Source organism: Streptomyces purpurascens (assembly GCF_045040895.1).
GTDB classification, from domain to species: domain Bacteria; phylum Actinomycetota; class Actinomycetes; order Streptomycetales; family Streptomycetaceae; genus Streptomyces; species Streptomyces purpurascens.
Map to the genome: position 1 here is coordinate 1648578 of NZ_CP108341.1, position 56548 is coordinate 1705125.

The window sequence follows — 56548 nt, forward strand, 5'->3', positions numbered from 1 at the left end:
CCGTCCATCGCCGGAGAGGGTCACTCCTCGGTTAGCAGGAGCCTCTGTGCACCGGGCGGGGCAGCAGAGGCGGAGGCGCATCCGTTCACGCCTCCGCCAACAGATTAATCAAGACACGGCCCGGTGCGGCAGTGGCGGCCGCCCTGTGGATTCCCCGAGTCAGCTCTGATGCCGCTCGTCCGCCACGGAACGGGCCTCGGCGAGCGCCCGCAGGGACCGGGCGTCGGCGATGGCCCGCTGCCTGGCAATACCCGGCTGAATACCGAGGACAGGCAGGCTGGTGCCGTCGCTGAGGTTGAGGAACACCCAGGGATCGCCGGGTCGGAGGGTCACCTGAAGGATCTCCGCCCACTCCAGCCGGCGCTTGTTCGTGAGGTTCACCACGGTGACGCCGGACTCGTCGGCGACGACCTTGGGCCGGGCCAGCAGGAGCAGCACCGCGTCCAGCAGAAGCGCCGTGAGGACGAAGCTGAGGCGCTCGGCCGGGCTGAGCTGCTTCAGCAGCATCGCGACGGCCGTGATGACGACCAGGATCGCGACGGCGGCGGTGAGCAGCACCGCTCGGGTGCTGCCCGGCCGGAAAGTGACGGGCAGGGTGGGCAGATCGGACATCGGTGGACGCCCCTCAGAGACGGCAGGCGTGGATGGCCGTGGTCAGGATGGCCCGGGCGCCGATGTCGTAGAGGTCGTCCATGATCCGCTGCGCCTCCTTGGCCGGGACCATCGCCCGGACGGCGACCCAGCCCTCGTTGTGCAGCGGGGAGACGGTCGGCGACTCCAGACCGGGGGTGAGGGCGACGGCCTTCTCCAGCTGCTCCACGCGGCAGTCGTAGTCCATCATCACGTACGTCCGGGCGACCAGCACGCCCTGGAGGCGCCGCAGGAACTGCTGCACCTTGGGGTCGTCGGCGTCCGCGCCGGTGCGGCGGATCACGACGGCCTCGGACTTCATGATCGGCTCGGCGACGACCTCGAGGCCCGCGTTGCGCAGCGAGGTGCCCGTCTCGACGACGTCCGCGATGACCTGGGCGACGCCGAGCTGGATGGCGGTCTCGACGGCGCCGTCGAGGTGGACGACGGAGGCGTCGATGCCGTGGTCGGCGAGGTGCGCCGCGACGATGCCCTCGTAGGAGGTGGCGACCGTCTTGCCGGCGAGGTCCGCCAGGCCGCCGATGGTGCCCGGCTTGCAGGCGTAGCGGAAGGTGGAGCGGGCGAAGCCGAGCGGGAGGATCTCCTCGGCGTCGGCGCCCGAGTCGATGAGCAGGTCGCGTCCGGTGAGGCCGATGTCCAGCTGGCCGGAGGCGACGTAGATGGCGATGTCGCGGGGGCGGAGGTAGAAGAACTCGACCTCGTTCACCGGGTCGACGATCCGCAGCTCCTTGGATTCCCGGCGCTGCTGGTAGCCGGCCTCATGCAGCATCTCCGCCGCAGGGCCGGACAGGGAACCCTTGTTGGGGACGGCGATGCGCAGCATGAGGTCGGCTTCCTTTGCGTGGTGTCGTACGGGAACGGGTGCGGCTGGCCGCGGCTTACAGGTGGGCGTAGACGTCGTCGAGGGAGATGCCGCGGGCGACCATCATCACCTGGACGTGGTACAGCAGCTGCGAGATCTCCTCGGCGGCCGCCTCCTTGCCCTCGTACTCGGCGGCCATCCAGACCTCGGCGGCCTCTTCTACGACCTTCTTGCCGATGGCATGAACGCCCTTCTCGACCAGCTCTGCGGTGCGGGAAGTGGCGGGATCGCCCTGGGCGGCCTTGTGCTGGAGCTCGGTGAAGAGCTCCTCGAACGTCTTCTTGGACATGGTGACGCCTAGCCTACGCGGTGTAGGGGGCGCCTCAGCGCCAGGGTTCGGATACCGAGCGGAGGGTGGCCGCGGTCGCCACCGCCGCCGTCACCGCCTCGTGTCCCTTGTCCTCGTTCGAGCCGGGCAGGCCCGCGCGGTCCAGGGCCTGCTCGTCGGTGTCGCAGGTCAGCACGCCGAAGCCGACCGGGACGCCGGTCTCGACCGACACCTGGGTCAGGCCCTGGGTCACGCCCTGGCACACGTACTCGAAGTGGGGCGTGCCGCCGCGGATGACGACACCCAGGGCCACGATCGCGTCGTAGCCGCGGCCCGCGAGGACCTTGGCGACCACCGGGAGCTCCCAGCTGCCGGGGACCCTGAGCAGGGTCGGCTCGTCGATGCCCAGGTCGTGCAGGGCGCGCAGGGCGCCGTCGACCAGACCGTCCATCACCTTCTCGTGCCACTGTGCCGCGATGACGGCGACCCTGAGGTCACCCACATTGCGTACGGACAGTTCCGGTGCACCCTTGCCGCTCACGTCTCTCCTCAGAGCTTTCTCACTGCTGACTTGCTGTGCTGTCTCGCTGTGCTGTCTTACTGGTTGCTGCAGGCCGGCACGGTGGTCGTGTCGAGCCAGGGCAGGTCGTGGCCCATCCGGTCCCGCTTGGTGCGCAGGTAGCGGAGGTTGTGCTCGCCGGCGCTCACGGGCATCGGCACGCGTGCCGTGACGGCGATGCCGTGGCGGACGAGCGCGTCGGTCTTGTCGGGGTTGTTGGTCAGCAGACGCACGCCGTGCACGCCGAGGTCGGCGAGGATCCGGGCGCCGGCGGCGTAGTCGCGGGCGTCGGCGGGCAGGCCGAGTTCGAGGTTGGCGTCGAGGGTGTCGCGGCCGCGCTCCTGGAGTTCGTAGGCGCGCAGCTTGGACATCAGGCCGATGCCGCGGCCCTCGTGTCCGCGCAGGTAGACCACCACTCCCCTGCCCTCGGCCTGGATACGGGCCAGGGAGGCGTCCAGCTGGGGACCGCAGTCGCAGCGGGCGGAGCCGAAGACATCGCCGGTGAGGCACTCGGAGTGGACGCGGACGAGGACGTCCTGGCCGTCGCCGATCTCGCCGTGCACGAGGGCGACGTGCTCGACGCCGTCGACGGTGGAGCGGTAGCCGTACGCCGTGAACGTGCCGTGGGCGGTGGGCAGTCGGGTCTTGGCCTCGCGGCGGACGGTCGGCTCGCTGCCGCGGCGGTAGGCGATCAGGTCCTCGATGGAGATGATCGTCAGACCGTGCTTGCGGGCGAAGGGGATCAGCTCGGGCAGGCGCAGCATCGTGCCGTCCTCGCCGGCGATCTCGACGATCGCTCCGGCGGGACGCAGACCCGCGAGGCGGGCGAGGTCGACGGCGGCCTCGGTGTGGCCGTTGCGGGTCAGGACCCCGCCGGGCCGGGCGCGCAGCGGGAAGATGTGACCGGGGCGGACGAAGTCGTCGGGCCCCGTGATGCCGTCGGCGAGCAGCTGGAGCGTGGTGGCGCGGTCGGAGGCCGAGATGCCGGTGCTCACGCCGTGCGCGGCGGAGGCGTCGACGGAGACCGTGAACGCGGTCTTCATCGACTCGGTGTTGTCCTCGACCATCTGCGGCAGGCGCAGCCGGTCGAGTTCGTCGCCCTCCATGGGGGCGCAGATCAGGCCGCGGCACTCGCTCATCATGAAGGCGACGATCTCGGGGGTCGCCTTCTCGGCGGCGATGACGAGGTCGCCCTCGTTCTCCCGGTCCTCGTCGTCGACGACCACGACCGGGCGGCCCGCCGCGATGTCGGCGATGGCCTGCTCGACGGGGTCGAGCGCGAAGTCCTCGATGTCGTCTGTGTACAGGACGGTTGCGGCGCTCATGCCGGCGCTCCTTCCAGGGTGGGCTGTGCTGCCGCGCGCGAGCGCAGCCACCAGTCGCGCATGCCCCACAGGACGAGCGCGCCGTAGATGATGTAGACGAAGCCGGAGAAGGCGAAGCCGTTGGCGAAGTTCAGCGGGACGCCGACCAGGTCGACCAGCAGCCAGGCGAACCAGAACTCGACCATGCCTCGGGCCTGGGCGTACATCGCGACGATCGTGCCGACGAAGATGTACGCGTCCGGCCAGGGGTCCCAGGAGAGGGTCGGGAAGGCGGTGAACAGGCCGCCGACCGCGAGGGTGCCGACGGCGGCCGCGCCGGCCAGCGCCCCGCGCTCGCGCCAGGTGGCGAACCGTACGGCGATGGAGCCGTCCTGGGCCTGCTGCCGGCCGCGGTTCCACTGCCAGAAGCCGTAGGTGGCGACGAGCATCACGACGATCTGCTTGCCGGCGCTGCCCGCGAGGTGGGCGGTGGCGAAGGCCGCGAAGAGGATGAGGCCGGAGAGGAACTGGGCGGGCCAGGTCCACAGGGAGCGCCGCCAGCCGAAGGCGAGGCCGATCAGGCCGATCACGTTGCCGATCATGTCCGACCACTTGATGTGCTGGCCGAAGAGCGAGAAGGCCTCGGAGTTGAGCCAGTTCACCGGTCCGCCCCCTGCACACGGTCGCCCAGCATCCGCTCGACGTATTTGGCGATGACGTCCACCTCGAGGTTGACCGGGTCGCCGGGTCCCTTGTGGCCGAGCGTGGTCAGGGCGAGGGTGGTGGGGATGAGGCTCACGGTGAAGTAGTCGGGGCCGGCGTCGACGACGGTGAGGCTGATGCCGTCGACGGTGATGGAGCCCTTCTCGACCACGTAGCGGGTGAGGTCCGCGGGGAGGGAGATCTTCACGATCTCCCAGTTCTCGGACGGCTTGCGTTCCAGGATCTCGCCCGTGCCGTCGACGTGGCCCTGCACGATGTGCCCGCCGAGGCGTTCGCCGACGGCCATGGGGCGTTCGAGGTTGACGCGGGTGCCGACCGCGAGGGCGCCCAGGCTGGAGCGGTTCAGGGTCTCGGCCATCACGTCGGCGGTGAATTCGTCGCCCTCGTGGTCGACGACCGTGAGGCAGACGCCGTTGACCGCGATGGAGTCGCCGTGCTTGGCGCCTTGGGTGACGATGGGACCGCGCAGGCGGAAGCGACAGGCGTCGTCGAGGGTCTCGACGGCGGTGATCTCGCCCAGCTCTTCGACGATTCCGGTGAACACTTCCCGGGTCCTCCTGCCTCTTCGGGCACGGACTCCGGGGCTGTCGATGACGACAGATGTACGAACAGGGACACCGGGGGTGACGCCGGACGGAGTCCGCCCCGAGGACGGACTTCTTCGGCGGCACGCACGTATGCCTGCCCGCCGCGCACTGCCTCCCATCCGGACTTTAACCGTCGGTCCAGGAATTTCACCTGGTCAACCGATCGCTGGAGGCGACCGGGTCGCGGACTGTAACCGCCGGTTCGGACTTTCACCGACCCCGGAGTGCGCTGCTACTGGTACACGGCCAGTGTGCCACGCCTGATCGACGTTCAAAGAGGCGAAGGGTGTGGGCTGCCTCACAGACCGTGTCGCCGCGCTCACCGAGATTGGTACGCACCTATTGACGGTGTGGTCTAGTCCTTTCTAGGGTCGGCTCCAGGGTTGGCGCCACCCCGCGGACCGGCCCGGCGGCGGTGACGACGGCCCTTGCCCGTCGCCGGGCCTTCCCACGCCACGCGGACGGCGTTCTGGCAGGGTGAGCCCCATGACCACGACGATCGCCGACGAGTTCGAGGTCCACCGGCCCCGGCTGTTCTCGCTCGCCTACCGGCTGCTGGGCTCCGCCGAGGAGGCCGAGGACGCGGTCCAGGACGCGTATCTGCGCTACAGCGGCGCCGACCGGGTGGGGATCGAGCATCCGGCGGCCTGGCTCGCCAAGGTCGTCACGAACCTCTGCCTGAACCGGCTGACGTCCGCGCGCGCCCGGCGCGAGCGGTACGTCGGGACCTGGCTGCCGGAGCCGGTGGTCACCGGTGAGGGCGTGCTCGGTCCTCCCCCACTGCCTGAAGGACGTGGGTGGTGCCCCCAGGAGTCGGCCGAGCAGCGGGACGCCGTGTCGATGGCGATGCTGGTGCTGCTGGAGCGGCTCACCCCGACCGAACGGGCGGTGTACGTGCTGCGGGAGGCGTTCGGGTACGGGCATCGGGAGATCGCCGGGGTCCTGGATCTGAGCGAGGCGAACTGCCGTCAGGTGTACCGGCGGGCCGTGCGGCGGGTGGACGAGCCGCAGGCACGTTTCGAGCCCGCGTCCGAGCAGCAGGAGGAACTGGTCGCGTCGTTCATCACGGCGGCCCGTGACGGCGACCTGGCCGGGCTGGAGAAGCTGCTCGCGGCCGATGCCACGTGGTGGAGCGACGGTGGCGGCAAGGTCACCGCGGCCCGGTGGCCCATCGAGGGCGGTCCCAGGATCGCCCAGTTCCTGGCGGGCGGGGGCCCGAAGTTCTCGGCGGGTCTGGACTTCGTGCCGGTCGAGGTCAACGGCGCGACAGGGCTGGCGACCTGGGCGGGCGACACGCTCGTCGGGCTGGCGGCGTTCGAGGTGCGCGACGGGCTGGTCACCGGGGTGCGGGCCGTGGTCAATCCGGAGAAGCTGGGGTTCGCACGGCGTCAGCTCGCCCGGTCGTAGGGCGCGTCGGGCGCGGTCGTGGGATTGCCGGGTGTGGCTGTCACATTCGGCAGGGGCTGTTCGGTCTCAGCTGACGAAGGGCGCTCCAGCCGGAACGCCCGGGCCTTCGAAGGGACTGAACGGCATGACCACGATCCTGGTGACCGGCGGCACCGGAACACTCGGCCGGCTCGTCGCCGAGCGGCTGCGCGCGGACGGGCACGAGGTGCGGGTGCTCAGCCGGCACGCCCAGCCGTACGCGGTCGACCTGATGGAGGGCGGGGGCGCGCTGGACGCGGCCGTCGCCGGTGTGGACACGATCGTGCACTGCGCGTCGGCGCAGAAGGGTGATGAGCAGGCGGCGGCGAACCTGATCAGGGCGGCGCGCGGGGCCGGGGTGCGGCACCTCGTCTACATCTCGATCGTGGGCGTCGACCGGGTGCCGTTCCGCTACTACAAGAGCAAGCTCGCCGTGGAGCGGCTGGTCGAGGAGTCGGGGCTCGGCTGGACGGTGCTGCGGGCGACGCAGTTCCACGACCTGCTGGTCATGGCGCTGCAGGGGCTGTCGAAGCTGCCGGTCCTGGTCCTGCCGGCCGGTGTCCGGGACCAGCCCGTCGAGGTGGCCGAGGTCGCGGACCGGCTGGTCGAGCTGGCGGCGGGTGCGCCGGCGGGGCGGGTCGAGGACATGGGCGGGCCGGAGGTACGGACGTTCGAGTCGCTGGCTCGCGCCTATCTGAAGGCGTCCGGCCGGCGTCGTGCGGTGGTGAACGTACCGCTGTGGGGAGCGGCGTACCGGGGCTTCCGGAGCGGGGGTCATCTGACGCCGCGGCGGGCGGTCGGCACGGGCACGTTCGAGGAGTATCTGGTGGGGCGGTTCGGGGGCGGGCAGGTGCGGACGGGGAGCGGGCGGTCCCGGGCGTAGCGGGGGCCCGGGCGCCCTACCAGCGCCGGATGGGCCGGTTCCCGGGGGTGAAGAGTTCCTCTTGAGCGCGGTCACGGGCCGTGAGGAGGGCGCCGCGCAGGACGGCGCCACCGCCCAGGGTGGTCGTCCGTACCTCCGTGGGCAGCGGCGTCATCCGGGCGATACGGTCCTGCACCCGGCCGGCGAGCTCCTCGCCACCGGCCTGTCCGACCTCACCCCCGAGCACCACGCACCCGGGATCCAGAATCGCCACCACCGAGGCGACTCCGACGGCGAGACGATCGGCGAGGGCGTCGAGGAACCGGGCGGCGGGGCCGGCAGTCGCGGGCGGGGACACCTCGTCCCCGCCGGCGGACCGGGCCCCCTCGACCTGGCCCACCGCGGCCCGCACCACACCCACCGCCGCCCGTACAACCCCCACCGCCGACGGCTCCCGCCCCGGCTCCGCCGGCACCCCGTACTCCGCCGCCAGGTCCACGACCGCGGTCGACGCGGCCAGGCCGTGGAAGCCGCCCTCGCAGTCCGTCGCGGACGGCAGCGTGCTCGTGCCCGGGACCGGGAGGAAGCCGATTTCGCCGGTGCCGCCGGAGGCACCGCGGCGCAGCGCGCCGTCGAGGACCACGGCCGCGCCCGTGCCGTGTCCCAGCCACAGCAGGACGAACGTGTCCCGGTCCCGGGCGGCGCCGTCGCGCTGCTCGGCCAGCGCCGCGAGGTTGGTCTCGTTCTCTACGCTCACCCGTGCCTCGGGCAGCCGCTCCTGGAGGGCCGCGACCAGGCGCCGGTGCCATTCCGGCAGCCCGGAGGAGTCACGGAGTTCGCCGCTGGCCGGGTCGATCAGGCCGGGCGCCCCGATGCCGACGGTGTGCGGCCGGTCGGCGCCGGCCTCCTTCACCACGCGCTCGACCAGCGCGACCGCCTGATCCACGGCGGGCCCCGTTCCCATGTCACCCGTGATGGGCACCGAGGCCTCGGCCAGGACCCGGCCCACCAGGTCGGCGACGGCCACGGAGACACCCTCGGTGCGGATGTCCAGCGCGGCGAGGTGCGCCCGGTCGGCGACGATGCCGTGCACCTTGGCGTTGGGCCCGCGCCGCTGCTCCCCCGCCTCCCCGACGACCGTGATCAGACCCGCGGCGGTGAGGCGTTCGACGAGGTCGGCGACGGTCGGCCGGGACAGACCGGTCAGCTGCTTCAACTGCCCTGCCGTCAGCGGGCCCTCCTGCTGGAGCAGACGCAGGGCGAGCCGGTCGTTGATGGCCCGGGCGGTGCTCGGGGATGCGGGCATGCCGGGATCCTTCCAGATCGGCGAGTCCGTCGGCCGTGGCCCGCCGGGAAACCCTCTTATTATCAGGCAGGGTTCCTGATAGTTTACGCCCGCATGACGTGAGCGCGGCAGAGACCTGGAGGGGGACCGCAGAATGGGCAACGTGGTCGACGAACTGCGCGAGGTGAAACGGTCCCGGTACGCCGTGGCCGCGGTCTTCGCCGTGCACGGCGCCGTGACCGGCTCGTTCGCCACCCGCGTGCCCTGGATCCAGGATCACGCGGGCGTGAGCGCCGGGCAGTTGGGGATCGCGCTCGCCTTCCCCGCGCTCGGCGCGTCCGTCGCGATGCCGCTCGCCGGCAGCGTCAGCCACCGGTACGGAGCCCGCAACGCGCTGCGCGGACTGATCGCCCTGTGGACGCTCGCGCTGGTCCTGCCGTCCCTCGCCCCGAACCTGCTCACGCTCTGCCTGGCCCTGTTCACGTACGGCGCGACGGCGGGCATGGCGGACGTGGCGATGAACGCGCTGGGTGTCGAGGTCGAGAACCGTCTCGGCCGGTCGATCATGTCCGGGCTGCACGGCATGTGGAGCGCGGGTGCCCTGATCGGCTCGGCGGCCGGCACGCTCGCAGCGCACCTCGGTTCGGACGCCCGGCTGCACCACGTACTGGCCGCGGTGGTCCTCACCGTCATCGGCGTGCTGTCCTGCCAGTGGGTGCTCGATCTCCAGCCCGCCGAGGACGAGGAGCCGCCCCCGAGGTTCGCGCTACCGCCCCGGTCGGCGCTGCTCATCGGCGCGATCGGGTTCTGCGCGGTGTTCGCCGAGGGCGCGAGCCTGGACTGGTCGGCTGTCTATCTGCGCGAGCAGCTGGAGACCTCGGCCGGTCTCGCGGCGGCGTGCACGACGGGCTTCACGCTCACCATGGCCGTCGCCCGGTTCGCCGGCGACAGGATCGTGGACCGCTTCGGTGCCGTACGGACCGTACGGGTCAGCGGTGTGCTCGCCGTTCTCGGCGGTCTGCTGATCGTCGTCGCGGACCGTCCGGCGGTGGCCATGAGCGGGTTCGCGCTCATGGGCCTGGGCATCGCGGTCGTCGTACCGCTGTGCTTCGCGGCGGCGGGCCGCAGCGGCTCCAACCCGAGCCTGGCCATCGCGGGCGTCGCGACCATCACGTACACCTCGGGCCTGATCGCGCCGAGCGCGATCGGCATGCTGGCCCAGGCGACCAGCCTGATGGTGTCGTTCTGCCTGGTGACGCTGCTGTCCTGCGGCCTGGTGGCGTTCGCGCGGGTGCTGCGCCCGGGCGACCGGGCGAAGATCAGCCGGCCGGAGGCGGCGGCGGTTCCCGAACCGCGGCCCTGAGCGGACACCCGGCCCGGGTGCAATCGCGGACGCCCTGATCAGCCCCGGTCACCAGCACCGCCGGCACACCCGGACAATGGTCCGGATACTCGCACGCACGACGAAAGCGATACCGCACCATGGATCTCGGCGTCCGCTGGAAACTGCACGGCGACGGACGCACCCCGGCGCCCGGCGCGGTGGTCCGCCCCGACGAGCGGCTCTCGTGGCCCCGCACGGCCGGGCTCGGCGCCCAGCACGTGGTGGCCATGTTCGGCGCGTCCTTCGTGGCTCCGGTCCTGATGGGCCTGGACCCCAACCTCGCGATCATGATGTCGGGCGTCGCGACCGTCGTGTTCCTGCTGGCCACGCGCGGCCGCGTCCCCAGTTACCTGGGCTGCTCGCTGTCCTTCGTGGGGGTGGCGGCGGTCATCCGCGCGCAGGGCGGCAGCAGCGCCACCGTCACCGGCGCGGTCTTCGTCGTCGGCGCCGCGCTGTTCCTGGTGGGGCTCGCCGTGCGGCGGTTCGGGGCGCGGATCATCCACGCCACGATGCCGCCGATCGTGACCGGCGCCGTGGTGATGCTGATCGGCTTCAACCTGGCACCGGTGACGGCCTCGACGTACTGGCCGCAGGACCAGTGGACGGCCCTGCTGACGATGCTGTTCACCGGTCTGGCGGTCGTCTGTCTGCGCGGCTTCTGGTCCCGGATCGCGATCTTCCTGGGGCTGGTCTTCGGATACGGCGTCTCCTGGGTGTCCGACCTGGTCTTCGGCAAGATCCACTCGGTGGACGCGAGCGGCAGGCTCACCGACCACTGGCGGCTCGACCTCTCGGGCGTGGACAAGGCCGACTGGATCGGGCTGCCGACGCTGCACGGCCCGTCCTTCGAATGGTCGGCGATCCTGGTCGCCCTGCCGGTCGTCATCGCGCTGGTCGCGGAGAACGCCGGGCATGTGAAGGCGGTCGGCGAGATGACCGGCGACTCGCTGGACGACAAGCTCGGCACGGCGATCTCGGCCGACGGCGTCGGCTCGATGCTGTCCACCGCGGTCGGCGGCCCGCCCAACACCACGTACTCCGAGAACATCGGCGTGATGGCCGCGACCCGCGTCTACTCGACGGCCGCCTACTGGGCCGCCGCCGGCTTCGCCCTGCTGTTCGGCGTCTGCCCGAAGTTCGGCGCGGTCGTCGCGGCGATCCCGGGCGGGGTGCTCGGCGGCATCACCGTCATCCTGTACGGCATGATCGGCCTGCTCGGCGCCCAGATCTGGCTCAACGCCTGGGTGGATCTGCGCAATCCGCTGAACCTGGTCCCGGCGGCGGCGGGCATCATCATCGGCGTCGGCAACGTCTCCATGAAGTTCACGGACACGTTCTCGCTGAGCGGCATCGCGCTCGGCACGATCGTCGTCATCACCGGCTACCACGCCCTGCGGGCCTTCGCCCCGGCCCATCTGAAGACGCAGCATCCGCTGCTGGACGAGGGCACCTCGTCCTACGACGACGCCAAGTCGTAGCGTCCTAGGGCGAGGCCAGGTCGTAGGCGTACGACGCCGTGAACGTCCCCGGCCTGCCCTTGCAGCCGTCCGACTCCCCGGGCAGCTTCACCCACAGGTAGGCGTCGATCCGGGCCTCGCCGGTGCCGAGGGTCGGTGTCCGGCCGAGCTTGCGGCCCGACGGGTCGCACCACTCCCCGTCGGCCGGGGCGCCGTTGCCGTTGCGGCTGGTGTCGATGACCGCGCCCAGGCTCGCCGGGCCGCCGAGGGCCTCGAGGACCCGCCGGTCGTAGACGACCTCGTCGGCCGTGGTGTGGAAGTTGGAGACGTTGCTGAAGATCCCGTCGGAGGACCCGGGCGAGGCGGCACCGGCCTGCCGCAGCCAGGCCGCCTGCTTGCCGGGCGCGTTCCAGCCCGAGTGCCCCGCGTCGAAGTACACGCGTGCCCGGGGGTTGGCGGCCTTCAGGACGCGGCCGGCCCGGGCCAGCGAGGCGAAGCGGTCCGCGCGTGCACCGGCGGAGAGGCACTCGGTCTGGGCGACCGAGTCCGGCTCCAGGACGACGATGACCTCGCCGGAGCCCAGCCCGGCCGCGAAACGGTCGATCCAGGCGTCGTACGCGTCCAGGTCGGGTGCTCCGCCCTGGGAGTGGCCGCCGCAGTCCCGGCCGGGTATCGCGTACGGCACGACGACGGGCACCCGGCCCTGTGCCGCGCCGCCGGACGTCACCGCGGCGACCCGGGCGGTGAGCGTGTCCGGGGCGTAGTCGGCGAACCAGACGGCGGCCGGCCGGTCGGCGATGCGGGACGCGATGACCGCGCGGCGCGGGTCGCCGTCGTGGGCCCGGATCCAGTCGAGCACCTGGGAGTCGGGGTGGCGGTAGAGCCGGCCGGTCACGGCACGGGCCGGCTTCTGCTTCTCGGTCTCCGTCCTCGGGGGTGAAGCCGCGGGCACGGCGCTCTTAGTCGAAGACGGTGTGGGCGAGGCGGAGAGGGAGACCGACGGGGACAGCGACGGCACCGCGGGCAGGGGCGCGAAGCGGGGCGAGGCGGACACCTCGGGGGGCCGGGCCTCGTCCGAGGACCGCCGGTCGTCGACCGCGGAGAGCACTCCGGCGACCGCGCCGGCCGCGACCACGACGGAGGCCGCCACGACCATCGCGCCGCGCCGGGCGGCGCGCCTGCGCTCGGCCCTGCGGGCGGCCAGGCGCTGGGCACGTAAGCCTGACACGGTGCTGCTCCCCCTCCCCCTGCGGCGGGCGGCGTTCCCCCGTTTCGGGGAAGCGCCGGGCCAGCCGGTACTGCCGCCAGCCTAGAGCTGGGACTCTGCCCGCATGCCGCGATGCGAACAAGTCCCCCCAGCCGTGGACACTCCGGTCGACGGAGTCATCTCCCGGATGCGCGCCCTCGACGCGGCCCTGCACCCCCGGGACGGGGTGGCGGTCTTCAACCGCGTCTACCTCGCCGTGACGGAGGTGGTGGACCGGTACGTCGACACCGGCCGGTTCGCGGACCCGCACGCCGCGATCACGCTGGACGTACGGTTCGCGGAGCGGTACCTGGAGGCCGTCGCGGCGGCGGCCGGAGAGCGGCGCCCACCCGCCTGCTGGCGGCCGCTGTTCCAGTTCCGCCGCCATCCCTGGGTACGGCCGTTGCAGTTCGCCCTCGCGGGCATCAACGCGCACATCGGGCACGATCTCGCGCTGGCCGTCGTGGACACCTGCCGTACGCTCGGCTGCGCACCCGCCGACCTGGAGGACGAGTTCGACGCGGTGGGCGATCTCCTCGTCTCGCTGGAGGAGCGCATCCGCGAAGATCTGATGCCGGGCCCCGACCTCCTCCAGATCGCCGACCCGCTGACCCACCTGCTCGGCTCCTGGAGCCTGGACCGCGCCCGGGACGCCGCCTGGACCGCGGCCCGGGCCCTGTGGGTGCTGCGCGAACTCCCCGACGTGGCAGAGGAGTTCACCGAGCACCTGGACGCGGCTGCGGGCCTCGCGGGGCGCATGCTGCTCACGCCGTTGCAGAGATGATCCAACTCGGCTGCCCTGGCGGCGACTTCGGTCGTAGGCCTGGTGACAGGATCGTTCACTACGCTGTGCGCGCATGGTCGGATTACGCGCGTGGGCGACTCGCCGGCGCAGTTCGGTGCTCTTGGTCCTCGATGCCCTGGGCGGCGTTTCCTGGGTGGCGCTCGGGCTCTTGCTCGCCCTGGTCTGGGGAAGCTTCGTCGGGTTCGTCACGCGAAGCGAGGAGGAGGACCGGCCCGGTGGTGCCGCGATGGGACCGGCACCCCCGACCGGCCGGTTCTCCTACGCCGAGGAGATCGAGCGGGAGCGTCGCCGCCTCTTCGACGTCACGGTCCTCCACACGAACCCGCGAGCTCTGGGGCTCGTGGCGGATGCGCCGCCGCGCCGGTTCCGGGTCGAGATTCCGGGCGCCCGGGTCGCGTCCGGCCCCGGCGAGTCCCAGGCGGTCGCCAGCGCGGGTACACAGATGGGGGTGAAGCTGCATTGCTCCGGTGCCGGTGTGCGGTGCACGCCACTGTCGTCGGAACGGCAGAGTGTCCTGAGCCGCAGGGACGTCGCTGTCTGGCTGTGGGAAGTGCAGGCCGAGCGTGCGGGGACGTTCAGCGTCGCGCTCACCATGACCTCCTACCTCCGCGACACCGACACGGTGCTGGTGGAGAAGCCGCCCCTGGTCTGGAGCGTGGAAGCGGTGGCGCCGCCGGCGGACGACGGCTGGCTCTCCCGGGCCAGGGACCTGTGGCGGCAGGTGACCGAGGCGATCACCGGTCTGGGCGGACTCGCCGTGTCCGTGAGCGCCATCGCCGCCGTGATCGCCATGGTGATCCGCCGCAGACTTCCGGCCGGTGGGCCGGACGACGACGCCGGCACCGCCGATCCCGTACCGGACGTCGGCCGGCGCCCGCGGCCACGACCGGTGCGGCGGGTGCGGCGGGTGCGGCGGGTGCGCTCACGCCTCGGTCGAGCCGCTCGCAGAGCCCGTCAGTCCTCCGGGAGTTCCACCGGCGCGATCTCGTCATAGACGTCGCCGGGCCCCGGGTTGGTCGGGTCGGTCGTGCCGCCGAAGTGGTGCATGACGCCCCAGACCGCGTTGAGGGCGGTCTGGACGGCTCCCTCGGCCCAGCCGGCCGTCCAGGAGATGTCGTCGCCGGCGAGGAAGATGCCGCGCTTGTCCTCGGGCAGCTCCTCCTGCATGAAGTGCGTGAACAGACGCCGCTGGTAGCGGTAGTGGCCGGGCAGGTTGGCCTTGAACGCGCCCATGAAATAGGGCTCGTTCTCCCAGGAGACGGTCACCGGGTTGCCGATGATGTGCTTGCGGATGTCGACCTTGGGATAGATCTCGCCGAGTGACTTCAGCATGACCTCCATCCGCTCGTTCGCGGACAGCGGCAGCCACTTCAGGCTGTCGTCGCACCAGGTGTAGGAGAGGCAGATGACGGCGGGCTTGTCCGGGCCGTCGTCGAGCAGGTACGTCCCGCGCGTCATACGGTCGGTGAGCGTCATCGACATGACGTCCCGGCCGGTCGGATTTCCCCTGTCGTCGACGGCCTTGTCGAGCCAGAAAGGCCGGTCCACGGGCACGAAGAGCTTGGAGCTCTCCATGTAGTGGGTGCGCTCGATCGCGGTCCAGTGGTCGATCGGGAAGAGCGAGTCGTCACAGGCGATCTTCGACAGCAGCATCCAGGACTGGGCGGTGAAGATCGCCGTCCGGTAGGTGCGGATGTCGCCGTGCGCGTCGGTCACCGTGATGCGGTTGCCGGCCGTGCGGTCCAGCCGGGTCACCGCCGGGCGAGGCTCGCCGCCCTCGTGCAGGCTCGCGAGCGAGGTCCCGTAGGTCCAGTGGACGATCTTCTCCGGCTCACGCTCCCAGAGACGCAGCGGCAGCTGCTGGGAGCCGCCGACGATGCCGCGGTGGTGGTCGTCGGCCTCGGTGTAGACGACGCGCAGGATCTCCAGGATGGAGTTGGGGAAGTCGGTGTCCCAGCCGCCCGTGCCGAAGCCGACCTGGCCGAAGATCTCGCGGTGCCGGAAGGACTTGAACGCCTCGGAGTCGCAGAGGAAGCCGTAGAAGGTCTGGTTGTCGAGCTTCTCGACGAGCCGGGACCAGATCTCGCGGATGCGCGGGACGTCCCGCTCGCGCAGGGCCCGGTTCATGTCGGAGAAGTCGGCGCCCTCCTCCAGGCACCTGTTCCAGGCCTCGGCGACGTCCCGGTAGACCTGGGGCAGGTCGGCGACCGTCTCGGCGTAGTGCGACTCGCCCTTGAGGTCGACGACGGTCGACGGGGTCGCCTCCGCGAGGGGGTTGGGGAAGGCCTGCGTCTGCAGACCGACCAGGTCGATGTAGTGCTGGAGCGCCGTGGAGGACGGCGGGAAGCGCATCGCGCCCATCTCGGCGGTGAGGGACTCGTCGCACCCGTCGAAGCCCACCGTCCGCAGCCGGCCGCCGATCTGGTCCGCCTCGTACACGACCGGCTTGAGGCCCATCTTCATCAGCTCGTACGCGGCGACGATGCCGGACAGGCCGCCGCCGATGACCGCGACCTCCGTGCCGTGCTCGGTCGCGGGTATCTGCCCGAGACCCGCCGGGTGGGCGAGGAAGTCGTCGTAGGCGTACGGGAAGTCCGGGCCGAACATGGTGATCGGCGGCTGCTGCGCGTCTGCGTGCTCGACGGCGTTGGGCACGGTGGACGTCATGGGGTGCGGACTCCTTGCAGAAGAAACAAACAGGTGTGAGGGGATCAGGCGAGCGACCCGTACAGGCCCGGGCGCCGGTCCAGCAGATACGGGTTGGCCTCGCGGGACGCGGCGAGGAAGGCCCGGTCGGCATCGGCGAGGACCAGCTCCTCGCCCCGTCCGGCCCGGGTGCGGGCGATCCCGTCGGGCCCGGCGAGCGTGGACAGCCCCACGAACTCGAACTCGCCTTCCCGGCCGACCCGGTTGACGTACGCGACGTACATCTGGTTCTCGAAGGCACGCACCGGGATCATCGACTCGGCGACGAACTGGAACGGGTGCATCTGGGCCGTCGGGACGAGCAGCAGGTCGGTGCCGGCGAGGGCGTGGGCGCGGACGTTCTCCGGGAATTCCACGTCGTAGCAGATCAGGATCCCGACGCGCAGACCGTCGATCTCCGCCTGGACGACCGGCTGGTCCCCCGGTGTGAAGTGGTCGCGCTCGAAGCAGCCGAAGAGGTGGGTCTTGCGGTAGTTCGCGAGACGGGTGCCGTCGGCGGAGATCAACTGGGCGGAGTTGAAGACGGCGTCGCCCGCGCGCTCGGGGTAGCCGTAGGCGATCGCCAGGCCGTGGCCGGTCGCGATCTCGGCGATGGCGTCCGCGCAGTCTCCGTCGGCGGATTCGGCGAGGCGGCCGATGTCATCGCCGATCGCGTACCCGGTCAGGAACATCTCCGCCGTGACGAGCAGCCCGGCGCCCGCGGCGGCGGCCCGGCCCGCGGCCTCGTCGAGGACCTTGAGGTTCTCGACGGTGGAGCCGGGGCGGCCGGAGCTCTGGAGCAGGGCGGTGCGCATGCGTGTTCCTCACCGGTACGCGGGGGTTTTTGGGGGCCTGATAGACGGTACGGTCGGCGGGCTCGGCCGGACAAGGAGCAGCCATTGCGCGCCGGTGAGCTGATCATTGCGTCCCTCGAGGGCTCGGCGGCGATTCGTTGCGGGCCCCGCGGTCGTACGTCCGGTCCTCCCGTGGGCGCAGACCGGTGATGTGCTCCCCCGCCGGGCGGCGGAGGCGGGGTCACGTCCCCGGAGCGATGTGGCGCGGGCGCCGCGCCGGGACAGTGGTGAGCGTCCAGTTGACGTGCGTCACCTGCGGAAAGGACCGCCATGAACCGCCGTACGAAGACCGCCTTACTCGGCTCCGCGCTGCTGCTCACCCTCGCCGCCGCGGCAGGCTCCGCCGGAGCCTCCGCCCCCGACGAGAGCAAGCGTGAGGCGGCCGCGCTCACCGGCGAGGCCAAGCTGTACCGCTCGGCCGGGGACGACATCACCTTCTCCTTCGACGCGCACCTGGCCGCGAAGGACAAGGCCGACCCGACGAAGGCCACCGGCACCTTCGAGTGGAGCCACTATCTGAACGGCGAGGGCGCCCGGGCGAAGGCGAAGGTGGACTGCCTGCTCACCGGCGGCAAGGTGGCCGTCGTCTCCGGTGTCATCACCTCCTCCGACCTGCCCGGCGCGAAGGGCAAGCGGGTCGGGATCACCGTGCACGACCTCGGTCACCGCGACCGGCTGGGCTACAGCTGGGCCTCGACGGGCACCCCGGTCGACACGAAGGACCTGCCCAAGTGCGTGGGCTCGGCGCCCTTCGAGAAGGTCAAGAAGGGCACCGGCGACTTCTCGGTCACCCCCTGGCAGCCCGACCTCTAGCAGCCGGCAGCAGCGCGGTCACCAGGTACGGCACGGCGAACCACACGAAGGCCGTGCCGTGTCCGGTGGCCGTGCCGAGCGCCCCGTAGCCGACGTACACGGCGACGGTGGCCAGCTCCGTGCCCAGCCCGGCCACCGAGGTGAGGGTGGCCCGGCCGGAGTCGTCGATGCGCTGCTGGAGCCGGGCGTCGGCCAGCACGCTCGCCGCCTGGAAGCCGCCGAAGGCGAGTGCCACGAGGGCGATTCCGGCCGGGGTGCCGGCACCGGCGCCCACGGCCAGGGCGAGTGCCGCGCCCGCGAGCAGCGCCGCGAGGCCCTTCGTGCCGAGGCGTTCGCCCGCCCCGGCCAGCAGTCCTCCGGCTGTGGCGCCCGCCCAGATCAGCAGCAGGAGGTAGGGCACCAGCGCGTCGGAGACACCGGTGTCCCGGACCAGCAGCGGCGTGTACTCGTCGAGGGCGCCCCACACGGCGGTGACGGCCGGGACCAGCAGGAGCGCTCCTCGTACGGACCGGTCGGCGCGGGCCTCGGCGAGCCCGGCCCTCAGGGTCGCGGTCCAGCTGTCCTGCCCGGCCGCCGGGGTCCGGTGTTCCGGGAGCCGGGTCGCCGTCGCCGCCGCCAGCAGGCACACCAGCACGCTGGCGGCGCCGACGGCGGTGTGGCCGCCCCAGGCGAACACCGGTCCGGCCAGTCCGGTCGCCGCCATGACGGCCACCAGGCCGGCCGCACGGGCCCGGCCCATGACACGGGCGTACCGGCCGGCCGCGCCGAGCCGCTCCAGTTCGTCGTAGACCAGTGCCTCGCACGCGCCGGAGGCGAGGGCTCCGCCCGCGCCCCACAGCACGAAGCCCAGGGCGAAGGCGCCGTACGACGGGAGGAGCGTCCACAGGGCGAAGCCGGCGGCGGTGAGCAGCGGGCCGAGCCACAGCAGCGACCGGCGGGAGACGGCGTCGGCCCAGGCGCCGGAGGGGATCTCCAGCAGCACGCCGGTGACCGACCACAGGGCGAACAGGGAGGAGATCTGCCAGACCGACAGGCCGGTGTCGCGGAACAGCAGCGCGTACACCGGATAGAGCAGGACGAAGTCCTCGAGGAACGCGTAGCCGTACAGCGTCCTGGTCAGCCGGCGGACACCGGAGCGGTGGCGCGTACGGCGGCCGGGGCGGTCCTCTGAAGGCTCGGCTGTGGATCAATGTCGCCAGGTCATGACACCGATGGTAGGCCGGTCGGGCGGATCACGCCGCTGAATTACGTGGGCGATCCCGACGAGAAGCGCCGCAGCAGCGGCGACAGCACGAGCACGGACTTGGTCCGCTCGACGAACGGCTCCCCGGCGATCCGCTCCAGGACCCGTTCGAAGTGCCGCATGTCGGAGGCGAAGACCTGGGCGATCGCGTCCGCGTCCCCGGTGACGGTGGACGCGGCCACGACCTCCTGATAGCGCTCCAGGCCCCGCTGGATGGTCTCCGGGGAGGTGTTCCCGCGGCAGTAGATCTCGACGAACCCCTCGGTCTCCCAGCCGAGGGCGCCCGGGTCCACCCGGACGGTGAATCCGGTGATGGCTCCGGTGGCCCGCAGCCGGTCCACGCGCCGTTTCACGGCGGGTGCGGACAGGCCGACGATCTGGCCGATGTCGGCGTAGGAGCGGCGGGCGTCCTCGGCGAGGGCGTGCACGATGCGTTCGTCGAGATCGTTCAGCACAGTGGGTTGATCACTTTTCGGATGGTGCGAGTCGGGACCGGCGATAGCCGTACCCGAAGTAGAACACGAGCCCGGCGGCCATCCAGACACCGAAGACCACCCAGGTCACGGCCGACAGGCTGCCCATCATCCACAGACAGAAGCCGAAGCCCAGCGCCGGCATGACCGGGGAGAGCGGCACCCGGAAGGTGCGGGGCATGTCCGGGCGGGTCCGGCGCAGCACCACGACGGCCACGTTGACGAGCGCGAAGGCGAACAGGGTGCCGATGCTGGTGGCGTCGGCGAGCTGCCCCAGCGGGATCGCGGCGGCCAGCACACCGCAGAACAGCGACACGATCAGGGTGTTGGCGCGGGGGGTCTTGGTCTTCGGGTGGACCCTGGAGAAGACCTTCGGCACCAGCCCGTCGCGGGACATGGCGAAGAGGATGCGGGTCTGGCCGTACAGCACGGTCAGGACCACGCTCGCGATGGCGATGACCGCGCAGAACGCCAGCAGCGTGCCCCAGAAGGTCTGCCCGGTGACCTCGCGCATGATCTGGGCGAGAGCGGCCTCGGAGTCGGTGAAGTTCTTCCAGGGCTTGGCGCCGACCGCCACGGCGGCGACGAGGACGTACAGCGCCGTGACGATGACCAGCGACAGCATGATCGCGCGGGGCAGGTCGCGCTGCGCGTTCTTCGCCTCCTCGCCGGCGGTGGAGGCGGCGTCGAAGCCGATGTAGGAGAAGAACAGCGTCGCCCCGGCGGCGCTGACACCCGCCATGCCCAGCGGCATGAAGTTCTCGTAGTTGCCGGAGCGGAAGCCCTGGACGCCGATGGCGCAGAACATCACCAGCGCGGCGATCTTCACGATGACCATGACGGTGTTGGCGCGGGCGGACTCCTTGGCACCGCCCAGCAGGAACGCCATCGCGAGCAGGACGACGATCAGCGCGGGCAGGTTGAACACGCCGCCGTCGCCGGGCGGGGCGGACAGGGCGGCCGGGATGGTGACGCCTATGGTCCCGTCGAGCAGTTCGTTGAGGTACTCGCCCCAGCCGACCGCGACGGCGGCGACGGACACGCCGTACTCCAGGACCAGGCACCAGCCGCAGATCCAGGCGATCAGCTCGCCCATCGTTGCGTACGCATACGAGTACGAGGACCCGGCGACCGGGATGGTGCCCGCGAGCTCGGCGTACGACAGGGCCGAGAACAGGGCGGTGAGGCCGGCGATGACGAAGGAGAGCGTGACGGCCGGGCCCGCCTTGGGGACGGCCTCGCCGAGGACGACGAAGATGCCGGTGCCGAGGGTGGCACCGATGCTGATCATGGTGAGCTGCCACAGGCCGAGGGAGCGCCGCAGCGACCCTCCCTCACCCTGGCCGCCCTCCGCGACCAGGCCTTCCACCGGCTTGCGACGCATGAGGCGCGCACCGACGCCCGGGGCGGGCGGGGTGGTCTGACTACTGCCGTGCGGGGGTGCGCCTTGGTCGAGCACGTGCTGGGCTCCTTATCGCTGCCGGTCAGGGCGGCAGGGACCGGCGGCACCTCTGGAGCAGAGACCCACCGAGCGGGGTCCCTGCCACGCCACGTACGAGGCGACAGCCTACGAGGATCGGCGTTGCTGGTGAAATGCAGCAACCTTGCGCATGCCCGCAAGATCGTTGCGTTCCTCGGGGCTCGGTGGGTGTTCGTTGCGGGACGGCTGTCGACCGTTGCGTGACGGGCCGTCAGAGGGCCCTGACGCGAACCGCGCGAGGGGTCGGCCCGGTCATGCGGGACGCCGTCGATCAGAGCGTTGATCACCGGGCGGGCGGCGATCTCCACGCACCGACGGTAGGGCCCACGCCTGCCGAAACGGCCCCCGGTGTCCCGCAGGGCGGGACACCGGGGGCCGTACGAAGGGGCGTCGGCGTGTCAGCTCCAGCTGGCGTGCAGGGGCTTGCCCTCGGCGTAGCCGGCGGCGCTCTGGATGCCGACGATGGCCTTCTCGGCGAACTCCTCCAGGGAGCCGGCGCCGGCGTAGGTGCAGGAGGAGCGGACGCCCGCGATGACCGAGTCGATCAGGTCCTCGACGCCCGGGCGGTCCGGGTCGAGGAACATGCGGGAGGTGGAGATGCCCTCCTCGAACAGCGCCTTGCGGGCGCGGTCGTACGCCGACTCCTCGGAGGTGCGGTTGCGCACGGCACGCGCGGACGCCATGCCGAAGGACTCCTTGTACGCCCGACCCTGCGCGTCGTGCTGGAGGTCGCCCGGGGACTCGTAGGTGCCCGCGAACCAGGAGCCGACCATCACGTTGGACGCACCGGCCGCGAGCGCCATCGCCACGTCGCGAGGGTGGCGGACGCCGCCGTCGGCCCACACGTGCTTGCCGTACTTCTTCGCCTCGGCGGCGCACTCCAGGACGGCGGAGAACTGCGGCCGGCCGACACCGGTCATCATGCGGGTGGTGCACATGGCGCCGGGTCCGACACCGACCTTGACGATGTCCGCGCCCGCCTCGATCAGGTCGCGCACGCCCGCGGCGGCCACCACGTTGCCTGCGGCGATCGGCACCTGCGGGTCGAGGTCGCGCACCAGCTTCAGGGCGCTGATCATCGACTCCTGGTGGCCGTGCGCGGTGTCGATGACGAGCGCGTCGACACCCGCGTCCAGCAGCTGCTGGGCCTTGCCCGCGACGTCGCCGTTGATGCCGACGGCGGCGGCGATACGCAGCCGCCCCTGCGCGTCGGTGGCCGGCTTGTAGAGCGTGGCGCGCAGGGCGCCCTTGCGGGTGAGGATGCCGGCGAGCGTGCCGTCCTTGTGGACGGCGGGGGCGTAGCGGCGGTTGGCGTGGTCGAGGGTGTTGAAGGCCTCGCCCGGGTCCATGTCCGCGTCGATGAGCAGCAGGTCCCGGGACATGACCTCGGTCAGCTGCGTGAAGCGGTCCACGCCGGACAGGTCGGAGTCGGTGACCACGCCGACCGGCCGGTGGTTCTCGTCGACGACGACCCCGGCGTTGTGCGCGCGCTTGGGCAGCAGCGCCAGCGCGTCCGCGACGGTCTGGTGCGGGGCCAGCATGATCGGGGTGTCCAGGACCAGGTGGCGGCTCTTCACCCAGGAGACCACGTCGGTGACCACGTCGATCGGAATGTCCTGCGGTATGACGACGAGGCCACCGCGGCGGGCCACGGTCTCGGCCATGCGGCGGCCGGCGATGGCGGTCATGTTGGCGACGACGAGCGGGATGGTGGTGCCCGTGCCGTCCGGGGAGCTGAGGTCGACGCCCTGCCGCGAGCCGACCGCGGAGCGGCTCGGCACCATGAAGACGTCGTCGTACGTCAGGTCGTACCCGGGCTGGACGTCATTGAGGAAACGCACGTGCTGCACATCCCAGTCGATCAGAGGTGACCCCCGAACCGGACGGTCCGGGGGAAAGAGCACGTACTTCATTCTCCCACGACGCGGGCCCGGACGTCCCTGAGCAGATCATCCAGGCTGGTCAGGGGGCCTCTCGGAGGATGCTCCAAGCCCGAGGGTCACGAAGAGACCCGGGCCCCGGTCCGTCGCCTCGGCGAAGATCTCCTCCGCGACCTGCCACTCCTCGGGCCGCGTCCGGGCGTACGTCCGCCAGCCCCGCACGACGACCAGCAGCCCCCGCTCCTCGGACCCCTCGGGCCAGAGGGCGGGGTCGGCCAGGCAGTCGGCGAGGGCGTCCCAGTTGCGGCCGAACCAGTCGGGCAGGGCCAGGTCACGGGCGCAGCGGTCCATGAGGCCCGCCTTGTCCGTGACGCCGTCGAGGTCCAGAACGACCACGATCCGGCCCGCCGGGTCGTCCGGCACCTGGTGCGACTCCCTCACCATCCGTCAGGCTCCGTCCGGGTCGGTCCTGTTGAGCGCGGACTTCGGCGTCGGGCCCGCCGTCATCAGGTAGTCCGCTGCCGACGTGTCCGTGACCAGGCTGGTGACCAGCCCGGACCGCAGCACCGCGTCGATCGCGGGCCCCTTGCGCTGCCCGCCCGCGATGGCGACGACCTCGGGGACGCGGCGGAGCTGGTGGGTCTTGACCGTGATGCACCGCTCGCCCAGGTCCCGGCCGACCCGGCGGCCCTCGGCGTCGAAGAGGTGCGCGGACATCTCGGCGGCGACGCCGAGGGAGGCGTAGTGCGCGCGCTCCTCGTCACTGAGCATGTCGTGCACCGTGGAGATGCCCGGCTCCCAGGAGCCGATGGAGACACAGGCGACGGTGACCTTGTCGAAGTGCTCGAAGGCCCGGGCGATCCCCGTCTGGTTGCGCAGTGCCATGGCCGTGGCCGCGTCGGGCAGCAGCATCGGCGCGTAGATGGGGTGGGCGTCACCCCCGGACACCTGGGCGGCGCGGCGTACGGCCTCGACCGAGCCGCGCTCGGCGGTCCCGGCGTCGTACACGCCCGTCAGCTGCACCACCGTGCACGGCGGCAGCCGGTCGAGCGCCGCCGCCATGTGGATCGTGGAACGGCCCCAGGCCAGTCCCAGCACATCACCTTCGTTGACCAGTTCGCCGAGCAGGTCGGCGGCCACTTCTCCCAGGTTCTCGGGGTCCGGTGTCTCCTCGGCCTCGGCCGGGGACTCGACCACGACAGCGTGCCTGAGGCCGTAGCGGGCGCGGAGCGCGTCCGAGCGCTCCGCGTCCAGCTCGGCCGGCACACGGATCTCGATGCGCACGAGATCCCGTTCGAGGGCGGTCTCCAGGACCCGGGCCACCTTGAAGCGGCTGACGCCGAACTCCTCCGCGATCTGGATCTTGGACTTTCCCTCGAGGTAGAAGCGGCGGGCCATGGCCGCCGCCTGCACCAGCTCAGCGGGTCCCATCCGCATGGCTGACCGGCCCGCCGACATACCCGACACGGCGATCTCCTCACTGCTGTTCACACTCTGGATTCGCCGTTCATCCTTGCAGATCCGGCGCACTTGATCAGCCCTGATCGGAGCCGTTCACTTAGCTGTGGCTCAGTGGTCGCAGGCCCAGGATGCCTTGGCCGTCGTCGCCTCAGCCTGCGTGCGTAGTGCACGTACCGCCTCGGCCGGGTCTTTTGCCCCGTAGACCGCCGATCCGGCCACGAAGACGTCGGCTCCGGCGTCGGCGCAGCGCTCGATGGTGGAAGCCGAAACTCCGCCGTCGACCTGGAGCCAGAGCTCCAGACCGTGCTTGCTGATCAACTCGCGGGTGCGGCGAATCTTCGGAAGCATGATGTCGAGAAAGGCCTGTCCCCCGAAGCCCGGTTCGACCGTCATGATCAGCAGCATGTCGAGCTCGGGGAGCAGGTCCTCGTACGGCTCGATGGGGGTCGCGGGCTTCAGCGCCATGGAGGCGCGGGCGCCCTTGGCGCGGATCTCCCGCGCGAGCCGGACCGGAGCGGCGGCCGCCTCGACATGGAAGGTGACGGAACCGGCCCCCGCTTCCACGTACTGGGGCGCCCACCGATCGGGCGCCTCGATCATCAGATGGCAGTCCAGCGGAGTGTCCGTCGCACGGGCGAGTGACTCTACGACCGGCACCCCGAGCGTGAGGTTCGGGACGAAATGGTTGTCCATGACGTCGACGTGGAGCCAGTCGGCTCCGTCCACCGCCTTCGCCTCGTCCGCGAGGCGAGCGAAGTCGGCGGACAGGATGCTGGGGTTGATCTGCGCGGCCATGGCCTAAGCCTATGCGCTGCGCTGGGCTTGGGCGGTGGGGGTCCCGAATGGCCGGCTCATGAGTTCGGCCGCGGGTTGTACGGGGTCGCTCGCGCAGTTCCCCGCGCCCCTTACGGGGCCCATTCGCCGAGGGAGACTCCATGACCGGGAAGCAGGGCATCGGGCATCTGGTCTGCGGGCGGCGGGCCAAGTGGTTGGTGTTGGTGTTGTGGCTGGTCGTGCTGTTCGTGACGGCGCCGTTCGCGATGAAGCTCACCGATGCCCAGGACAACGACGCGGCGTCCTGGCTGCCGGGGTCCGCCGAGTCCACCCAGGTCCTGGAGCTGTCGAAGGACTTCCGTCCCGAGCAGATCCCCGCGGTCGTCGTCTACGCCCGGGACAGCGGCCTCACCGCACAGGACCGCGCGCAGATCACCGAGGACGCGGCGCGGCTGAGGCAGCTGCGCGACCACGGCATCCGGGGCGCGGAGACCCGGGGGCCCGTCTACGACCGGCCGGCCGATCCCCGGGCGGCGGAGATCCTCGTACCGATCACGATGGACGAGAAGGGCTGGGAGCAGATCGCACCCGCGGTCGACTCCATGCGGGACATCACCGGCGACAGCCACGGCGGCCTCGCCGTGCACATCACCGGGCCGGGCGGCACGTCGGCGGACTTCTCCAAGGCCTTCGAGGGTATCGACTCGACGTTGCTGGTGTCGGCCATGGGCGTCGTCATCGTCATGCTGCTGATCACCTACCGGAGTCCCACCCTCCTGCTGGTCCCGCTGCTCGCCGTGATCGCCGCGCTGTTCACCGCACAGGCGCTGATCTACTTCCTCGCGGAACACGCCGACCTGACGGTCAACGGGCAGAGCGCCGGCATCCTCACGGTGCTCGTGTTCGGCGCGGGGACGGACTACGCGCTGCTACTCGTGGCGCGCTACCGGGAGGAACTGCGCCGCCACGAGGACCGGCACGAGGCGATGGCGGTCGCCCTGCACCGGGCGGGCCCCGCCGTGCTCGCCTCCGGCGGGACGGTCGTGCTGAGCATGCTGGTGCTGCTGGTCGCGGAGATGAACTCCACCAGCGGCCTGGGCCCGGTCGCCGCGATCGGCGTGGCGGTCGCCCTCCTGGCGATGATGACCCTGTTCCCGGCCCTGCTGGTGGTCTTCGGCCGCTGGATCTTCTGGCCGGTGATCCCGCACTTCGGCTCGGCCGACCCCACCGGGCGCGGCATCTGGGCCCGCACCGGCCTCGGTATCGCCCGCCGTCCGCGCACGGTCTGGGCGGTGACGGCTCTCGTCCTCGCGATCTGTTCACTCGGTCTCATCCAGCTGCGCGCGGAGGGCATCAGCAACGCGGACGCCTTCACGGGCAAGCCGGACTCGATCGTCGGCCAGGAGGTCTCCGAGCAGTACTTCCCCGCCGGCAGCGGCAACCCGCTCGTCATCGTCTCCGACCATGCGCAGGCCCGGCAGGTGGGCCGCGCGGTCGCCGGGACCGAGGGCGTCGTGCCGACCTCGCTCGGCCTGCCCCCGGGCACGAAGCCCGTGTACGAGGGCAAGGTGCTGTTCGAGGCGACCCTGGCCGATCCAGCGGACAGCGAGGCGGCCAAGCAGACCGTCGAAAGGGTGCGGGACGCCGTGCACGCGGTGCCGGACGCGGACGCCCAGGTGGGCGGCGGCACGGCCGGGCTCATCGACATGGACAGGGCGACGACCCGCGACAACATCGTGATCATCCCGCTGGTCCTGGCCGTCGTCCTGCTGATCCTGTGCGCGCTGCTACGGTCGCTGATCGCCCCGCTGCTGCTGGTCGGGACGGTGATCCTGTCGTTCGCGGCGGCGCTGGGCCTCAGCGCGCTGGCCTTCCGGTACATCTTCGACTACGCGGGCGAGGCGACGGACTTCCCGCTGTTCGTCTTCGTCTTCCTGGTCGCCCTGGGCATCGACTACAACATCTTCCTCACCACGCGCATCCGCGAGGAGGCGGCCCGCCAGGGCACCAGACAGGGCGTGATCACGGGGCTCGCCGCCACCGGCGCGGTCATCACCTCGGCGGGCCTGGTGCTGGCCGGCACGTTCGCCGCCCTCGGCACCCTCCCGATGGTCGCCTTCGCAGAGATCGGCTTCGCGGTCGCCCTCGGTGTCCTCATCGACACGTTCATCGTGCGCTCGGTCCTGGTGACGTCGCTGTTCCTGGACGTGGGACCGAAGGTGTGGTGGCCGCACCGGCTGGCCGGGGAGGACGGCGGTGCGGCGAACCGGGAGAGCGTCGGAGCGGGGGTCAGCCGGTCCGACGAATGAGTGCCAGGTACATGGCGTCGGTCCCGTGCAGATGCGGCCACAGCTGTACGTCGGGCCCGTCGCCCAGCTCCGGTACGCCGGGCAGCAGCGGCCGCGCGTCGACGAGTTCGGTGTCCGGGATCTGCTTGAGCACATCGGCGACCACGGCCCGGGTCTCGGCGAGGTGCGGCGAGCACGTCGCGTAGCCCACGACACCGCCGACCCGCACCGACTCCAGGGCGGTGCGCAGCAGCCCGCGCTGCAACGGCGCGAACCCCTCCAGGTCGTCGGGCCGGCGCCGCCAGCGTGCCTCGGGGCGGCGCCGCAGGGCGCCGAGACCGGTGCACGGCACATCGACCAGGACCCGGTCGAAGCTGCCGGGCCGCCATGCCGGACGGGTCCCGTCCGCGGCGATCACCTGATAGGGCCCGGGATTGCCGTCCAGCGCGTTGGCCACGAGCCCGGCCCGGTGCGGCTGCTTCTCGGAGGCGAGCAGCAGCGCACCCCGTTCGGCGGCGAGGGCGCCGAGCAGCGCGGCCTTGCCGCCGGGCCCGGCGCACCCGTCCAGCCACCGCCGGTCGGGCCCGTCCAACGGCGCGTTGGCGAGGGCGATCGCCACGAGCTGGCTGCCCTCGTCCTGCACGCCCGCGCGCCCGTCCCGTACGGCCTCGATGGCGCCCGGCTCGCCGCCCTCGGTCAGCCGCACGGCATACGGCGACCAGCGCCCCGGCACGGCGGCGTCCTCACCGAGCAGTTCCTCGGCGGTGGCCCGCCCGGGCCGCGCCACCAGGGTCACCTCGGGCCGCTCGTTGTCGGCGCGCAGCAACTCCTCGATACCGGCGCGCCCGCCGCCGAGGGAGTCCCACAGCGCGGACACGACCCATCGCGGATGCGAGTGCACGACGGCGAGGTTGTCCTCGGGATCCTCGTCGTAGGGCGGCGCGACCCGCTCGAGCCAGCCGTCCAGATCGTCCTGCGCGATCTTCCGCAGCACGGCGTTGACGAACTTGGCCCGCCCGTCGCCGAGCACGACGCGCGCCAGTTCGACGGTGGCGGACACGGCCGCGTGGGTCGGGATCCGCGTCCCGAGCAACTGGTGCGCACCGAGGCTCAGCACGTCCAGCACCGGCGGGTCGACGTCCCCGAGCGGCCGGTCCACGCAGGTCGCGATGACCGCGTCGTACGTCCCTTGCCACCGCAGCGTCCCGTACACCAGCTCGGTGGCGAGCGCCGCGTCCCGCGCGTCGAACTTCTCGGGTCCCTCGTTCTCCCGCGCTTTGCGCAACAACGGCGGCAGGACGAGGTTGGCATAGGCGTCCCGCTCGTCCACGGCCCTCAGCGCCTCGAAGGCGAGGATGCGGACGGGGTCCTTCTTGGGCCGACGGTAGGGCTTGCCGGACGGGCGGGGCCGACGGGGCTGTTCGCTCACGAAAAAGGTGCTCCGGGTGTGAGAAGAAGTGCGCCGTCCAGCCTACGCCGCCGGAGCCGGGGCATCAGCCCCCGAGCCGCTCCCCCTCGCTGATCCGCACGCCGCGCGCCCAGTCCGCCGCCCTCATCGGCTTCTTGCCCTGAGCCTGCACCCACAGCAGCTCGACACCGTACGAACCGGTGCCGACGTACACGTTGTTCTTCCCGGCGGAGATCTGCCCGGGAGCGAGGTCCGCCCGGTCGGGCACGGGGGCGACCTGGATGAGCTTGAGCCGCTCACCGCGGAACGTGGTCCAGGCGCCGGGAGCCGGGGTGCAGCCCCGCACCATCCGGTCGACGCGCAGCGCGGGAGCGCCCCAGTCGAGGTGGGCGTCCTCGACGTTGACCTTCGGGGCCTGGCTGATGCCGTCGGCCGGCTGCGGTACGGCCTTCAGCGTGCCGTCCTCGATGCCGTCCATGGTCGCCGCGAGCAGCCCGGCACCGGCGAAGGCGAGCCGCGTCAGCAGGTCCCCGCTGGTGTCGGTGGCCCGGATCTCCTCGGTCACCGTCCCGTACACCGGCCCGGAGTCGAGCCCCTCCTCGATCAGGAACGTGGAGGCCCCGGTGATCTCGTCGCCGGCCATGATGGCGTGCTGCACGGGTGCGGCCCCGCGCCAGGCCGGCAGCAGGGAGAAGTGCAGGTTGACCCAGCCGTGGGAGGGCACGTCGAGGGCGACACGCGGCAGCAGCGCCCCGTACGCGACGACGGGACAGCAGTCCGGCGCGATCTCCCGCAGCCGCTCCAGGAACTCGGGGTCCTTCGGCTTCGCGGGCTTCAGCACCTCGATCCCGGCCTCCTCCGCCCGCTCGGCGACGGGCGACGCGACCAGCCTGCGCCCGCGCCCAGCCGGCGCGTCGGGCCGCGTGACGACAGCGGCCACCTCGTGCCGCCCGGAGGCGAGAAGAGCGTCCAGAGCGGGAACGGCGACCTCGGGTGTACCGGCGAAGACGAGCTTCATGGGGTGGTGGGGGCCTCTCGGGCGGGGACTCATGACGGGCAGCGCACAAGTCTATGGGCCGACAACCGGGAAAGCCGCCGACGGCGATCCACCCCCACAGGGGCGTCGGGCCGCGCGGCCGAGAGTTACGGGTGGTGCGCGGGTGGGAGACGATCCGAGACCGCAGGCCGAGGCGCACTCCCCCGGCGCACAGGCGCACGCATATGCCCCCACGCCCCCACACCGTGACCCGCGGAGCGAATCCGCGTTGGTCAAGACAGAGTTGACCACAACGGGCCGTGATCACGGCCCATTCCTTTCAACGCCGGTTCGAGAGGCTTGTTCATGGCCGACCACGCAACCCACGACGCCCAGGCTCGGGCCAGCCTGCACTTGCTGGTGCGGGACATCGAGCGGGTCCGCCGGCAGGTGGACGCACTGCGCACACTCACCGCCCAGTTGGGCAATGTCTACCGCCCGCGCCGCTCCGGCCCCTCCACGGGCTTCGTCGTCTACGGACGCGCCCCCGCCCCGACGGTACGTCTCGCCCAGGAGCTGCGGGACAGTGTCGAGACCCTGGTCACCGCGGCCGTGGACTTCGACCGCTCACTCGGCTTCTCCTGGGACGCGGTGGGCTCCGCGCTCGGAGTCACCAAACAGGCGGTGCACCGCCGTTACGGCGCACGCCGTGCCGCTGCCACGGCCCAGTCGGCCACGGCCGAGCCGGAGCGCACACCGGAGCCGACAGCCAGTCGCACGGTCAGTATGCCCACCGGCCTGCCCACGGTCCCGACGGTCCCCGCGGCCCGCTCCATGCCCACGCAGCCGACGGCAGGCAGTCCGGCACTCCGCGACGAGGCACGGCCGACGGCGTTCCCCGGCCCGCGCAACGGCTGAACGGCGCCCCCTTGCCCTGCCCTCCCGGACGCCTTCGGGAGGGCAGCCGCACATCCGGGCGGCGCCCGCCGGACCTTTGCGAGAGCTCAGCCGCCCCACGGCTCACCCGATGTCAGCCGGATCGATCCGCACCCACACGCCGGCCCCGCTCGCACTCCCCCGAGCCATCCGCGCGGCCTGCGCGGCCTTGAGCGCGGCGGCCAGCGCGGCCCCCTTCCCCGGCGGCACCCGCAGCAACGCGCGCTCCCACTGCTCCCCTGGCGGCGGCGCCCCCACCCTCCGCGGTCGTCCCGCGGCCGGGACGGGCAACGGCACGGGCCCCAGCACCTCGGCCTCCGGCGGCAGTTCCGCCGTACCAAGAAACTCGGCCACCGCCTCCGCCGGCCCCGACACGGCCGCCATCCTCGACACCGGCGGAAAGCCCAGCTCGGCCCGCTCGGCCAGTTCCCGCACCGCGTGACCGACGGGATCCCACCGTACGAGCGCCTGGACGGGCCGCAGCGTCGGCTCGGCCACGACCACCACCGTGCCGCCCGCCGACTGCGGCCGGACGAGTGCCCCGGCCGCGATCCACCGCCGCAACGCGTCCTCCCCTGCCCGCAGATCGGGCCGCCCGAGCATGGCCCACCCGTCCAGCAGCAGCGCCGCCGCATACCCGCCCTCGGCGACCGGCTCGGCCCCCGGCGTGCTCACCACCAGCGCGGGCGCCCCCGGGACCGTGTCGAGCACGTGTTCACGCCCCGAGGTCCGCACCGGAACCGCGGGGAAGGCACGCCCGAGTTCCTCGGCGGTCCGCCGCGCCCCCACCACCGAGGCGCGCAGCCGGAAGGCACCGCACTCCGGGCAGTGCCAGCCGCTCTCCTCGCGGCCGCACCACCCGCAGCACAGGGCCCCGCCGTCCCGCGTCTCCATGGGCCCGGAGCAGTGCCGGCACCGCGCGGGCGCCCGGCAGTTGGCGCACGCCATGCGCGGCACATAGCCCCGCCGGGGCACCTGCACCAGCACCGGGCCGTTCCGCAAGCCGTCCCTGACGGCCTGCCAGGCGAGGGTCGGCAGCCGGGCGGCCCGGGCGGCCTCGTCCCGGGCGAGGTCCCCGTCCCCCACGGTGCGCACGAGCGGAGCGGCTCCCCGCACCTGCTCCCGCCCGGCGACGAGCGGCCGGGCCCACCCGCTCTCGACGAGCTGTGCGGCCTCCACCGTGCAGCCCCAGCTGCCCAGCAGGAAGCCGCACTTGTCCTGGGCCGCCCGCAGCAGGAGCACCTCCCGCGCATGGGGCTGCGGGGCGTGCTGCTCGCTGTGGCTGTCGTCCCCGTCGTCCCAGAGGGCCACGAGCCCGAGGTCCTGGACCGGCGCGAACATCGCGGCCCGCGTCCCGATCACGGCCCGTACGGAACCGCGCCGCACCGCGAGCCACTGCGCGTACCGCTTCTCGGGCCCCGCGTCGGCGGTGAGCACCGCGTGCCGCCCCTCCCCGAGCAGCGAGGTCAGTGCGGCGTCGGCCCGCGCGACGGCCCGTCCGTCGGGCAGGACGACGAGCGCCCCGCGCCCGGAGGCCAGCGTCGCCGCGACGGCCCGGGCCAGCTCCTCGCTCCACTGCGGCCCCGGCAGCGCGTTCCACACGGCCCGTGGAGCGCCGCCGGACGCCAGGGACTCCACGAAGGCCGCTCCCCGCTCGTACCGCTGCCAGGATCCCGCCTCGGGGGCCGGGGGCGGCGGCAGGGGGGCGGGAGAGGCCCGCTGCTCGGCGCGCGCGTTACGCGGTGGCACGGCGAGTTGCAGGACGTCCGCGAGGCTGCCCGCGTACCGGTCGGCGACCGCCCGGGCCAGCCCCAGCAGTTCCTCGCTCAGCACCCGCTCGGGCGACACGACCTGGGCGAGGGCGGCCAGCGGCCCGGAGTATGCGGACTCGGCCAGTCGCTCGACGAGGAACCCGTCGATCAGCCCGCCGCCTTCGCGCCGCCCGTCCCGCACCCGGTGCCGCCCGGCCCCGAACCGCACCCGCACCCGCACGCCCGGCTGGGCCTCGGCGTCCAGCTCCTCGGGTACCGCGTAGTCGAAATAACGGTCGAGATGGAGCACGCCCTTGTCGACGAGGACCCGCGCGACGGGCAGCTCCTTGGCGAGCGCGGCTCCCCGCCAGGTCCGCGGCTTGGCCCGGGGTGTCTTGGCCTTCCGCACGCTCTCCCGGATGAGCGCGAGCTGCTCGGGCGGCGCACCCTCCGCACCGCCGTCCGCCTGTCCGTTCTCGCTGCTCACGCTTGCATTCTTACCAAACACCACTGACAACCGGCGGCCCCGGCGAGGCCCCCGGGGTACGACGAGGCCCGGCCCCCCCGAAGGGTGCCGGGCCTCACTGGGTGCCGTAAGGGCGCCGGACCTACAGGCCCGCCGCCTTGCGCAGCGCGTCCACACGGTCCGCCTGCTCCCACGTGAACTCGGGAAGCTCACGGCCGAAGTGGCCGTACGCCGCGGTCTGGGCGTAGATCGGGCGGAGCAGGTCGAGGTCGCGGATGATGGCCGCCGGGCGGAGGTCGAAGACCTCGTCGATCGCCTTCTCGATCTTCTCCGTGTCGATCTTGGCCGTGCCGAAGGTCTCGACGAACAGGCCCACCGGCTCGGCCTTGCCGATCGCGTACGCCACCTGGACCTCGCAGCGGGAGGCGAGGCCCGCGGCGACGACGTTCTTGGCGACCCAGCGCATCGCGTACGCCGCGGAGCGGTCCACCTTGGACGGGTCCTTGCCGGAGAAGGCACCGCCGCCGTGACGGGCCATGCCGCCGTAGGTGTCGATGATGATCTTGCGGCCGGTCAGGCCGGCGTCGCCCATCGGGCCGCCGATCTCGAAGCGGCCGGTGGGGTTGACCAGGAGACGGTAGTTCTCCGTGTCGAGCTTGATGCCCTCGTCGAGCAGCGCCTTCAGCTCCGGCTCGACGACGAACTCCTTGATGTCCGGAGCCAGCAGCGAGTCCAGGTCGATGTCGGAGGCGTGCTGGGAGGAGACCACGACGGTGTCCAGGCGGACCGCCTTGTCGCCGTCGTACTCAATGGTGACCTGGGTCTTGCCGTCCGGGCGCAGGTAGGGGATGGTGCCGTTCTTGCGCACCTCGGACAGGCGCTTCGACAGGCGGTGGGCCAGGAAGATCGGCAGCGGCATGAGCGTCGGGGTCTCGTCCGTCGCGTAGCCGAACATCAGGCCCTGGTCGCCCGCGCCCTGCTTGTCGAGCTCGTCCTCGTCGCCCTCGACACGGGACTCGTACGCCGTGTCGACACCCTGGGCGATGTCCGGGGACTGTGCGCCGATGGACACCGAGACGCCGCAGGAGGCGCCGTCGAAGCCCTTCTTCGAGGAGTCGTAACCGATTTCGAGGATCTTGTTCCGGACCAGCGTCGCGATGTCCGCGTACGTCTTGGTCGTGACCTCGCCGGCCACGTGCACCAGGCCGGTCGTGATCAGGGTCTCGACGGCGACCCGAGAGGTCGGGTCCTCGCGGAGCAACGCGTCGAGAATGGTGTCGCTGATCTGGTCAGCGATCTTGTCAGGGTGACCCTCGGTCACGGACTCCGAGGTGAACAGGCGACGGGACACAACGCTCCCTGGGGTTGCAGCGGCTGCTGTCTGATCATTGGCGGACGGCGAGGGCTGCACCTCGCGCCGTCCGTGGAACAGTTTACGGGTCACGCTTCGGCCACGGCCCCCCTGTCTCGCCACTCGGAAGTGCTGTGACCTGCGGCACGGGCATTCTGCCCAATCGCGAGCGGCGTTGGCCAGAGGCGCCACGCCCCGATCGGCCGGGATTCACCGAGGCGCAGGGCGACTGAAACATCAGCCGAGGCGCCCGGCCACCAGGTCCCACACCGTTTCGGCCAGGGCTTCCTTGGGTCCGTACGGCACCGCGGTCTCGCTGCCGTCGGTGCCGAGCACGACGGCTTCGTTCTCCTCGGAACCGAAGGTCTTGCGCTCCCCGACCTCGTTCACCACCAGCAGATCGCAGCCCTTGCGCTTCAGTTTGGCGCGGCCGTTGGCGAGCACGTCGTCCGTCTCCGCCGCGAAGCCGACGATCACCTGTCCGGGGCGAACCCGGTCGGTGGAGATCTCCGCGAGGATGTCCGGATTCCGCACCAGGGCGATCGGCTCCGGCTCCTGGTCGTCCTTCTTCTTGATCTTCCCGGCCGCGTAGGCCACCGGACGGAAGTCCGCCACCGCCGCCGCCATGACCACGGCATCCGCGTCGGCGGCAGCTGTCAGCACCGCCTCGCGCAGGTGCGCGGCCGTGCCGACGGGGACGACGTCCACCCCGGCCGGGTCCGGCAGGGTGCTGTTGGCCGCGATGAGCGTGACCCGGGCGCCGCGGGCGGCCGCGGTGCGGGCGAGGGCGTAGCCCTGCTTGCCGGAGGAGCGGTTGCCCAGGAACCGGACCGGGTCCAGGGGCTCGCGGGTGCCGCCCGCGCTCACCACGACATGCCGGCCCTTGAGGTCCGGCTCGGCCACGCCACGGGCCAGCACTCGGCGGCACACCTCGAAGATCTCGCCCGGGTCGGGCAGCCGGCCCTTGCCGGTGTCGACACCGGTGAGACGGCCCACGGCCGGCTCGATGACGAGGGCACCGCGGCGGCGCAGCGTCGCCACGTTCTCCCGGGTGGCCGGGTGCTCCCACATCTCCGTGTGCATGGCGGGGGCGAAGACGACCGGGCAGCGGGCGGTGAGCAGGGTGTTGGTCAGGAGGTCGTCGGCGAGGCCGTGGGCCGCCTTGGCGAGCATGTCGGCGGTGGCCGGGGCGACGACGACCAGATCGGCCTGCTGCCCGATGCGGACGTGCGGGACCTCGTGGACGTCGTCCCACACCTCGGTGGAGACCGGGTGCCCGGAGAGCGCGGACCACGTGGCGGCGCCGACGAAGTGCAGCGCGGAGGCCGTGGGCACCACGCGCACGTCATGGCCCGACTCCGTCAGCCGCCGCAGCAGCTCACAGGCCTTGTACGCGGCGATGCCGCCACTGACCCCCAGAACGACCTTCGGCTTGTCCACGCTTCTCCCCGGACCTCGGCAACCGGCACAACGTACGACTCCATGACACACCACAGGCCCGGCAGTCGACCTGCCGGGCCTGTGGAAAAGTCAGCGTCAAGCTGGAAATACTACTTACTGCGCCGGGCCCTCGACGGCCTCGGACGTGAGCAGCCCCGCGTTGATCTCGCGGAGGGCGATCGAGAGCGGCTTCTCGTGGACGTGGGTGTCGACGAGAGGACCGACGTACTCGAGGAGGCCCTCGCCGAGCTGCGAGTAGTACGCGTTGATCTGGCGGGCCCGCTTGGCCGCGTAGATCACGAGGCTGTACTTCGAGTCGGTGGCCTCGAGGAGCTCGTCGATCGGCGGGTTGATGATGCCCTCGGGCGCGGAGATGGAAGAGGACACGCTCTACCTTCCGATGGGTGGGAAAGAGTCTGTCGGGGTGATCAGCGAGGATCGGATCGATCAGCGATGGTCACACCACGTTCGTCAAGGCTAGCAGCTCGCGAGCCACGTCCTCGACGGAGGTGTTGACCAGGGTGGTGTCGAACTCCGGCTCGGCGGCGAGTTCGATCTTCGCAGCCTCGAGCCGGCGCTCGATCACCTCGGGCGGTTCGGTACCCCGCCCGGTGAGTCTGCGCACCAGCTCCTCCCAGGAGGGAGGAGCCAGGAACACCAGCTGGGCCTCGGGCATCGACTCCCGGACCAGACGGGCACCCTGCAGGTCGATCTCGAGGAGGACCGGCTCACCGGCCTCCAGGCGCTCCTGCACGGCCGCACGCGGCGTGCCGTAGCGGTTGCCGGCGAACTCGGCCCACTCCAGCAGTTCGCCGTTGGCGATCAGCTTGTCCATCTCGTCGTCGGTGACGAAGAAGTAGTGGACTCCGTGCTTCTCGCCGGGGCGAGGCTTGCGGGTCGTCGCCGACACCGAGAGCCAGACCTCGGGGTGTTCCTTGCGCATATGGGCGACGACCGTGCTCTTGCCGACCCCGGAGGGGCCGGAGAGCACGGTCAGCCGCGGACGTACGTCCGGGGGTACGGGGGACGTCCCCCGGGGTGTTGCAGCCATGCAGCGATTATCCAGCAATCCCGGAGTGCCCGGGACTCGCTTCCCCGGAGTGCCCGGTTCAGGAACCGGTGCTGCCGAACTCACGCTCCAAGGAGGCGATCTGGTTGGAACCGAGGCCGCGCACACGACGGCTCTCGGAGATGCCGAGTCGCTCCATGATCTGCTTGGCGCGGACCTTGCCCACGCCCGGCAGGGACTCGAGAAGGGCGGAGACCTTCATCTTGCCGATGACGTCGTTCTCCTGGCCCTGCTTGATGACCTCGTGAAGGGAGGCGCCGGAGTGCTTGAGTCGATTCTTGACCTCGGCCCGCTCCCGGCGAGCCGCGGCGGCCTTTTCGAGCGCGGCTGCGCGCTGTTCAGGGGTAAGGGGCGGAAGAGCCACGCCTACGTCACCTCGGATGTCGAACTGTCGGATACGGACCGGTGAGGAACCTAGTCGCCCCACACCTGGGGAGCCACGAGCAACACGCTTGCCCGTTGACTCTCGTCGGAGACTAGCGGGCAAGTCCGCCAGAGTCAGCGAGAACAGCGGAAAAGTCCTGGTCAGCCTTCATCTGAACAGACATTTAGGACATACTGCCCCGGATTTGAGGATGTATTCAGACTCAAGCCTGCCTCCGGCCACTCATCGGAGGACTCACAAGAAGGTCAGGAAGTGGTCAGGAGGAGGTCACAGCGTGACGGATCTCCTCCGCGAAGCGTTCCGCGGCGTCACGCAGCGCGACCGCGTCGGGACCGTGGCGTAGCACTCCCCGGCTGACGTTCGGCACGACGTTGCGCACCGCCGCCCCGAAGACCCCTGGAAGATCGGCCGGCGTGGCTCCCTGGGCACCGATGCCGGGCGCGAGGAGCGGGCCGTTGATGGCCAGATCGTACGAGGACAGGTCACCGAGGGTGGCGCCGACGACCGCGCCGAAGGACCCCAGGGGCTCCTCTCCCGCGTTCTCGGCGGACAGGTGCGCGAGCATCGTCGCTCCGACGTTCCGGCCGTCGGAGCGTACGGCGTGCTGGACCTCGCCGCCCTCCGGGTTGGAGGTCAGCGCCAGCACGAACAGCCCGGCGCCGTTCTCCCGGGCCAGTGCGACGGCCGGGCTGAGCGAGCCGTAGCCGAGGTAGGGCGAGACGGTCAGCGCGTCGGAGAACAGCGGTGCGTCCTTGTGCAGGAACGACTCGGCGTACGCCGCCATGGTCGAGCCGATGTCGCCGCGCTTGGCGTCCGTCACGACCAGGGCGCCCGCCGCCCGCGCCTCGGCCACCGACGCCTCCAGGACGGCCAGGCCGCGCGAGCCGAACCGCTCGAAGAAGGCGCTCTGCGGCTTGAGCACCGCGACCCGGTCGGCCAGCGCCTCGACGACCGTGCGGCTGAACCGCTCCAGCCCCGCCACGTCGTCGTTCAGGCCCCACTCGGCGAGCAGGGAGGCGTGCGGGTCGATGCCGACGCAGAGCGGGCCGCGCTCGTCCATGGCCCGGCGCAGACGCGCGCCGAAGGGTTCGAGACCACTCATGCCGTCTTCCTCACGTCGGCGCCCACCGCGTCGGCGAGCGTGGCGTACGGGCTGGTGCGCAGGCGCGCGGCGAGCCCCTTGTGGAGCTCGCGAGCGTAGAACGGCCCCTCGTAGATGAAGGCGCTGTAGCCCTGGACCAGCGTGGCACCGGCCAGGATGCGCTGCCAGGCGTCCTCGGCGTTCTCGACGCCGCCTACGCCCACCAGGGTGATCCGGTCGCCCACGCGCGCGTAGAGGCGGCGCAGGACCTCCAGGGAGCGTTCCTTCAGGGGTGCCCCGGACAGGCCGCCGGTCTCCTTGACCAGGGAGGGGTCGGACTTCAGGCCGAGTCCTTCGCGCGCGATGGTGGTGTTGGTGGCGATGATCCCGTCCAGGCCGAGTTCCACGGCGAGGTCGGCGACCGCGTCGATGTCCTCGTCGGCGAGGTCCGGCGCGATCTTGACCAGGAGCGGGACACGCCGTGCGGACACCGCGCCGTCGGCGGCCTCGCGGACGGCGCTCAGCAGGGGGCGCAGCGCCTCCGTGGCCTGCAGATTGCGCAGGCCGGGCGTGTTCGGGGAGGAGACGTTGACCACGAGGTAGTCGGCGTACGGCGCCAGCCGCTCGGCGGACTTCACGTAGTCCGCGACGGCCTCCTCCTCGGGTACGACCTTGGTCTTGCCGATGTTGACGCCGACGACGGTCCTGAAGACCGGTGTACGGGAGGCCAGGCGGGCGGCGACGCGGAGCGAGCCGTCGTTGTTGAAGCCCATGCGGTTGATCAGCGCCCGGTCCTTGACCAGCCGGAACAGCCGCTGCTTGGGATTGCCGGGCTGCGGCTCGCCGGTCACCGTGCCGATCTCGACGTGGTCGAAGCCGAGCATCGCCATGCCGTCGATGCCCACGGCGTTCTTGTCGAAGCCCGCGGCGAGCCCGAAGGGGCCGTGCATGCGCAGCCCGAAGGCCTCCGTGCGCAGCTCCTTGTGGCGGGGCGCGAGGGCGGCCGCGAGGAAGGTCCGCAGCACGGGGACGCGGGCGGCCAGGCGGATCCAGCGGAAGGCGAGGTGGTGCGCCTGCTCCGGATCCAGCCGCTTGAAGACGAGACTGAAGAAGAACTTGTACATGATGTCCTCACGAAGACGTGGCGTCCTCACGAAGAGGGGGACACCGTTTCCGGTGTCCCCCTCAGGGTTGCTAGTCGCGGGCCGCGGTCAGATGTTCCGCGTGTTCCTGGAGCGACCGGACGCTCACGTCGCCGCGGTTGAGGGCGTCGATGCCCTGGACCGCCGCCGCGAGCGCCTGGACCGTCGTCAGGCAGGGCACGGACCGTGCCACGGCCGCCGTACGGATGTCGTAGCCGTCGAGGCGGCCGCCCGTGCCGTACGGGGTGTTGACGATGAGGTCGACCTCGCCGTCGTGGATGAGCTGGACGATGGTCTTCTCGCCGTTCGGGCCGGTGCCCTCGGACTGCTTGCGCACGACGGTGGCGTTGATGCCGTTGCGCTTGAGCACCTCGGCCGTGCCGGACGTGGCCATCAGCTCGAAGCCGTGGGCGACCAGCTCGCGCGCCGGGAAGATCATCGAACGCTTGTCGCGGTTGGCGACCGAGATGAAGGCGCGGCCCTTGGTGGGCAGCGGGCCGTAGGCGCCCGCCTGCGACTTGGCGTACGCCGTGCCGAAGACGGAGTCGATGCCCATGACCTCGCCCGTGGAGCGCATCTCCGGGCCGAGGACCGTGTCGACGCCGCGGCCGTGGATGTCGCGGAAGCGCGACCACGGCATGACGGCCTCCTTGACGGAGATCGGCGCGTCGAGCGGGAGCTCGCCGCCGTCGCCGGTGGCCGGGAGCAGGCCCTCGGCGCGCAACTCCGCGATCGTGGCGCCCAGCGAGATCCGGGCGGCGGCCTTGGCGAGCGGCACCGCCGTCGCCTTCGAGGTGAAGGGGACGGTCCGGGAGGCGCGCGGGTTGGCCTCCAGGACATAGAGGATGTCGCCCGCCAGCGCGAACTGGATGTTGATCAGGCCGCGCACCCCGACGCCGCGCGCGATGCCCTCCGTGGAGGCCCGCAGGCGCTTGATGTCGAAGCCGCCGAGCGTGATGGGCGGCAGGGCGCACGCCGAGTCGCCGGAGTGGATGCCGGCCTCCTCGATGTGCTCCATGACACCGCCGAGGTAGAGCTCCTGGCCGTCGTAGAGCGCGTCGACGTCGATCTCGATCGCGTCGTCGAGGAACCGGTCGACCAGGACCGGCCGGGACGGGCTGATCTCCGTCGACTCGGAGATGTACGCCTCCAGGCGCGTCTCGTCGTAGACGATCTCCATGCCGCGCCCGCCGAGGACGTACGACGGACGCACCAGGACCGGGTAGCCGATCTCGTCGGCGATGGCCTTGGCCTCGGCGAAGGTGGTGGCGGTGCCGTGCTTGGGGGCCGGGAGGCCGGCCTCCTGGAGGACCCGTCCGAAGGCGCCCCGGTCCTCGGCGGCGTGGATGGCCTCCGGGGAGGTGCCCACGATCGGCACGCCGTTGTCCTTGAGGGCCTGCGACAGGCCCAGCGGGGTCTGGCCGCCGAGCTGGACGACGACGCCCGCGACGGGTCCGGCCTGCTGCTCGGCATGGACGATCTCCAGCACGTCCTCGAGCGTCAGCGGCTCGAAGTACAGACGGTCGGAGGTGTCGTAGTCCGTGGAGACGGTCTCCGGGTTGCAGTTGACCATCACGGTCTCGTAGCCCGCGTCGCTCAGGGCGAAGGAGGCGTGGACGCAGGAGTAGTCGAACTCGATGCCCTGGCCGATGCGGTTCGGGCCGGAGCCCAGGATGATGACGGCCGGCTTCTCGCGCGCGGCGACCTCGGTCTCCTCGTCGTAGGAGGAGTAGAAGTACGGCGTCTTCGCGGCGAACTCGGCGGCGCAGGTGTCGACCGTCTTGTAGACCGGGCGGATGCCCAGCGCGTGCCGGACCTCGCGGACGACGTCCTCACGCAGGCCTCGGATCTCGCCGATCTGCGTGTCGGAGAAACCGTGCCGCTTGGCCTCGGCGAGCAGGCCGGCGGTCAGCTCGGGCGCCCCGGCCAGCTCGTCCGCGATCTCCTTGATCAGGAAGAGCTGGTCGACGAACCACGGGTCGATCTTCGTGTACTCGAAGACCTCCTCGGGGGTGGCGCCCGCGCGGATGGCCTGCATGACGGTGTTGATGCGGCCGTCGGTGGGGCGGACGGACTCGCGGAGCAGCTCGTCCTTGTCGCCGGGCTCGCCGACGAAGGTGAACTGGCTGCCCTTCTTCTCCAGCGAGCGCAGGGCCTTCTGGAAGGCCTCGGTGAAGTTGCGGCCGATGGCCATGGCCTCGCCGACCGACTTCATGGTGGTGGTGAGGGTGGCGTCCGCGCTCGGGAACTTCTCGAAGGCGAAGCGCGGGGCCTTCACGACCACGTAGTCGAGCGTCGGCTCGAAGGAGGCCGGGGTCTCCTGCGTGATGTCGTTCGGGATCTCGTCGAGCGTGTAGCCGACGGCGAGCTTGGCCGCGATCTTGGCGATCGGGAAGCCGGTCGCCTTGGAGGCGAGCGCCGAGGAACGCGACACGCGCGGGTTCATCTCGATGACGATCACGCGACCGTCCTCGGGGTTCACCGCGAACTGGATGTTGCAGCCGCCGGTGTCGACGCCGACCTCGCGGATGACGGCGATGCCGATGTCACGCAGGGTCTGGTACTCGCGGTCGGTGAGGGTCATCGCCGGGGCGACCGTGATCGAGTCGCCGGTGTGCACGCCCATGGGGTCGAAGTTCTCGATGGAGCAGACGACCACGACGTTGTCGTGCTTGTCGCGCATCAGCTCCAGCTCGTACTCCTTCCAGCCGAGGATGGACTCCTCCAGGAGCACCTCGGTGGTCGGCGAGAGCGTGAGGCCCTGCCCGGCGATGCGGCGCAGCTCCTCCTCGTCGTGGGCGAAGCCGGAGCCGGCGCCGCCCATGGTGAAGGACGGGCGGACGACGACCGGGTAGCCGCCGAGCGTCTCGACGCCGGCGAGGACGTCCTCCATCGAGTGGCAGATCACCGAGCGGGCGGACTCGCCGTGCCCGATCTTCGCGCGGACGGCCTCGACGACTTCCTTGAAGAGGTCGCGGTCCTCGCCCTTGTTGATCGCCTCGACGTTGGCGCCGATGAGCTCGACGCCGTACTTGTCGAGCGTGCCCGCCTCGTGCAGCGAGATGGCCGTGTTGAGGGCCGTCTGGCCGCCCAGGGTGGGCAGCAGGGCGTCCGGGCGCTCCTTGGCGATGATCTTCTCGACGAACTCGGGGGTGATCGGCTCGACGTACGTGGCGTCGGCGATCTCCGGGTCGGTCATGATCGTCGCCGGGTTGGAGTTCACCAGGACGACCCTCAGGCCCTCGGCGCGCAGGATGCGGCACGCCTGGGTGCCGGAGTAGTCGAACTCGGCGGCCTGGCCGATGACGATCGGGCCGGAGCCGATGACCAGGACGGACTGGATATCGGTGCGCTTAGGCACGCTGGCCCTCCATCAGGGATACGAAGCGGTCGAACAGGTAGGCGGCGTCGTGCGGGCCGGCTGCCGCTTCGGGGTGGTACTGGACGCTGAAGGCGGGGCGGTCGAGAAGCCGCAGCCCCTCCACCACGTTGTCGTTCAGGCAGACGTGCGACACCTCGGCGCGGCCGAACGGGGTCTCGGAGACCTGGTCGAGCGGTGCGTCGACGGCGAAGCCGTGGTTGTGCGCGGTGACCTCGACCTTGCCGGTCGTACGGTCCTGCACCGGCTGGTTGATGCCGCGGTGGCCGTACTTCAGCTTGAAGGTGCCGAAGCCGAGCGCGCGGCCCAGGATCTGGTTGCCGAAGCAGATGCCGAAGAGCGGGGTGCCGCGCTCCAGGACGCCCCGCATGACGGAGACGGGGTGGTCGGCGGTGGCCGGGTCGCCCGGGCCGTTGGAGAAGAACACGCCGTCCGGGTTGACCGCGTAGACGTCCTCGACGGTCGCGGTGGCCGGGAGCACGTGCACCTCTATGCCGCGCTCGGCCATGCGGTGCGGGGTCATGCCCTTGATGCCGAGGTCGACGGCGGCGACGGTGAACTTCTTCTCGCCGATCGCCGGGACGACGTACGGCTCGGTGGTGGCGACCTCGGCGGAGAGGTTCGCGCCCTTCATCTGGGGGGCTTCCTGGACGCGGGCCAGCAGCGCGCCGTCCTCCCGCACCGCCTCCCCGCTGAAGATGCCGACGCGCATGGCGCCCCGCTCGCGCAGGTGACGCGTGAGGGCGCGGGTGTCGATGCCGGAGATGCCGACGACGCCCTGCGCCGCGAGCTCCTCGTCGAGCGAGCGCCGGGAGCGCCAGTTGGACGGCACGCGCGCGGGGTCGCGCACGACGTATCCGGAGACCCAGATCCTCTTCGACTCGGGGTCCTCGTCGTTGACCCCGGTGTTGCCGACGTGCGGGGCGGTCATCACCACGACCTGGCGGTGGTACGAGGGGTCGGTGAGGGTTTCCTGGTAGCCGGTCATGCCGGTGGAGAACACCGCTTCGCCGAAGGTCTCCCCCACGGCCCCGTAGGCACGGCCGCGGAAGATCCGGCCGTCCTCCAGGACGAGTACGGCGGGAGTCCTGGCAGCTCCCCTTGTGGAGGTGGTCATCGTTCGACGCCTTCCCTGGTGTTCGTTTCGATCATGGAGTTGAGGGTCTCGACCCACTCGTTGTGCTCGGCCGCGTGGTCGGAGCGGAACCCGGAGTCGATCAGCCGGTCGCCGTGCGCCCAGGTGACGATCAGCAGGCCGCCCTCGGTGAGGACCTTGCCGGCGATGCCCTTGTCGAGCCGCGCCTCACGCAGCTGCGCGGCCGGGACGAAGAAGTCGCTCGCCCCGGGGCGTACGACGTCGAGGCCGGCGTCCGTGAGGGTGAGCTCGGCGCGGCTGCGGGTGCCCAGGCCCTGGGCCACGATGCGGTCGAGCCACTGACCGGCCGTGGTGGAGCCGTGGTAGCGGCCGCTCATGGCCAGCTTCTCGGGGCCCGGGTCGTCCGGGGCGACGGGCAGCTCGGGCAGGTCGCCCTGGAGGGTGCCGCGCCACTTCCAGCCCTCGCGCATCAGCCAGTAGACGAGCGCGACGAAGAGTGCGAGGCCCACGACCCAGCCGATGCGGGCGGCCCAGTCGGTCACTTGCGCCGATTCCTTCTCGGCGGCCAGCAGGAATACAGGTGTCACGTGAGCTTCCCGTCGACGAGCGTGGCCTTGCCCCGCAGCCACGTGTGCGTCACACGGCCCGGCAGCTCGCGCCCCTCGTAGGGGGTGTTGCGGCTGCGCGAGGCGAAGCCCGCGGGTTCCACGAGCCCACGGTATGCCGTGTCGACCAGGGTGAGGTTGGCGGGCTCACCTGCCGAGACGGGACGTCCGTGGCCCATGGCCTGTCCGATCTGCGCGGGCTTGACGGACATCCGGTCGGCGACGCCGGACCAGTCCAGCAGACCCGTGTCGACCATGGTCTCCTGCACCACTGACAACGCGGTCTCCAGGCCGACCATGCCCATGGCGGCCGCGGCCCACTCGCAGTCCTTGTCCTCGTGCGGGTGCGGGGCGTGGTCGGTGGCGACGATGTCGATCGTGCCGTCGGCGAGCGCCTCGCGCAGGGCCATCACGTCCCGCTCGGTGCGCAGCGGCGGGTTGACCTTGTAGACCGGGTTGTACGAGCGGACCAGCTCGTCGGTGAGGAGCAGGTGGTGCGGGGTGACCTCGGCGGTGACGGCGATGCCGCGGGACTTGGCCCAGCGGACGATCTCGACGGAGCCGGCGGTCGACAGGTGACAGATGTGGACGCGGGAGCCGACGTGGTCGGCGAGCAGGACATCCCGGGCGATGATCGATTCTTCGGCCACCGCGGGCCAGCCCCCGAGGCCCAGCTCGGCGGAGACGACGCCCTCGTTCATCTCGGCGCCCTCGGTCAGCCGCGGCTCCTGCGCGTGCTGTGCGACGACACCGCCGAAGGCCTTCACGTACTCCAGGGCGCGGCGCATGATCACGGCGTCGTGGACGCACTTGCCGTCGTCGGAGAAGACGGTGACGCCGGCGGCCGACTCGTGCATGGCGCCCAGCTCGGCGAGCTTCCTGCCCTCCAGGCCGACGGTGACGGCGCCGATGGGCTGGACGTCGCAGTAGCCGTGCTCCTTGCCGAGCCGCCAGACCTGCTCGACGACACCGGCGGTGTCGGCGACCGGGAAGGTGTTGGCCATGGCGAACACGGTGGTGTAGCCGCCGCTGGCCGCCGCCCGCGTGCCGGTCAGGACGGTCTCGGAGTCCTCACGGCCGGGCTCGCGCAGATGGGTGTGCAGATCGACCAGGCCCGGCAGCAGCACCTTGCCGTCGGCCTCGACGATCTCGGCACCTTCGGCGGACAGGCCGCTGCCACTCCAGTCGATTTCGCCCTGCCGGGCGGTGGCGGCGATCGTCCCGCCGTCGATCAGCACGTCCTGCGGCTCGCCGCCCAGCACCTTCGCACCACGGATCAGGATCTTGCTCATCGGTCTTGCTTCTCCTCGGTACGGGACTGGGTGACGGCGGGTTCGTTGCCGCCGAGCAGCAGGTACAGGACGGCCATCCGGATGGACACTCCGTTTGCCACCTGCTCGACGACGGTGCAGCGGTCGGAGTCGGCGACCTCGGCGGTGATCTCCATGCCGCGGACCATCGGGCCGGGGTGCATCACGACGGCGTGCTCGGGCATCCGCGCCATGCGGTCGCCGTCGAGGCCGTAGCGCCGGGAGTACTCGCGCTCGGTCGGGAAGAAGGCGGCGTTCATGCGCTCGCGCTGGACGCGCAGCATCATCACCGCGTCGGACTTGGGCAGTGTGCTGTCGAGGTCGTACGACACCTCGCAGGGCCAGGTCTCGATGCCGACGGGCACCAGCGTCGGCGGGGCGACGAGGGTGACCTCGGCGCCCAGGGTGTGCAGCAGGTCGACGTTGGAGCGGGCGACCCGGCTGTGCAGGATGTCGCCGACGATCGTGATGCGCCTGCCGGCGAGGTCCTGGCCGAGCCCGGCGTCCGGGCCGACCAGACGGCGGCGCATGGTGAAGGCGTCCAGAAGGGCCTGGGTGGGGTGCTGGTGGGTGCCGTCGCCGGCGTTGACGACGGCCGCGTCGATCCAGCCGGAGTTCGCCAGCCGGTACGGGGCTCCGGAGGCGCCGTGCCGGATGACCACGGCGTCGACGCCCATGGCCTCCAGGGTCTGGGCGGTGTCCTTCAGGGACTCGCCCTTGGAGACGCTGGAGCCCTTGGCGGAGAAGTTGATGACGTCCGCGGACAGCCGCTTCTCGGCGGCCTCGAAGGAGATCCGGGTCCGGGTGGAGTCCTCGAAGAAGAGGTTGACGATCGTGCGGCCGCGCAGGGTCGGCAGCTTCTTGATCGGCCGGTCGGCGACCCGGGCCATCTCCTCGGCGGTGTCGAGGATCAGGACGGCGTCGTCGCGGGTGAGGTCGGCGGCCGAGATGAGATGACGCTGCATCTGTCAGGCTCCGTAAGGCAGTTCAGGAGAATTCGGGCAGACGGGCGCGCCCGAGGGCGCACTGGGCCGGCGTACGACAGCGGCGTACGCCTGAGGCGCTACTGGGAGGTCTGCTTGGCACCGAGCAGCACGGTGTCGCGACCGTCCTCCTCGGCGAGCTGGACCTTGACCGTCTCCCGCAACGACGTGGGGAGGTTCTTGCCGACGTAGTCGGCGCGGATGGGCAGTTCGCGGTGACCGCGGTCGACGAGGACGGCGAGCTGCACCGCGCGCGGGCGCCCGATGTCGTTCAGCGCGTCGAGGGCGGCCCGGATGGTGCGGCCGGAGAAGAGCACGTCGTCGACGAGGACGACCAGCTTGCCGTCGATGCCGTCACCGGGGATCTCGGTGCGGGCCAGCGCACGCGGTGGGTGCATGCGCAGGTCGTCGCGGTACATGGTGATGTCGAGCGAGCCGCACGGAACCTTGCGCTCGGTGATCTGCTCGAGCTTGTCGGCGAGCCGCCGGGCGAGGAAGACGCCCCGGGTCGGAATGCCGAGGAGCACCACGTCGTCGGCGCCCTTGGCGCGCTCGACGATCTCATGGGCGATGCGGGTCAGCACCCGCGCGATGTCGGGCCCTTCGAGAACGGGCCGGGCATCGGACTGCGTGTCGTGCGTGTCCATACGAAACGGACCTCCTTCTCCGCCTCACGGGACGGACCTTAAAGGACGTCTAGATTGCGCCATACACGGTAGCAGGTCCCCGCGATCACCCCGACAGCCCCCTCGGATCACCCGTTCGGCCTAACCGAGTGCTGATACCACGGAAGAGTCGGTGCGGACCATTCGGCTTGACGCGGCAGAGTAACGCTGCGTAACCTCACAGTGAGTTACCAGCCGCGCGGTCCGGCAACACAGCTGACCGCGTCGACACAGTGCCGGGGAGCTATATGTCCAGCGAATACGCCAAACAGCTCGGGGCCAAGCTCCGGGCGATCCGCACCCAGCAGGGCCTTTCCCTCCACGGTGTCGAGGAGAAGTCCCAGGGACGCTGGAAGGCGGTCGTGGTCGGTTCGTACGAGCGCGGCGACCGCGCCGTGACCGTACAGCGCCTCGCCGAGCTGGCGGACTTCTACGGCGTCCCCGTGCAGGAGCTGCTTCCGGGCACCACCCCGGGCGGCGCCGCCGAGCCGCCGCCGAAGCTGGTCCTGGACCTGGAGCGGCTGGCCACGGTGCCGGCCGAGAAGGCGGGCCCCCTGCAGCGCTACGCGGCCACGATCCAGTCGCAGCGCGGTGACTACAACGGCAAGGTGCTCTCGATCCGCCAGGACGACCTGCGCACACTCGCCGTCATCTACGACCAGTCGCCTTCGGTCCTCACCGAGCAGCTGATCAGCTGGGGTGTCCTGGACGCGGACGCGCGCCGCGCGGTCGCCTCCCACGAGGATGCCTGAGCCCTCAGGGGCCAGCGCAGAAACGTGCCGCCGGGGTGGCCGGAACCATATGGTTCCGGCCACCCCGGCGCCGTTCTGGGGGCCTGACGGCCCCCGGCCGTACGGGAACGCCGGAGGGCCCGCAGCAGTCGCGCTGCGGGCCCTCCGGCGTTCTGTCTCTCTCAGTCCTCGTCGCGGCGGAGCGAGGGCTTGAGGTCCTTGAGCCGACCGAGCAGCCCGTTCACGAACGAGGGCGACTCGTCCGTGGAGAACTCCTTGGCCAGCTGCACCATCTCGTCCAGGACGACGGCGTCCGGGGTCTCGTCGACCCAGATCAGCTCATAGGCGCCGAGCCGCAGGATGTTGCGGTCGACGACCGGCATCCGGTCGAGCGTCCAGCCGACCGAGTACTGGGCGATCAGCTCGTCGATGCGCTTCGCGCGCTGCGCGTAGCCCTCGACCAGCTCCATCGTGTACTCGCTCACCGGCGGCTGCCGGGTGTCGGCCCGGGAGAGCCGGACCCAGTCGGCGAGGACCGTCAGGACCTCGGCGCCGCGCTGGTCGCCCTCGAAGAGGATCTGGAAGGCGCGCTTGCGGGCCGTGTTGCGGGCAGCCACGGTTAGCTGTTCACCCGGCCGAGGTAGTCGCTGGAGCGGGTGTCGACCTTGATCTTCTCACCGGTGGTGATGAAGAGGGGCACCTGGATCTGGTGACCGGTCTCCAGCGTGGCGGGCTTGGTGCCACCGGTGGAACGGTCGCCCTGGACGCCCGGCTCGGTCTCCTGGATGACGAGCTCGACGGCGGCCGGCAGCTCGACGAAGAGCACCTCGCCCTCGTGCTGCGCGACGGTGGCGGTGAAGCCCTCGATCAGGAAGTTGGCGGCGTCGCCCACCGACTTGCGGTCGACGTGCAGCTGGTCGTAGGTCTCCATGTCCATGAAGACGAAGTACTCGCCGTCCATGTAGGAGAACTGCATGTCCCGCTTGTCGACGGTGGCCGTTTCGACCTTGACGCCGGCGTTGAAGGTCTTGTCGACGACCTTGCCGGAGAGCACGTTCTTGAGCTTGGTGCGCACGAAGGCCGGGCCCTTGCCGGGCTTGACGTGCTGGAACTCGACGACGGACCAGAGCTGGCCGCCTTCGAGCTTGAGCACCATGCCGTTCTTGAGGTCGTTCGTGGAAGCCACGGTTGCGGAATCTCCTGGACTGACGTACGACCCTGGGGCACGCACCTGCCTGGCTACAGGGCGAGCAGCTCCTTGGTCGTGATGGTGAGTAGCTCGGGTCCGCCGTCCGCCTCGGGGCGGACGACGAGCGTGTCATCGATCCGGACACCGCCCCGGCCCGGGAGGTGGACCCCCGGTTCGACGGTGACCGGCACGCAAGCGTCCAGTTTACCCATGGCCGCGGGACTCAATTGAGGGTCCTCGTCGATTTCGAGCCCGACCCCGTGTCCGGTCAGGGCCGTGAGGCCCTCCGTGTACCCCGCGGAGTCCAGCACCTGGCGAGCGGCCCGGTCGACGTCCCGGCAGGCGGCGCCGGGTACCAGGCTCTCACGTCCGGCGCGCTGGGCGGCGAAGACCAGGTCGTACAGCTCGATCTGCCAGTCCGCGGGAGCCGTCCCGATGACGAACGTACGGCCGATCTCACAGCGGTAGCCGCGATACGTCGCGCCGAGGCAGACCGAGAGGAAGTCGCCCTCCTCCACACGGCGGTCGGTGGGGCGGTGGCCGGGGCGGCCGGCGTTGGGCCCGGTGGCGACGGAGGTCGGGAAGGCCGGTCCGTCGGCCCCGTGGTCGACGAGGCGTCTTTCGAGCTCCAGGGCGAGATGGCGCTCGGTCCGGCCGACGAGGATGGACTCCAGCAGTTCGCCCAGGGCCTGGTCGGCGATCTCGGCGCCGATGCGGAGGCAGGAGATCTCCTCCTCGTCCTTGACCACCCTGAGCTGCTCGACGGCGCAGCCGAGGCCCGCCAGGCGCAGCCGGGGGGCGACCGAGCCGAGGGCGCGGTGCCGGGCCACGGTGAGGTGGTGCTCCTCCACGGCGAGGGAGTCGGCACCCTGGCCCGCGGCGAGGCCGGCGGCCGCGACGGCCGGGTCGCCACCACCGGTTCCGGGCAGGCTCTGGACGCGCAGGGCCTCGTCGGGGCGCTCCTGCGCGGAGCGGCCTTCGATCGGGCCGGCACACACCAGGAGGTCCTCGGTCTTGCCCAGCAGCAGAACGGCGCCGCGCGGGGCGGGGCCCGCGAGATAGCGCACGTTGGCGGGGCGGGAGACCAGCGCCGCCGCGCTGCCGCCCGCGTTGCAGTATTCCTTCAGACGCGTCCGGCGGGCCGCGTACACCTCTGACATGACCCGAGCGTATGAGCTTCGCCGGTTCGGCGCCGGTTGAGGGCGTCTGAGTGGGCGGTGCCTGGTGTGTCCGGGTGGGCTGGGGTGCTGTTCGGGCGAGGGGGTGCCGTACGGGGTTGTGTGCCGTCCGCGGGTGTGTGGGGGCTTGTCGCGCAGTTCCCCGCGCCCCTAGGGGGCGAGGCCCTCAGGGGCCTGGGCTACCACTGGGGTGGGCTGGCGATGGAGCGGGACAGGACGTCGTTCAGGACCTGGGCCGTTTGCGGGATGTCGAGCTGGGAGTTGTCGATGATCGGGAGGCCCGAGCCGTACCAGCCGGCCATGCGGCCGTGGATGCGGGCGACCTCGTCGTCGCTGAGGCGGCGGTTGCCGGAGCGTTCGGCGTTGCGTTCCAGAACGATCTCCAGGCCCGGCAGGAGGACGACCGGCAGCAGGCCCGGCCCGACGTGCCGCTTCCAGCCGCCGAGGCCGACGACGGGCCGGTCGGGGAAGACGGCGTCGTCGAGGATGCAGGAGATGCCGTTGGCCAGGAAGTTCCGCGCGGCGAAGCCGCAGGTGCGGCGGGCGAGGCGGTACTGCGCCTCCGAGTTGTCGTTCCACCCGGACTGGGGGTCGGCGAAGCCCGAGCGGACCCATTCGCGCACGTCGTCGAGGCTGATGTGGGCCGTGGGGATCCGACGGTGGTCCGCCCAGTACTTGGCGACGCTGGTCTTCCCGGCACCCGCGGGGCCGATGAGCAGCACCGCGAGCGTCGTGCCCGCCAGGTCGGGGCCCGCCGCGGCGGGCGGCGCGCTGGGCATGGCGACCGGACCGCCCGGCGGCAGCGGCACATGACCGGTGGTGTCCGGCGCGGCGGGGGCGGAGGCCTGATGCGGCGGTGAGGCCGGCCCGGGCGGTGGCGCGGGGTACCCCGGTGCCGGGGGCGGCGGGGGCACGGGGACTGGGCCCTGGTGCGCGCCCGGGTGGTGCGAACCCGGGTGGTGTGCGGCCGGCGACCAGCCGGCGGCCGGTCCCTGCCCCGGCTGGTGGGGCGGCGGCAGCGGAGAACCCACTGCGTGCTGCATCCGGTGCCACTCCGTCTCGTACAGGCGATGGGCGCTGACTGCGGGGGCGGAACCCGCTGCTACCGAACGGTACCGCCCCCGGCGATCGTTGTGTGAACGGCCGGGGGCGGCCCGAAGTGCCCGGCGCCGTAAGGCTGTTTCGGGCGGAAAGAGCGAGGGGGGACTTACTGCCCCACTTCGCCGTACGCGGCGAGCAGCACGGCCGGGTCGGGTCCCTCCAGGACCGTGGGCTTGGCCAGACCGTCGAGGACGATGAAGCGCAGCAGGTCGCCGCGGGACTTCTTGTCGACCTTCATGGTCTCCAGCAGCTTGGGCCACTGGTCGTGGCGGTAGTACAGCGGCAGGCCGACCGCTTCGAGGACGGTGCGGTGGCGGTCGGCCGTCGCGTCGTCCAACCGGCCTGCCAGGCGGCCGAGTTCGGCGGCGAAGTGCATCCCCACGGACACGGCGGCGCCGTGGCGCCACTTGTAGCGCTCGTTCTTCTCGATGGCGTGGCCGAGCGTGTGGCCGTAGTTGAGGATCTCGCGCAGGCCCGACTCCTTCAGGTCGGACGACACCACGTCGGCCTTCACCCGGATGGAGCGCTCGATGAGCTCGGCGGTGTGCGGGCCGGCCGGGGTGCGGGCGGCCTCGGGGTCGGACTCGATCAGGTCGAGGATCACCGGGTCGGCGATGAAGCCGGCCTTGATGACCTCCGCGAGTCCGGAGACGTAGTCGTTGACCGGCAGGGAGTCCAGCGCGGCCAGGTCGCAGAGCACACCGGCGGGCGGGTGGAAGGCACCCACCAGGTTCTTGCCCTCGGCGGTGTTGATGCCGGTCTTGCCGCCGACGGCCGCGTCGACCATGGCCAGCACGGTGGTCGGGATCGCGATCCAGCGCACCCCGCGGAGCCAGGTGGCGGCCACGAACCCGGCCAGGTCCGTGGTCGCGCCGCCGCCGACACCGACGATGACGTCCGTGCGCGTGAACCCGGACTGGCCCAGCGCCTTCCAGCAGTAGGCGGCGACCTCGGCGGTCTTTGCCTCCTCCGCGTTGGGCACCTGGATGGCGACGACCTCGTAGCCCTGCTCGGCCAGGTCGGCGCGCAACGCGTCACTGGTCTCGGCCAGAGCCTCGGGGTGGACGATCGCGACCCGCTTGGCCCTGCCGCCGATCAATCCGGCCAGTTCGCCCAGGAGTTGCCGGCCCACCAGGACCTCGTAGGGCTCGGTGCCCGCCGTGCCGCCGATCTGGATCCGCGTCACTGCCTCGCTCATGCTTCCTTCAACTCCAGTGCGTCCAGGGCGGCTTGGGTGACCTCTTCGGGCGTACGGCCATCGGTGGCGACGACGGCCGTGGCGACCTCCTCGTACAGGTTCCGACGGGCCTCCATCAGCTCGCGCCACTGCTTGCGCGGGTTGATGGCGAGCAGCGGCCGGGCCGCGTTGAGGCCGGTGCGCTTGACCGCCTCCTCGACGTCCATCGACAGGTACACCACCCGCTGCCCGGCGAGCAGCTCGCGCGTGTCATGGTCGAGGACGGCGCCGCCGCCCAGGGCCAGCACGCCGTCGTGCCCGGCCAGCGCCTCGCGCACGGCCTGCTTCTCGATGGCGCGGAAGGCGGCCTCGCCCTCCTCCACGAAGATCTCGGCGATCGTCCGGCCCTGCGCGGCGACGATGTCGTCGTCGGTGTCCCGGTATCCGGCCCCGAGCCGCTCGGCCAGCAGCTGCCCGACGGTGGACTTGCCCACGCCCATGGGGCCGACCAGCACGATCAGCGGGGTCACCGGATGGCCAGGTTGTCGAGGTACGACCGTACGTTGCGGCCGGTCTCGGCCACGCTGTCGCCGCCGAACTTCTCGGCCACCGCGTCCGCGAGGACGAGGGCGACCATCGCCTCGGCGACGATGCCGGCCGCCGGCACCGCGCACACGTCGGAGCGCTGGTGGTGGGCGGCCGTCGCCTCACCGGTGACGACGTCCACCGTCTTGAGCGCCCGCGGCACGGTCGCGATGGGCTTCATCGCCGCCCGCACCCGCAGCAGCTCACCGGTGGTCAGCCCGCCCTCGGTGCCGCCGGAGCGGCCGGAGGTGCGCCGGATGCCCTCGTCGGTGGTCACGATCTCGTCGTGGGCCTTGGAGCCGGGCACCCGCGCCAGGTCGAAGCCGTCGCCGACCTCCACGCCCTTGATCGCCTGGATGCCCATGAGGGCGGCGGCCAGCCGGGCGTCGAGACGCCGGTCCCAGTGCACGTGCGAACCGAGGCCGACCGGCACGTCGTAGGCCAGCACCTCGACCACACCGCCGAGGGTGTCGCCGTCCTTGTGGGCCTGGTCGATCTCGGCGACCATCGCCTTCGACGCGTCGGCGTCCAGGCAGCGCACCGGGTCCGCGTCCAGCTTCTCCACGTCCGCCGGCGTCGGGTACACGCCGTACGGCGCCTTCGCGGCCGCCAGTTCCACCACGTGGGAGACGATCTCGATGCCGGCCGTCTCCTTCAGGTACGACCGGGCCACCGCGCCGAGGGCCACACGGGCCGCGGTCTCACGCGCCGAGGCGCGCTCCAGGATCGGCCGGGCCTCGTCGAAGCCGTACTTCTGCATACCGGCGAGGTCGGCGTGGCCGGGCCGCGGGCGGGTCAGCGGGGCGTTGCGGGCGAGCCCGTCGAGGATCTCGGGGTCGACCGGGTCGGCCGCCATGACCTGTTCCCACTTCGGCCACTCGGTGTTGCCCACCATGATCGCGACCGGGGAGCCGAGGGTGAGGCCGTGCCGGACGCCGCCGAGGAAGGTGATCTCGTCGCGTTCGAACTTCATCCGGGCGCCGCGCCCATAGCCCAGGCGGCGCCTCGCGAGATGGTCCGCCACCATGTCCGTGGTGATCGGCACGCCGGCGGGCAGACCCTCCAGCGTCGCGACGAGTGCGGGACCGTGGGACTCCCCAGCGGTCAGCCAGCGCAACCTGCTCAACGGTGCTCCTCAGTGCTCGCGCCCGTACTGCCCTGCGTACGCGCGTCATCTCGTACGGCGACGGCCAGACCGGGTGCGCGGCCCCGGTCCGCCACCTACGATCCTCCCACGTCCGGAGCGCGGACCCGGCCGCCGGTCCATCAGGCGGACGAGGCAGGGCCATCGGTCTGCCGCTGCGGCGCGTACGCGCCGAGGAAGTCCGCGCCGCTCGGCTGCTGCGCGGGCTGCGCCTGCTGCGGTGCGTAGGCGCCGAGATGGTCGGCTCCACTGCCCTGCTGCGGTGCCTGCTGCGGCGCGTACTCCCCCAGGTGGTCCGCTCCGCGCCCCTGCCCGTACCGGGCCGCCGCGTGGACGGGCTGCCCGCCCCGCACGGCCCGCCGGTGGGCGATCTTGCGCTTGATCTTGACCGCCCAGGACGCGAGGACCGCGAGCACGATCAGGGCGAGCACCGTGATCTGCACCCAGTCGGGCAGGAATCCCAGCAGGGACTCGAATATCTGCGACTTCACGGACGCCTGAGGCATGCCGGTGGACATGGTTCGTCATCCCCTCCCCTGTTCCGCCCCCTGCGGAACCGAGAGCGGATCTTATCGGGCAGCGAGAGCGCGTTCGCCTGCTTTTCGCATGGCGTCCAAGGGGGCCGGGGCCTGCCCCGTCATCTGCTCGACCTGCAGCACGGCCTGGTGCACCAGCAGGTCGAGGCCGCTGACGACCGCGCCGCCGTACGCCGACCAGCGGGCGGCGAGGGTCGTCGGCCAGGGGTCGTAGAGGACGTCGAAGAGGGCCGCCGGCCGCTCCGGCACGGACCGGGCGAGGGCGTCGGTGACACCGGCCGGCGTGGTGCTGATCACCAGCGGGGCGCGCAGGGCCTGCTCGGCGTCCGCCCAGTCGGCGATGCGCACCGAGACCTCCAGCCGCTCGGCCCACTGCCGCATCTCGGCGGCCCGGGCCTCGCTGCGGACGTACACGGCGATCTCGCCGGGGCAGATCCGCGACAGCGCGGCCAGCGCGGACGAGGCGGTGGCACCCGCGCCGAGGACCGCGGCGGCCTCGACCTTGTCGATGCCGTGCTCGCGCAAAGCCGCGACCATGCCGGGGATGTCGGTGTTGTCGCCGGTCCGGCGGCCGTCCCGGGTGCAGACCACCGTGTTGACCGCGTCGACCGAGGCCGCGGTCTCGCTGATCCCGTCGAGCAGCGGGATCACGGCCCGCTTCAGCGGCATGGTCAGCGAGAGCCCCGCCCACTCGGCACCGAGCGTCTCCAAGAACCCGGGCAGGGCGGCCTCGTCGACCTCGAACCTGTCGTACGTCCAGCCGCTCAGCCCCAACTCCCGGTAGGCCGTGCGGTGCAGGACCGGGGAGAGCGAGTGGGCGATCGGGGAGCCGAGTACGGCGGCCCGGCGTGGTGCGGCCATCAGGGATTTCCTCAGTTGTTCCGCGAGGCGTTGAACTTGTCGACCAGCTTCTGGTGCTCGGCGTTGGTCTTGGTGAACTCACTGGTCTTGCCGTCCAGCGAGATGAAGTAGTACCAGCCGTTGTCCGTCGGGTTGAGGGCGCCCTTGATCGCGTCCTCGCCGGGATTGTCGATCGGCCCGGGCGTCAGCCCCTTGTGGAAGTACGTGTTGTACGGGTTGTCGTACGTCCGCAGCTCGCTCAGGCTCAGGTCGATCTTGCTCTGGTTCTTGATGTAGTTGTACGTGGAGTCGAACTCAAGCAAGCCGTTGGTCTGCGGGTTTCCGGGCTTCATCCGGTTGTAGACGACCTCGGCCATCTTGCGGAAGTCGGCGTGGCTCGTGCCCTCGGCCTGAACCATGCTCGCGACCGTGATCAGCTGCCAGGGGTCTTCGAGTCCGAGGCTCGTGGCCTTCTTCTCCACCCCGAGCTTCTCGTAGGTCTCGGTGGCCCGTGTCACCATCTGCTTCAGCACGCCTTCGGGCTTCTGCCCCTTGGCGATGCCGTAGCTGGAGGGGTAGAGGAACCCTTCCAGCGGGTCCTTGACGTTCGGGTGGTTCAGCGCCCAGGCGGGCAGGCCGAGCTTCTTGTAGTCCT

The 56548-nt window shown here is 71.4% G+C and carries 54 protein-coding genes and 1 riboswitch (1 of these 55 running past the window's edge); of the genes, 10 read left to right on the forward strand and 44 right to left on the reverse strand.

Annotated elements, in window-relative coordinates; genetic code table 11:
* Positions 1–159 precede the first annotated feature (159 nt).
* From OHU35_RS07465 to OHU35_RS07495, 7 genes are read right to left on the reverse strand one after another with little or no spacing between them, the layout of a single operon-like run.
* Positions 160–612: a PH domain-containing protein gene (locus OHU35_RS07465; protein WP_189726387.1), complete on the reverse strand. Its 453-nt coding sequence runs from the start codon at positions 610–612 to the stop codon at positions 160–162.
* 13 nt (positions 613–625) lie between these two features.
* Positions 626–1474: an ATP phosphoribosyltransferase gene (hisG, locus tag OHU35_RS07470; RefSeq protein ID WP_189726388.1), complete on the reverse strand. Its 849-nt coding sequence runs from the start codon at positions 1472–1474 to the stop codon at positions 626–628.
* A 55-nt stretch (positions 1475–1529) separates the two neighbouring features.
* Complete coding sequence (locus tag OHU35_RS07475) at positions 1530–1802, reverse strand: phosphoribosyl-ATP diphosphatase (RefSeq protein ID WP_003988914.1); 273 nt, start codon at positions 1800–1802, stop codon at positions 1530–1532.
* A gap of 34 nt (positions 1803–1836) precedes the next feature.
* Positions 1837–2322 carry a 6,7-dimethyl-8-ribityllumazine synthase gene (ribH, locus tag OHU35_RS07480; RefSeq protein WP_184597131.1) on the reverse strand — a complete coding sequence of 162 codons (486 nt, stop codon included), beginning with the start codon at positions 2320–2322 and terminating at the stop codon, positions 1837–1839.
* 56 nt (positions 2323–2378) lie between these two features.
* Positions 2379–3665, reverse strand: a complete 1287-nt coding sequence (locus OHU35_RS07485; RefSeq protein ID WP_405505055.1) for a bifunctional 3,4-dihydroxy-2-butanone-4-phosphate synthase/GTP cyclohydrolase II — start codon at positions 3663–3665, stop codon at positions 2379–2381.
* Positions 3662–4306 (reverse strand): nicotinamide mononucleotide transporter family protein, encoded by a 645-nt coding sequence (locus OHU35_RS07490; protein ID WP_189726390.1) that lies wholly within the window; start codon positions 4304–4306, stop codon positions 3662–3664. Before OHU35_RS07490 ends, OHU35_RS07485 begins: the two co-directional genes overlap by 4 nt.
* On the reverse strand, positions 4303–4911 hold the full coding sequence (locus OHU35_RS07495) for a riboflavin synthase (RefSeq protein ID WP_189726391.1): 609 nt from the start codon (positions 4909–4911) through the stop codon (positions 4303–4305). Before OHU35_RS07495 ends, OHU35_RS07490 begins: the two co-directional genes overlap by 4 nt.
* 144 nt (positions 4912–5055) lie before the next feature.
* A riboswitch (FMN riboswitch) is annotated at positions 5056–5186 on the reverse strand.
* 254 nt (positions 5187–5440) lie between these two features.
* Between OHU35_RS07495 and OHU35_RS07500 the strand changes: the two genes are divergently transcribed.
* Together OHU35_RS07500 and OHU35_RS07505 are read left to right on the forward strand one after the other, a co-directional pair.
* The gene (locus OHU35_RS07500; RefSeq protein ID WP_189726392.1) at positions 5441–6361 is read left to right on the forward strand and encodes an RNA polymerase sigma-70 factor; all 921 of its coding nucleotides are present in this window, start codon (positions 5441–5443) and stop codon (positions 6359–6361) included.
* Between the two features lie 124 nt (positions 6362–6485).
* Positions 6486–7262 carry an SDR family oxidoreductase gene (locus OHU35_RS07505; RefSeq protein WP_189726393.1) on the forward strand — a complete coding sequence of 259 codons (777 nt, stop codon included), beginning with the start codon at positions 6486–6488 and terminating at the stop codon, positions 7260–7262.
* A 16-nt stretch (positions 7263–7278) separates the two neighbouring features.
* Here the strand turns inward: OHU35_RS07505 and OHU35_RS07510 are convergent, their stop codons facing one another.
* Positions 7279–8547: an ROK family transcriptional regulator gene (locus OHU35_RS07510; protein ID WP_189726394.1), complete on the reverse strand. Its 1269-nt coding sequence runs from the start codon at positions 8545–8547 to the stop codon at positions 7279–7281.
* Between the two features lie 133 nt (positions 8548–8680).
* On the opposite strand from OHU35_RS07510, the gene OHU35_RS07515 reads away from it, so the two are divergent.
* Both OHU35_RS07515 and OHU35_RS07520 read left to right on the forward strand, forming a co-directional pair.
* A complete protein-coding gene (locus OHU35_RS07515) occupies positions 8681–9889 on the forward strand; it encodes an MFS transporter (RefSeq protein ID WP_189726395.1) in 1209 nt (402 codons plus the stop codon).
* A gap of 119 nt (positions 9890–10008) precedes the next feature.
* Complete coding sequence (locus OHU35_RS07520) at positions 10009–11388, forward strand: uracil-xanthine permease family protein (protein WP_405505056.1); 1380 nt, start codon at positions 10009–10011, stop codon at positions 11386–11388.
* A gap of 4 nt (positions 11389–11392) precedes the next feature.
* Here the strand turns inward: OHU35_RS07520 and OHU35_RS07525 are convergent, their stop codons facing one another.
* On the reverse strand, positions 11393–12595 hold the full coding sequence (locus tag OHU35_RS07525) for a glycoside hydrolase family 6 protein (protein ID WP_405505057.1): 1203 nt from the start codon (positions 12593–12595) through the stop codon (positions 11393–11395).
* Positions 12596–12698: 103 nt separating this feature from the next.
* On the opposite strand from OHU35_RS07525, the gene OHU35_RS07530 reads away from it, so the two are divergent.
* On the forward strand, positions 12699–13397 hold the full coding sequence (locus OHU35_RS07530) for a DUF5995 family protein (protein WP_405505058.1): 699 nt from the start codon (positions 12699–12701) through the stop codon (positions 13395–13397).
* Between the two features lie 73 nt (positions 13398–13470).
* Complete coding sequence (locus tag OHU35_RS07535; RefSeq protein WP_405505059.1) at positions 13471–14412, forward strand: hypothetical protein; 942 nt, start codon at positions 13471–13473, stop codon at positions 14410–14412.
* Here OHU35_RS07535 and OHU35_RS07540 read toward each other — a convergent pair.
* Together OHU35_RS07540 and OHU35_RS07545 are read right to left on the reverse strand one after the other, a co-directional pair.
* Positions 14373–16085, reverse strand: coding sequence for a flavin monoamine oxidase family protein (locus OHU35_RS07540; protein WP_405505060.1), 1713 nt, complete (start codon positions 16083–16085; stop codon positions 14373–14375). The genes OHU35_RS07535 and OHU35_RS07540 overlap by 40 nt on opposite strands.
* Before the next feature lie 44 nt (positions 16086–16129).
* The gene (locus tag OHU35_RS07545; RefSeq protein ID WP_189726411.1) at positions 16130–16918 is read right to left on the reverse strand and encodes a carbon-nitrogen hydrolase family protein; all 789 of its coding nucleotides are present in this window, start codon (positions 16916–16918) and stop codon (positions 16130–16132) included.
* A gap of 309 nt (positions 16919–17227) precedes the next feature.
* Between OHU35_RS07545 and OHU35_RS07550 the strand changes: the two genes are divergently transcribed.
* Complete coding sequence (locus tag OHU35_RS07550) at positions 17228–17770, forward strand: Repetin (RefSeq protein WP_405505061.1); 543 nt, start codon at positions 17228–17230, stop codon at positions 17768–17770.
* On the opposite strand, the gene OHU35_RS07555 is transcribed toward OHU35_RS07550, so the two are convergent.
* The 7 genes from OHU35_RS07555 to rpe form a co-directional block, all read right to left on the reverse strand.
* Entirely contained in the window at positions 17745–18890 is a 1146-nt protein-coding gene (locus OHU35_RS07555) for an MFS transporter (RefSeq protein ID WP_189726682.1), read from the reverse strand. The genes OHU35_RS07550 and OHU35_RS07555 overlap by 26 nt on opposite strands.
* 125 nt (positions 18891–19015) lie before the next feature.
* Positions 19016–19468, reverse strand: coding sequence for an Lrp/AsnC family transcriptional regulator (locus OHU35_RS07560; RefSeq protein ID WP_003988931.1), 453 nt, complete (start codon positions 19466–19468; stop codon positions 19016–19018).
* A gap of 10 nt (positions 19469–19478) precedes the next feature.
* Positions 19479–20945, reverse strand: a complete 1467-nt coding sequence (locus OHU35_RS07565; RefSeq protein ID WP_189726413.1) for an amino acid permease — start codon at positions 20943–20945, stop codon at positions 19479–19481.
* A 419-nt stretch (positions 20946–21364) separates the two neighbouring features.
* Positions 21365–22807 (reverse strand): GuaB1 family IMP dehydrogenase-related protein, encoded by a 1443-nt coding sequence (locus OHU35_RS07570; protein WP_405505062.1) that lies wholly within the window; start codon positions 22805–22807, stop codon positions 21365–21367.
* A 108-nt stretch (positions 22808–22915) separates the two neighbouring features.
* On the reverse strand, positions 22916–23290 hold the full coding sequence (locus OHU35_RS07575) for a barstar family protein (protein WP_267944056.1): 375 nt from the start codon (positions 23288–23290) through the stop codon (positions 22916–22918).
* Positions 23291–23293: 3 nt separating this feature from the next.
* Positions 23294–24337 (reverse strand): sugar-binding transcriptional regulator, encoded by a 1044-nt coding sequence (locus tag OHU35_RS07580; protein ID WP_189726415.1) that lies wholly within the window; start codon positions 24335–24337, stop codon positions 23294–23296.
* 78 nt (positions 24338–24415) lie between these two features.
* Entirely contained in the window at positions 24416–25102 is a 687-nt protein-coding gene (rpe, locus tag OHU35_RS07585) for a ribulose-phosphate 3-epimerase (RefSeq protein ID WP_405505063.1), read from the reverse strand.
* Positions 25103–25242: 140 nt separating this feature from the next.
* Here rpe and OHU35_RS07590 point away from each other — a divergent pair, with 140 nt between their 5' ends.
* A complete protein-coding gene (locus OHU35_RS07590; protein ID WP_405505064.1) occupies positions 25243–27390 on the forward strand; it encodes an MMPL family transporter in 2148 nt (715 codons plus the stop codon).
* On the opposite strand, the gene OHU35_RS07595 is transcribed toward OHU35_RS07590, so the two are convergent.
* Complete coding sequence (locus OHU35_RS07595; RefSeq protein WP_189726418.1) at positions 27371–28798, reverse strand: RsmB/NOP family class I SAM-dependent RNA methyltransferase; 1428 nt, start codon at positions 28796–28798, stop codon at positions 27371–27373. The two genes, OHU35_RS07590 and OHU35_RS07595, sit on opposite strands and share 20 nt — an antisense overlap.
* A 64-nt stretch (positions 28799–28862) precedes the next feature.
* Entirely contained in the window at positions 28863–29795 is a 933-nt protein-coding gene (gene fmt, locus OHU35_RS07600; protein ID WP_189726684.1) for a methionyl-tRNA formyltransferase, read from the reverse strand.
* A 324-nt stretch (positions 29796–30119) separates the two neighbouring features.
* On the opposite strand from fmt, the gene OHU35_RS07605 reads away from it, so the two are divergent.
* Positions 30120–30671, forward strand: coding sequence for a hypothetical protein (locus OHU35_RS07605; protein ID WP_189726419.1), 552 nt, complete (start codon positions 30120–30122; stop codon positions 30669–30671).
* Positions 30672–30773: 102 nt separating this feature from the next.
* Here OHU35_RS07605 and OHU35_RS07610 read toward each other — a convergent pair whose 3' ends face one another.
* From OHU35_RS07610 to pyrR, 14 genes are all read right to left on the reverse strand, one after another.
* A complete protein-coding gene (locus tag OHU35_RS07610; RefSeq protein ID WP_189726420.1) occupies positions 30774–32927 on the reverse strand; it encodes a primosomal protein N' in 2154 nt (717 codons plus the stop codon).
* A 121-nt stretch (positions 32928–33048) separates the two neighbouring features.
* Positions 33049–34257 carry a methionine adenosyltransferase gene (gene metK, locus OHU35_RS07615; protein WP_189726424.1) on the reverse strand — a complete coding sequence of 403 codons (1209 nt, stop codon included), beginning with the start codon at positions 34255–34257 and terminating at the stop codon, positions 33049–33051.
* 237 nt (positions 34258–34494) lie between these two features.
* Positions 34495–35697, reverse strand: coding sequence for a bifunctional phosphopantothenoylcysteine decarboxylase/phosphopantothenate--cysteine ligase CoaBC (gene coaBC / locus OHU35_RS07620; RefSeq protein ID WP_189726425.1), 1203 nt, complete (start codon positions 35695–35697; stop codon positions 34495–34497).
* 114 nt (positions 35698–35811) lie between these two features.
* The gene (rpoZ, locus tag OHU35_RS07625; protein ID WP_003988945.1) at positions 35812–36084 is read right to left on the reverse strand and encodes a DNA-directed RNA polymerase subunit omega; all 273 of its coding nucleotides are present in this window, start codon (positions 36082–36084) and stop codon (positions 35812–35814) included.
* Positions 36085–36154: 70 nt separating this feature from the next.
* Positions 36155–36748, reverse strand: a complete 594-nt coding sequence (gene gmk / locus OHU35_RS07630) for a guanylate kinase (RefSeq protein ID WP_189726426.1) — start codon at positions 36746–36748, stop codon at positions 36155–36157.
* A gap of 58 nt (positions 36749–36806) precedes the next feature.
* A complete protein-coding gene (locus OHU35_RS07635) occupies positions 36807–37130 on the reverse strand; it encodes an integration host factor (protein ID WP_003977346.1) in 324 nt (107 codons plus the stop codon).
* 277 nt (positions 37131–37407) lie between these two features.
* Positions 37408–38253 carry an orotidine-5'-phosphate decarboxylase gene (pyrF, locus tag OHU35_RS07640; RefSeq protein WP_405505065.1) on the reverse strand — a complete coding sequence of 282 codons (846 nt, stop codon included), beginning with the start codon at positions 38251–38253 and terminating at the stop codon, positions 37408–37410.
* On the reverse strand, positions 38250–39356 hold the full coding sequence (locus tag OHU35_RS07645; RefSeq protein ID WP_405505066.1) for a quinone-dependent dihydroorotate dehydrogenase: 1107 nt from the start codon (positions 39354–39356) through the stop codon (positions 38250–38252). The genes pyrF and OHU35_RS07645 overlap by 4 nt, the downstream gene beginning before the upstream one ends.
* A gap of 70 nt (positions 39357–39426) precedes the next feature.
* Positions 39427–42735: a carbamoyl-phosphate synthase large subunit gene (carB, locus tag OHU35_RS07650; protein ID WP_405505067.1), complete on the reverse strand. Its 3309-nt coding sequence runs from the start codon at positions 42733–42735 to the stop codon at positions 39427–39429.
* A complete protein-coding gene (carA, locus tag OHU35_RS07655) occupies positions 42728–43870 on the reverse strand; it encodes a glutamine-hydrolyzing carbamoyl-phosphate synthase small subunit (protein ID WP_189726430.1) in 1143 nt (380 codons plus the stop codon). The genes carB and carA overlap by 8 nt, the downstream gene beginning before the upstream one ends.
* Positions 43867–44436 (reverse strand): hypothetical protein, encoded by a 570-nt coding sequence (locus OHU35_RS07660; RefSeq protein WP_189726431.1) that lies wholly within the window; start codon positions 44434–44436, stop codon positions 43867–43869. Before OHU35_RS07660 ends, carA begins: the two co-directional genes overlap by 4 nt.
* The gene (locus OHU35_RS07665) at positions 44433–45746 is read right to left on the reverse strand and encodes a dihydroorotase (RefSeq protein WP_405505068.1); all 1314 of its coding nucleotides are present in this window, start codon (positions 45744–45746) and stop codon (positions 44433–44435) included. The genes OHU35_RS07660 and OHU35_RS07665 overlap by 4 nt, the downstream gene beginning before the upstream one ends.
* Positions 45743–46729: an aspartate carbamoyltransferase catalytic subunit gene (locus OHU35_RS07670; RefSeq protein WP_189726433.1), complete on the reverse strand. Its 987-nt coding sequence runs from the start codon at positions 46727–46729 to the stop codon at positions 45743–45745. The genes OHU35_RS07665 and OHU35_RS07670 overlap by 4 nt, the downstream gene beginning before the upstream one ends.
* A gap of 98 nt (positions 46730–46827) precedes the next feature.
* On the reverse strand, positions 46828–47394 hold the full coding sequence (gene pyrR, locus OHU35_RS07675) for a bifunctional pyr operon transcriptional regulator/uracil phosphoribosyltransferase PyrR (RefSeq protein WP_184597184.1): 567 nt from the start codon (positions 47392–47394) through the stop codon (positions 46828–46830).
* 266 nt (positions 47395–47660) lie between these two features.
* Here pyrR and bldD point away from each other — a divergent pair, with 266 nt between their 5' ends.
* Positions 47661–48164 carry a transcriptional regulator BldD gene (gene bldD, locus OHU35_RS07680; protein WP_006131213.1) on the forward strand — a complete coding sequence of 168 codons (504 nt, stop codon included), beginning with the start codon at positions 47661–47663 and terminating at the stop codon, positions 48162–48164.
* Positions 48165–48325: 161 nt separating this feature from the next.
* Here the strand turns inward: bldD and nusB are convergent, their stop codons facing one another.
* The 10 genes from nusB to mltG all read right to left on the reverse strand — a co-directional run.
* On the reverse strand, positions 48326–48760 hold the full coding sequence (gene nusB / locus OHU35_RS07685) for a transcription antitermination factor NusB (protein WP_184597187.1): 435 nt from the start codon (positions 48758–48760) through the stop codon (positions 48326–48328).
* A 2-nt stretch (positions 48761–48762) separates the two neighbouring features.
* Positions 48763–49329 (reverse strand): elongation factor P, encoded by a 567-nt coding sequence (efp, locus tag OHU35_RS07690; protein WP_189726434.1) that lies wholly within the window; start codon positions 49327–49329, stop codon positions 48763–48765.
* A gap of 53 nt (positions 49330–49382) precedes the next feature.
* Positions 49383–50492 carry an aminopeptidase P family protein gene (locus tag OHU35_RS07695; protein WP_359896496.1) on the reverse strand — a complete coding sequence of 370 codons (1110 nt, stop codon included), beginning with the start codon at positions 50490–50492 and terminating at the stop codon, positions 49383–49385.
* Positions 50493–50689: 197 nt separating this feature from the next.
* Complete coding sequence (locus tag OHU35_RS07700) at positions 50690–51553, reverse strand: Pro-rich N-terminal domain-containing protein (protein WP_359896495.1); 864 nt, start codon at positions 51551–51553, stop codon at positions 50690–50692.
* Between the two features lie 164 nt (positions 51554–51717).
* Positions 51718–52809, reverse strand: a complete 1092-nt coding sequence (aroB, locus tag OHU35_RS07705; protein ID WP_189726437.1) for a 3-dehydroquinate synthase — start codon at positions 52807–52809, stop codon at positions 51718–51720.
* Positions 52806–53288, reverse strand: coding sequence for a shikimate kinase (locus OHU35_RS07710; RefSeq protein WP_405509186.1), 483 nt, complete (start codon positions 53286–53288; stop codon positions 52806–52808). The genes aroB and OHU35_RS07710 overlap by 4 nt, the downstream gene beginning before the upstream one ends.
* A gap of 26 nt (positions 53289–53314) precedes the next feature.
* Positions 53315–54499 carry a chorismate synthase gene (gene aroC, locus OHU35_RS07715; RefSeq protein ID WP_189726439.1) on the reverse strand — a complete coding sequence of 395 codons (1185 nt, stop codon included), beginning with the start codon at positions 54497–54499 and terminating at the stop codon, positions 53315–53317.
* Between the two features lie 140 nt (positions 54500–54639).
* Positions 54640–55035, reverse strand: coding sequence for a hypothetical protein (locus tag OHU35_RS07720; protein WP_405505069.1), 396 nt, complete (start codon positions 55033–55035; stop codon positions 54640–54642).
* Positions 55036–55086: 51 nt separating this feature from the next.
* On the reverse strand, positions 55087–55914 hold the full coding sequence (locus OHU35_RS07725) for a shikimate dehydrogenase (protein WP_405505070.1): 828 nt from the start codon (positions 55912–55914) through the stop codon (positions 55087–55089).
* Positions 55915–55925: 11 nt separating this feature from the next.
* On the reverse strand, positions 55926–56548 hold the final stretch of the coding sequence (gene mltG, locus OHU35_RS07730; protein ID WP_189726442.1) for an endolytic transglycosylase MltG. It continues 1093 nt past the right edge of the window; 623 of the gene's 1716 nt are visible here — the last part of the coding sequence; its start codon lies beyond the right edge, outside the window; its stop codon occupies positions 55926–55928.

Excerpts from the sequence above, each read along its gene's own strand:
- OHU35_RS07515 (WP_189726395.1), top strand. The coding sequence starts at position 8,681 with ATGGGCAACGTGGTCGACGAACTGCGCGAGGTGAAACGGTCCCGGTAC.
- OHU35_RS07500 (WP_189726392.1), top strand. The coding sequence starts at position 5,441 with ATGACCACGACGATCGCCGACGAGTTCGAGGTCCACCGGCCCCGGCTG.
- OHU35_RS07475 (WP_003988914.1), bottom strand. The coding sequence starts at position 1,802 with ATGTCCAAGAAGACGTTCGAGGAGCTCTTCACCGAGCTCCAGCACAAG.
- OHU35_RS07575 (WP_267944056.1), bottom strand. The coding sequence starts at position 23,290 with ATGGTGAGGGAGTCGCACCAGGTGCCGGACGACCCGGCGGGCCGGATC.
- OHU35_RS07530 (WP_405505058.1), top strand. The coding sequence starts at position 12,699 with ATGCCGCGATGCGAACAAGTCCCCCCAGCCGTGGACACTCCGGTCGAC.
- OHU35_RS07505 (WP_189726393.1), top strand. The coding sequence starts at position 6,486 with ATGACCACGATCCTGGTGACCGGCGGCACCGGAACACTCGGCCGGCTC.
- carA (WP_189726430.1), bottom strand. The coding sequence starts at position 43,870 with ATGACCACCTCCACAAGGGGAGCTGCCAGGACTCCCGCCGTACTCGTC.
- rpe (WP_405505063.1), bottom strand. The coding sequence starts at position 25,102 with ATGGCCGCGCAGATCAACCCCAGCATCCTGTCCGCCGACTTCGCTCGC.
- OHU35_RS07510 (WP_189726394.1), bottom strand. The coding sequence starts at position 8,547 with ATGCCCGCATCCCCGAGCACCGCCCGGGCCATCAACGACCGGCTCGCC.
- OHU35_RS07695 (WP_359896496.1), bottom strand. The coding sequence starts at position 50,492 with ATGTCAGAGGTGTACGCGGCCCGCCGGACGCGTCTGAAGGAATACTGC.
- fmt (WP_189726684.1), bottom strand. The coding sequence starts at position 29,795 with ATGAAGCTCGTCTTCGCCGGTACACCCGAGGTCGCCGTTCCCGCTCTG.
- OHU35_RS07540 (WP_405505060.1), bottom strand. The coding sequence starts at position 16,085 with ATGACGTCCACCGTGCCCAACGCCGTCGAGCACGCAGACGCGCAGCAG.
- bldD (WP_006131213.1), top strand. The coding sequence starts at position 47,661 with ATGTCCAGCGAATACGCCAAACAGCTCGGGGCCAAGCTCCGGGCGATC.
- OHU35_RS07645 (WP_405505066.1), bottom strand. The coding sequence starts at position 39,356 with ATGTACAAGTTCTTCTTCAGTCTCGTCTTCAAGCGGCTGGATCCGGAG.
- hisG (WP_189726388.1), bottom strand. The coding sequence starts at position 1,474 with ATGCTGCGCATCGCCGTCCCCAACAAGGGTTCCCTGTCCGGCCCTGCG.
- aroB (WP_189726437.1), bottom strand. The coding sequence starts at position 52,809 with ATGAGCGAGGCAGTGACGCGGATCCAGATCGGCGGCACGGCGGGCACC.
- pyrR (WP_184597184.1), bottom strand. The coding sequence starts at position 47,394 with ATGGACACGCACGACACGCAGTCCGATGCCCGGCCCGTTCTCGAAGGG.
- OHU35_RS07605 (WP_189726419.1), top strand. The coding sequence starts at position 30,120 with ATGGCCGACCACGCAACCCACGACGCCCAGGCTCGGGCCAGCCTGCAC.
- pyrF (WP_405505065.1), bottom strand. The coding sequence starts at position 38,253 with ATGAGTGGTCTCGAACCCTTCGGCGCGCGTCTGCGCCGGGCCATGGAC.
- OHU35_RS07590 (WP_405505064.1), top strand. The coding sequence starts at position 25,243 with ATGACCGGGAAGCAGGGCATCGGGCATCTGGTCTGCGGGCGGCGGGCC.
- gmk (WP_189726426.1), bottom strand. The coding sequence starts at position 36,748 with ATGGCTGCAACACCCCGGGGGACGTCCCCCGTACCCCCGGACGTACGT.
- OHU35_RS07665 (WP_405505068.1), bottom strand. The coding sequence starts at position 45,746 with ATGAGCAAGATCCTGATCCGTGGTGCGAAGGTGCTGGGCGGCGAGCCG.
- OHU35_RS07465 (WP_189726387.1), bottom strand. The coding sequence starts at position 612 with ATGTCCGATCTGCCCACCCTGCCCGTCACTTTCCGGCCGGGCAGCACC.
- OHU35_RS07670 (WP_189726433.1), bottom strand. The coding sequence starts at position 46,729 with ATGCAGCGTCATCTCATCTCGGCCGCCGACCTCACCCGCGACGACGCC.
- OHU35_RS07485 (WP_405505055.1), bottom strand. The coding sequence starts at position 3,665 with ATGAGCGCCGCAACCGTCCTGTACACAGACGACATCGAGGACTTCGCG.
- OHU35_RS07710 (WP_405509186.1), bottom strand. The coding sequence starts at position 53,288 with ATGGGCGTGGGCAAGTCCACCGTCGGGCAGCTGCTGGCCGAGCGGCTC.
- OHU35_RS07700 (WP_359896495.1), bottom strand. The coding sequence starts at position 51,553 with ATGCAGCACGCAGTGGGTTCTCCGCTGCCGCCGCCCCACCAGCCGGGG.
- OHU35_RS07520 (WP_405505056.1), top strand. The coding sequence starts at position 10,009 with ATGGATCTCGGCGTCCGCTGGAAACTGCACGGCGACGGACGCACCCCG.
- OHU35_RS07550 (WP_405505061.1), top strand. The coding sequence starts at position 17,228 with ATGAACCGCCGTACGAAGACCGCCTTACTCGGCTCCGCGCTGCTGCTC.
- OHU35_RS07725 (WP_405505070.1), bottom strand. The coding sequence starts at position 55,914 with ATGGCCGCACCACGCCGGGCCGCCGTACTCGGCTCCCCGATCGCCCAC.
- OHU35_RS07720 (WP_405505069.1), bottom strand. The coding sequence starts at position 55,035 with ATGTCCACCGGCATGCCTCAGGCGTCCGTGAAGTCGCAGATATTCGAG.
- OHU35_RS07535 (WP_405505059.1), top strand. The coding sequence starts at position 13,471 with ATGGTCGGATTACGCGCGTGGGCGACTCGCCGGCGCAGTTCGGTGCTC.
- OHU35_RS07545 (WP_189726411.1), bottom strand. The coding sequence starts at position 16,918 with ATGCGCACCGCCCTGCTCCAGAGCTCCGGCCGCCCCGGCTCCACCGTC.